General features: G+C 67.6%; 55 protein-coding genes and 2 tRNA genes (2 of these 57 only partly in view). 27 read left to right on the top strand and 30 right to left on the bottom strand.

Translation table 11 applies throughout. From position 1 onward, the window contains the following. On the top strand, positions 1-309 hold the 3' end of the coding sequence (locus DEO45_RS06230) for an ABC transporter ATP-binding protein (protein WP_114341856.1). Its footprint begins 624 nt before the window's first position; 309 of the gene's 933 nt are visible here — the last part of the coding sequence; its start codon lies off the left edge, out of view; it ends in the stop codon at positions 307-309. Next, positions 306-1,415: an ABC transporter permease gene (locus DEO45_RS06235; RefSeq protein ID WP_114341436.1), complete on the top strand. Its 1,110-nt coding sequence runs from the start codon at positions 306-308 to the stop codon at positions 1,413-1,415. Before DEO45_RS06230 ends, DEO45_RS06235 begins: the two co-directional genes overlap by 4 nt. Positions 1,416-1,437: 22 nt before the next feature. Here the strand turns inward: DEO45_RS06235 and DEO45_RS06240 are convergent, their stop codons facing one another. Then, positions 1,438-1,929, bottom strand: a complete 492-nt coding sequence (locus DEO45_RS06240; RefSeq protein WP_114341437.1) for a GNAT family N-acetyltransferase — start codon at positions 1,927-1,929, stop codon at positions 1,438-1,440. Further along, entirely contained in the window at positions 1,926-3,293 is a 1,368-nt protein-coding gene (gene miaB, locus DEO45_RS06245) for a tRNA (N6-isopentenyl adenosine(37)-C2)-methylthiotransferase MiaB (RefSeq protein WP_114341438.1), read from the bottom strand. The genes DEO45_RS06240 and miaB overlap by 4 nt, the downstream gene beginning before the upstream one ends. A 227-nt stretch (positions 3,294-3,520) precedes the next feature. On the opposite strand from miaB, the gene DEO45_RS06250 reads away from it, so the two are divergent. Further along, entirely contained in the window at positions 3,521-4,648 is a 1,128-nt protein-coding gene (locus DEO45_RS06250) for a lytic transglycosylase domain-containing protein (RefSeq protein WP_114341439.1), read from the top strand. 4 nt (positions 4,649-4,652) lie between these two features. Here the strand turns inward: DEO45_RS06250 and DEO45_RS06255 are convergent, their stop codons facing one another. Next, entirely contained in the window at positions 4,653-5,822 is a 1,170-nt protein-coding gene (locus DEO45_RS06255) for a S1C family serine protease (protein WP_114341440.1), read from the bottom strand. A gap of 164 nt (positions 5,823-5,986) precedes the next feature. Here DEO45_RS06255 and petA point away from each other — a divergent pair, with 164 nt between their 5' ends. The 5 genes from petA (at position 5,987) to DEO45_RS06280 (ending at position 9,792) form a co-directional block, all read left to right on the top strand. Then, complete coding sequence (gene petA, locus DEO45_RS06260) at positions 5,987-6,592, top strand: ubiquinol-cytochrome c reductase iron-sulfur subunit (protein ID WP_114341441.1); 606 nt, start codon at positions 5,987-5,989, stop codon at positions 6,590-6,592. After that, positions 6,592-7,893 carry a cytochrome b gene (locus DEO45_RS06265; RefSeq protein ID WP_114341442.1) on the top strand — a complete coding sequence of 434 codons (1,302 nt, stop codon included), beginning with the start codon at positions 6,592-6,594 and terminating at the stop codon, positions 7,891-7,893. The genes petA and DEO45_RS06265 overlap by 1 nt, the downstream gene beginning before the upstream one ends. Before the next feature lie 13 nt (positions 7,894-7,906). After that, a complete protein-coding gene (locus tag DEO45_RS06270) occupies positions 7,907-8,647 on the top strand; it encodes a cytochrome c1 (RefSeq protein WP_114341443.1) in 741 nt (246 codons plus the stop codon). A 70-nt stretch (positions 8,648-8,717) separates the two neighbouring features. Further along, positions 8,718-9,350 carry a glutathione S-transferase N-terminal domain-containing protein gene (locus tag DEO45_RS06275; RefSeq protein WP_114341444.1) on the top strand — a complete coding sequence of 211 codons (633 nt, stop codon included), beginning with the start codon at positions 8,718-8,720 and terminating at the stop codon, positions 9,348-9,350. Positions 9,351-9,366: 16 nt separating this feature from the next. Then, positions 9,367-9,792 (top strand): ClpXP protease specificity-enhancing factor, encoded by a 426-nt coding sequence (locus DEO45_RS06280; protein WP_223250803.1) that lies wholly within the window; start codon positions 9,367-9,369, stop codon positions 9,790-9,792. Between the two features lie 36 nt (positions 9,793-9,828). On the opposite strand, the gene DEO45_RS06285 is transcribed toward DEO45_RS06280, so the two are convergent. The 4 genes from DEO45_RS06285 to DEO45_RS06300 form a co-directional block, all read right to left on the bottom strand. Beyond that, positions 9,829-10,233 (bottom strand): DUF3301 domain-containing protein, encoded by a 405-nt coding sequence (locus DEO45_RS06285; protein WP_114341446.1) that lies wholly within the window; start codon positions 10,231-10,233, stop codon positions 9,829-9,831. A 43-nt stretch (positions 10,234-10,276) separates the two neighbouring features. Beyond that, positions 10,277-11,134: a carboxylating nicotinate-nucleotide diphosphorylase gene (nadC, locus tag DEO45_RS06290; RefSeq protein ID WP_114341447.1), complete on the bottom strand. Its 858-nt coding sequence runs from the start codon at positions 11,132-11,134 to the stop codon at positions 10,277-10,279. Next, the gene (locus DEO45_RS06295) at positions 11,131-13,395 is read right to left on the bottom strand and encodes a DUF1631 domain-containing protein (RefSeq protein WP_114341448.1); all 2,265 of its coding nucleotides are present in this window, start codon (positions 13,393-13,395) and stop codon (positions 11,131-11,133) included. The genes nadC and DEO45_RS06295 overlap by 4 nt, the downstream gene beginning before the upstream one ends. Before the next feature lie 116 nt (positions 13,396-13,511). Beyond that, positions 13,512-13,781, bottom strand: coding sequence for a Trm112 family protein (locus DEO45_RS06300; RefSeq protein WP_114341449.1), 270 nt, complete (start codon positions 13,779-13,781; stop codon positions 13,512-13,514). Between the two features lie 67 nt (positions 13,782-13,848). Between DEO45_RS06300 and purE the strand changes: the two genes are divergently transcribed. Both purE and DEO45_RS06310 read left to right on the top strand, forming a co-directional pair. After that, positions 13,849-14,352: a 5-(carboxyamino)imidazole ribonucleotide mutase gene (purE, locus tag DEO45_RS06305; RefSeq protein ID WP_114341450.1), complete on the top strand. Its 504-nt coding sequence runs from the start codon at positions 13,849-13,851 to the stop codon at positions 14,350-14,352. Beyond that, positions 14,349-15,503, top strand: coding sequence for a 5-(carboxyamino)imidazole ribonucleotide synthase (locus DEO45_RS06310; RefSeq protein ID WP_114341451.1), 1,155 nt, complete (start codon positions 14,349-14,351; stop codon positions 15,501-15,503). Before purE ends, DEO45_RS06310 begins: the two co-directional genes overlap by 4 nt. Before the next feature lie 65 nt (positions 15,504-15,568). Here the strand turns inward: DEO45_RS06310 and DEO45_RS06315 are convergent, their stop codons facing one another. Then, positions 15,569-16,147, bottom strand: a complete 579-nt coding sequence (locus DEO45_RS06315; protein ID WP_114341452.1) for a superoxide dismutase — start codon at positions 16,145-16,147, stop codon at positions 15,569-15,571. 114 nt (positions 16,148-16,261) lie between these two features. Between DEO45_RS06315 and grxD the strand changes: the two genes are divergently transcribed. From grxD to DEO45_RS06350, 7 genes are all read left to right on the top strand, one after another. Further along, a complete protein-coding gene (grxD, locus tag DEO45_RS06320) occupies positions 16,262-16,585 on the top strand; it encodes a Grx4 family monothiol glutaredoxin (RefSeq protein WP_114341453.1) in 324 nt (107 codons plus the stop codon). Next, the gene (locus DEO45_RS06325) at positions 16,582-17,352 is read left to right on the top strand and encodes an SDR family NAD(P)-dependent oxidoreductase (protein ID WP_114341454.1); all 771 of its coding nucleotides are present in this window, start codon (positions 16,582-16,584) and stop codon (positions 17,350-17,352) included. The genes grxD and DEO45_RS06325 overlap by 4 nt, the downstream gene beginning before the upstream one ends. A 79-nt stretch (positions 17,353-17,431) precedes the next feature. Next, positions 17,432-18,031 (top strand): YhgN family NAAT transporter, encoded by a 600-nt coding sequence (locus DEO45_RS06330; protein ID WP_114341859.1) that lies wholly within the window; start codon positions 17,432-17,434, stop codon positions 18,029-18,031. A gap of 97 nt (positions 18,032-18,128) precedes the next feature. Next, positions 18,129-19,841, top strand: coding sequence for a GNAT family N-acyltransferase (locus tag DEO45_RS06335; protein ID WP_114341455.1), 1,713 nt, complete (start codon positions 18,129-18,131; stop codon positions 19,839-19,841). Between the two features lie 337 nt (positions 19,842-20,178). Then, positions 20,179-23,493 (top strand): TonB-dependent receptor, encoded by a 3,315-nt coding sequence (locus tag DEO45_RS06340; RefSeq protein ID WP_114341456.1) that lies wholly within the window; start codon positions 20,179-20,181, stop codon positions 23,491-23,493. A gap of 166 nt (positions 23,494-23,659) precedes the next feature. Then, positions 23,660-25,060 carry a nucleotide 5'-monophosphate nucleosidase PpnN gene (gene ppnN / locus DEO45_RS06345; RefSeq protein WP_114341457.1) on the top strand — a complete coding sequence of 467 codons (1,401 nt, stop codon included), beginning with the start codon at positions 23,660-23,662 and terminating at the stop codon, positions 25,058-25,060. A 68-nt stretch (positions 25,061-25,128) separates the two neighbouring features. Continuing rightward, positions 25,129-25,205, top strand: a tRNA-Asn gene (locus DEO45_RS06350). Between the two features lie 107 nt (positions 25,206-25,312). Here DEO45_RS06350 and DEO45_RS06355 read toward each other — a convergent pair. Continuing rightward, positions 25,313-25,822: a GspH/FimT family pseudopilin gene (locus DEO45_RS06355; protein WP_114341458.1), complete on the bottom strand. Its 510-nt coding sequence runs from the start codon at positions 25,820-25,822 to the stop codon at positions 25,313-25,315. Positions 25,823-26,019: 197 nt separating this feature from the next. On the opposite strand from DEO45_RS06355, the gene uvrB reads away from it, so the two are divergent. Both uvrB and DEO45_RS06365 read left to right on the top strand, forming a co-directional pair. Next, positions 26,020-28,044: an excinuclease ABC subunit UvrB gene (uvrB, locus tag DEO45_RS06360; protein WP_114341459.1), complete on the top strand. Its 2,025-nt coding sequence runs from the start codon at positions 26,020-26,022 to the stop codon at positions 28,042-28,044. A 94-nt stretch (positions 28,045-28,138) separates the two neighbouring features. Beyond that, a tRNA-Val gene (locus DEO45_RS06365) sits at positions 28,139-28,213 on the top strand. 232 nt (positions 28,214-28,445) lie between these two features. Here the strand turns inward: DEO45_RS06365 and DEO45_RS06370 are convergent. Both DEO45_RS06370 and DEO45_RS06375 read right to left on the bottom strand, forming a co-directional pair. Continuing rightward, positions 28,446-28,763 carry a hypothetical protein gene (locus DEO45_RS06370; protein WP_114341863.1) on the bottom strand — a complete coding sequence of 106 codons (318 nt, stop codon included), beginning with the start codon at positions 28,761-28,763 and terminating at the stop codon, positions 28,446-28,448. A gap of 88 nt (positions 28,764-28,851) precedes the next feature. Beyond that, complete coding sequence (locus tag DEO45_RS06375; protein ID WP_114341460.1) at positions 28,852-29,133, bottom strand: hypothetical protein; 282 nt, start codon at positions 29,131-29,133, stop codon at positions 28,852-28,854. Positions 29,134-29,394: 261 nt separating this feature from the next. Between DEO45_RS06375 and dapD the strand changes: the two genes are divergently transcribed. The 4 genes from dapD (at position 29,395) to dapE (ending at position 32,285) form a co-directional block, all read left to right on the top strand. Then, the gene (dapD, locus tag DEO45_RS06380; protein WP_114341461.1) at positions 29,395-30,222 is read left to right on the top strand and encodes a 2,3,4,5-tetrahydropyridine-2,6-dicarboxylate N-succinyltransferase; all 828 of its coding nucleotides are present in this window, start codon (positions 29,395-29,397) and stop codon (positions 30,220-30,222) included. Continuing rightward, positions 30,219-30,575 carry a Spx/MgsR family RNA polymerase-binding regulatory protein gene (locus DEO45_RS06385; RefSeq protein ID WP_114341462.1) on the top strand — a complete coding sequence of 119 codons (357 nt, stop codon included), beginning with the start codon at positions 30,219-30,221 and terminating at the stop codon, positions 30,573-30,575. The genes dapD and DEO45_RS06385 overlap by 4 nt, the downstream gene beginning before the upstream one ends. Before the next feature lies 1 nt (position 30,576). Continuing rightward, complete coding sequence (locus tag DEO45_RS06390) at positions 30,577-31,074, top strand: DUF2165 family protein (protein ID WP_114341463.1); 498 nt, start codon at positions 30,577-30,579, stop codon at positions 31,072-31,074. Positions 31,075-31,145: 71 nt separating this feature from the next. Next, entirely contained in the window at positions 31,146-32,285 is a 1,140-nt protein-coding gene (dapE, locus tag DEO45_RS06395) for a succinyl-diaminopimelate desuccinylase (RefSeq protein WP_114341464.1), read from the top strand. A gap of 5 nt (positions 32,286-32,290) precedes the next feature. Here dapE and DEO45_RS06400 read toward each other — a convergent pair whose 3' ends face one another. Genes DEO45_RS06400 through DEO45_RS06435 form a run of 8 tightly spaced genes read right to left on the bottom strand, consistent with a single transcriptional unit; the run spans position 32,291 to position 39,573 of the window. After that, positions 32,291-32,836, bottom strand: coding sequence for a lipocalin family protein (locus DEO45_RS06400; protein ID WP_114341465.1), 546 nt, complete (start codon positions 32,834-32,836; stop codon positions 32,291-32,293). A 32-nt stretch (positions 32,837-32,868) separates the two neighbouring features. Beyond that, on the bottom strand, positions 32,869-33,945 hold the full coding sequence (locus DEO45_RS06405; RefSeq protein ID WP_114341466.1) for an SAM-dependent methyltransferase: 1,077 nt from the start codon (positions 33,943-33,945) through the stop codon (positions 32,869-32,871). Further along, positions 33,942-34,724 (bottom strand): DUF1295 domain-containing protein, encoded by a 783-nt coding sequence (locus DEO45_RS06410; protein WP_114341467.1) that lies wholly within the window; start codon positions 34,722-34,724, stop codon positions 33,942-33,944. Before DEO45_RS06410 ends, DEO45_RS06405 begins: the two co-directional genes overlap by 4 nt. Continuing rightward, positions 34,721-35,272 carry a DUF2878 domain-containing protein gene (locus tag DEO45_RS06415; RefSeq protein ID WP_114341468.1) on the bottom strand — a complete coding sequence of 184 codons (552 nt, stop codon included), beginning with the start codon at positions 35,270-35,272 and terminating at the stop codon, positions 34,721-34,723. The genes DEO45_RS06410 and DEO45_RS06415 overlap by 4 nt, the downstream gene beginning before the upstream one ends. Continuing rightward, a complete protein-coding gene (locus DEO45_RS06420; RefSeq protein ID WP_114341469.1) occupies positions 35,269-36,561 on the bottom strand; it encodes an SAM-dependent methyltransferase in 1,293 nt (430 codons plus the stop codon). Before DEO45_RS06420 ends, DEO45_RS06415 begins: the two co-directional genes overlap by 4 nt. A 22-nt stretch (positions 36,562-36,583) precedes the next feature. After that, positions 36,584-37,366 carry a DUF1365 domain-containing protein gene (locus DEO45_RS06425; protein ID WP_223250804.1) on the bottom strand — a complete coding sequence of 261 codons (783 nt, stop codon included), beginning with the start codon at positions 37,364-37,366 and terminating at the stop codon, positions 36,584-36,586. Then, a complete protein-coding gene (locus tag DEO45_RS06430; protein ID WP_114341470.1) occupies positions 37,363-38,658 on the bottom strand; it encodes an NAD(P)/FAD-dependent oxidoreductase in 1,296 nt (431 codons plus the stop codon). The genes DEO45_RS06425 and DEO45_RS06430 overlap by 4 nt, the downstream gene beginning before the upstream one ends. A 3-nt stretch (positions 38,659-38,661) precedes the next feature. Then, a complete protein-coding gene (locus tag DEO45_RS06435; protein WP_428992430.1) occupies positions 38,662-39,573 on the bottom strand; it encodes an acyl-CoA desaturase in 912 nt (303 codons plus the stop codon). A gap of 388 nt (positions 39,574-39,961) precedes the next feature. On the opposite strand from DEO45_RS06435, the gene DEO45_RS06440 reads away from it, so the two are divergent. Then, positions 39,962-40,450, top strand: coding sequence for a TspO/MBR family protein (locus DEO45_RS06440; protein WP_114341472.1), 489 nt, complete (start codon positions 39,962-39,964; stop codon positions 40,448-40,450). Here the strand turns inward: DEO45_RS06440 and DEO45_RS06445 are convergent. From DEO45_RS06445 to DEO45_RS06460, 4 genes are all read right to left on the bottom strand, one after another. After that, entirely contained in the window at positions 40,389-41,447 is a 1,059-nt protein-coding gene (locus tag DEO45_RS06445; protein ID WP_223250805.1) for an alpha/beta hydrolase, read from the bottom strand. The two genes, DEO45_RS06440 and DEO45_RS06445, sit on opposite strands and share 62 nt — an antisense overlap. Positions 41,448-41,605: 158 nt before the next feature. Continuing rightward, on the bottom strand, positions 41,606-43,018 hold the full coding sequence (locus tag DEO45_RS06450) for a cryptochrome/photolyase family protein (RefSeq protein WP_114341474.1): 1,413 nt from the start codon (positions 43,016-43,018) through the stop codon (positions 41,606-41,608). Positions 43,019-43,067: 49 nt separating this feature from the next. Next, entirely contained in the window at positions 43,068-43,859 is a 792-nt protein-coding gene (locus tag DEO45_RS06455) for an anti-sigma factor (RefSeq protein WP_114341475.1), read from the bottom strand. Beyond that, positions 43,856-44,548 (bottom strand): sigma-70 family RNA polymerase sigma factor, encoded by a 693-nt coding sequence (locus tag DEO45_RS06460; protein WP_428992427.1) that lies wholly within the window; start codon positions 44,546-44,548, stop codon positions 43,856-43,858. Before DEO45_RS06460 ends, DEO45_RS06455 begins: the two co-directional genes overlap by 4 nt. A gap of 61 nt (positions 44,549-44,609) precedes the next feature. On the opposite strand from DEO45_RS06460, the gene DEO45_RS06465 reads away from it, so the two are divergent. From DEO45_RS06465 to DEO45_RS06475, 3 genes are all read left to right on the top strand, one after another. Then, a complete protein-coding gene (locus DEO45_RS06465) occupies positions 44,610-44,972 on the top strand; it encodes a COG4315 family predicted lipoprotein (RefSeq protein WP_114341869.1) in 363 nt (120 codons plus the stop codon). A gap of 88 nt (positions 44,973-45,060) precedes the next feature. Beyond that, entirely contained in the window at positions 45,061-45,966 is a 906-nt protein-coding gene (locus tag DEO45_RS06470; protein WP_114341477.1) for a DUF3034 family protein, read from the top strand. A 27-nt stretch (positions 45,967-45,993) separates the two neighbouring features. Next, on the top strand, positions 45,994-46,485 hold the full coding sequence (locus tag DEO45_RS06475; RefSeq protein ID WP_114341478.1) for a group I truncated hemoglobin: 492 nt from the start codon (positions 45,994-45,996) through the stop codon (positions 46,483-46,485). A 126-nt stretch (positions 46,486-46,611) separates the two neighbouring features. On the opposite strand, the gene tatA is transcribed toward DEO45_RS06475, so the two are convergent. The 7 genes in view from tatA to DEO45_RS06510 are tightly spaced (at most 54 nt apart) and all read right to left on the bottom strand, a layout consistent with a single transcriptional unit that may run on beyond the window. Further along, positions 46,612-46,815: a twin-arginine translocase TatA/TatE family subunit gene (gene tatA / locus DEO45_RS06480; protein ID WP_114341479.1), complete on the bottom strand. Its 204-nt coding sequence runs from the start codon at positions 46,813-46,815 to the stop codon at positions 46,612-46,614. 15 nt (positions 46,816-46,830) lie between these two features. Further along, the gene (locus tag DEO45_RS06485) at positions 46,831-47,487 is read right to left on the bottom strand and encodes a nitrous oxide reductase accessory protein NosL (protein ID WP_114341480.1); all 657 of its coding nucleotides are present in this window, start codon (positions 47,485-47,487) and stop codon (positions 46,831-46,833) included. A gap of 13 nt (positions 47,488-47,500) precedes the next feature. Next, on the bottom strand, positions 47,501-48,334 hold the full coding sequence (locus DEO45_RS06490) for an ABC transporter permease (protein ID WP_114341481.1): 834 nt from the start codon (positions 48,332-48,334) through the stop codon (positions 47,501-47,503). Next, positions 48,331-49,260, bottom strand: a complete 930-nt coding sequence (locus DEO45_RS06495; RefSeq protein ID WP_114341482.1) for an ABC transporter ATP-binding protein — start codon at positions 49,258-49,260, stop codon at positions 48,331-48,333. The genes DEO45_RS06490 and DEO45_RS06495 overlap by 4 nt, the downstream gene beginning before the upstream one ends. Then, on the bottom strand, positions 49,257-50,519 hold the full coding sequence (locus DEO45_RS06500; RefSeq protein WP_114341483.1) for a nitrous oxide reductase family maturation protein NosD: 1,263 nt from the start codon (positions 50,517-50,519) through the stop codon (positions 49,257-49,259). The genes DEO45_RS06495 and DEO45_RS06500 overlap by 4 nt, the downstream gene beginning before the upstream one ends. A 54-nt stretch (positions 50,520-50,573) precedes the next feature. Beyond that, positions 50,574-52,517 carry a TAT-dependent nitrous-oxide reductase gene (nosZ, locus tag DEO45_RS06505; protein ID WP_114341873.1) on the bottom strand — a complete coding sequence of 648 codons (1,944 nt, stop codon included), beginning with the start codon at positions 52,515-52,517 and terminating at the stop codon, positions 50,574-50,576. A 28-nt stretch (positions 52,518-52,545) separates the two neighbouring features. Beyond that, positions 52,546-54,465, bottom strand: the 3' portion of a protein-coding gene (locus DEO45_RS06510) for a NosR/NirI family protein (protein WP_114341484.1). It continues 276 nt past the right edge of the window; 1,920 of the gene's 2,196 nt are visible here — the last part of the coding sequence; its start codon lies beyond the right edge, outside the window — the gene reads right to left on this strand; its stop codon occupies positions 52,546-52,548.

Consider the following 54,465-nt stretch of genomic DNA (forward strand, 5'->3'; position numbering starts at 1 on the left):
GTGGCCGACGGCACGCCGCATGAGCTGACCGCGCGGCTGGAGGGGCGCACCTTCACCGTCGAGGCGACCGATCCGCGCCGGGCCCAGCGCACGCTGGTCGACGTGCCTGGCGTGCTTGGCGTGGCCCAGGTCGGCAATACCCTGCGCGTGCTGGGTGCTGACGGTGCCGGCGACGCGCCGCAGCGCATGGGGCAGGCGCTGGCCGCGGCGGGGCAGCCGGCGAGGGTCGTCCCCGCGCCGCCGAACCTCGAGGACGTGTTCGTCGCCGCCACGCGCAACGGCAGTGTCGACCGGGAGCGCGCCGCATGAACTGGCGCCGGCTGTGGGCGATCGTGGTCAAGGAACTGCGCCAGCTGCGCCGCGACCGCATCACGCTGGCAATGGTGATCGGCATACCGGCGATCCAGCTGGTGCTGTTCGGCTACGCGATCAACACCAATCTGCGCGGGCTGGACGCCGGCATCGCCGACCAGGCCAACACCGCCGGCTCGCGGGCGCTGGTGCTGGACATGCTGGCAACCGGCGTGGTCGCGCCGGTGGCCAGGGCGGATACGCCGCAGGAACTGATGGCGATGATCCGGCGCGGGCGGATCGGCATCGGCATCGTGGTGCCGCCGGATTTCGAGCGACGGCGCATCGACGGCCGCGAGGTGGCGCAGGTGCTGGTCGACGGCAGCGACACGGCGGTGCAGGCCGCCGCCGCGCAGCTCGCGCAGACCCCGCTGGACAGCGCCGCGCCGGACATGCGGGCGCCGCTGGCCAGCACGCCCCCGGGCGGCCGGATCAGCGTGGTCGGTTTCTACAACCCGCAGCGGCGCTCGGCGCTCAACATCGTGCCCGGCCTGATCGGGGTGATCCTGACCATGACCATGGTGCTGTTCACGGCCATCGCGGTCGTGCGCGAGCGCGAGCGCGGCAACATGGAGCTGCTGATCGCCACGCCTCTGAGCAGCACCGAGCTGATGGTCGGCAAGGTGCTGCCGTACGTGGCGATCGGCCTGGTGCAGACCAGCGTGGTGCTGGCGCTGGGCGTGTGGCTGTTCGATGTGCCCATCCGCGGCAGCCTGCTCGAGGTGTACCTGGCGTCGGGGCTGCTGATCCTCGCCAACCTCGCGCTGGGCCTGCTGATCTCCACCCGTGCGCAGTCGCAGTTCCAGGCGATGCAGATGACGTTCTTCGTGTTCTTGCCGTCGATCCTGCTGTCCGGCTTCATGTTCCCGTTCGCCGGCATGCCGAAGTCGGTGCAGTGGTTCGCCGAGGTGCTGCCGCTGACCCATTTCCTGCGCCTGATCCGCGGCGTGATGCTGCGCGGCGCCGGCCTGCGGGAGATGTGGGGCGAGGTACTGGCGCTGGCCGCCTTCACCCTGCTGATGATGGCGCTGGCGATCCTGCGTTTCCGCAAGCGGCTGGACTGAACCGCCGCGCCCGGCCCTCCGGTTACAGCATGCAGTGCATCACGTAGATGTCGGTGGGGCCGAGTTGCGCGTGGCGGAACGCACCCGGCACCTGGCCGACGATGCGGAAGCCGTGGCGCTGCCACAGTCGCACCGCGGTGGTGTTGCTGACCACCACGCAGTTGAACTGCATCGCGGTGAAGCCGGCGTGCCTGGCCTGCTCCAGCGAGTGCTCGCACAGTGCCGAGGCGATGCCCTGGCCGCGCGCCTCCGGCGCCACCATGTAGCTGCCGTTGGCCACGTGATCACCCGGCCCCATCTGATTGGGCGCCAGCCGGTAACAGCCCAGCGCCTGGCCGTCGCGTTCGGCGACGAAGCAGCGTGCCGGCGGCGTGGTCCAGATGGTGCGGGCCTGTTCGAGACCGATGTCGCGTGGGTAGGTGTAGGTGTCACCGCCGGCAGCGATCGCCTGGAAGAACGGCCACACCCGCACGAACTCGCCCGCGCCGATTTCGCGGATCACCAGCTCGCTCATGAAGCCACGGCAACCGTTTCGCCGGGCGTATTCACCCGCCCGCGCAGCGAGTTGCTCATCGCATCGGTGATCACCACGTCGACGAACTGGCCGATCAGGCGCGGATGGCCGGCGAAGTTCACGTAGCGCATGTTCTCGGTGCGGCCGCTGAGTTCATCCGGGTTGCGCGTGCTGGGCTTCTCCACCAGTACGCGCTGCACGGTGCCGACCATCGCCTGGTTGATCTTCCGCGCGTTGGCGTTGATCGCGGCTTGCAGGCGTTCGAGGCGCTGGTGCTTCACCGCCATCGGCGTGTCGTCGGCAAGGTTCGCCGCCGGCGTGCCGGGGCGCGCGGAAAAGATGAAGGAGAAGCTCTGGTCGAAGCCGACGTCGTCGATCAGCTTCATGGTCTTCCCGAAATCCTCGTCGGTCTCGCCGGGGAAGCCCACGATGAAGTCGGACGACACGCAGATGTCCGGCCGCACCGCGCGCAGCTTGCGGATCTTCTGCTTGAACTCCAGCGCGGTGTAGCCGCGCTTCATCGCGCCGAGGATGCGGTCGGAGCCGGCCTGCACCGGCAGGTGCAGGTAGTTCGCCAGCTGCGGCACGTTGGCGTAGGCCTCGATCAGCGAGTCGGAGAACTCCAGCGGATGCGAGGTGGTGAAGCGGATGCGGCCAATGCCGTCGATCTGCGCGATGGCGTGGATCAGCACGGCGAGGTCGGCGATGCCGCCGTCGTGGGTGGGACCACGGTAGGCGTTGACGTTCTGGCCGAGTAGGTTGACCTCGCGCACGCCCTGCGCGGCGAGTCGGGCGACTTCCACCAGCACGTCGTCGAACGGCCGGCTGATCTCCTCGCCGCGGGTGTAGGGCACCACGCAGTACGAGCAGTACTTGGAGCAGCCTTCCATGATCGAGACGAAGGCGGTCGGGCCCTCGGCGCGCGGCTCGGGCAGGCGGTCGAACTTCTCGATCTCGGGGAAGGAGATGTCCACCTGCGGCTTGCCGGTCTCGCGCTGCTTCTCGATCAGTTCGGGCAGGCGGTGCAGGGTCTGCGGGCCGAACACCAGGTCCACGTAGGGCGCGCGCTTGACGATCGCCGCGCCTTCCTGCGACGCCACGCAGCCGCCGACGCCGATCAGCACCGGCTTGCCGTGCTGCTTGTGCTGCTTCCAGCGGCCGAGCTGGCTGAACACCTTCTCCTGCGCCTTCTCGCGGATCGAGCAGGTGTTGATCAGGATCACGTCCGCCTCGGACTCGTCCTGGGTCAGCTCCAGCCCATGCGAGGCCTTGAGCACGTCGGCCATCTTGGCCGAGTCGTACTCGTTCATCTGGCAGCCGTGGGTCTTGATGAAAAGTTTGTGGAGAGCTGGTTTGCCGCTCATGGGCGTGGGTACCGTGGTGCGTGAGGTCGGACTCGCCATCCGATGGACCGCGCAGTTTACCCCCGCGCAGGCGCCGTCGCCAGCAATTCGACATGGCGGATCAATCACTTGCGGAGGCAGGGGCGGCCGGGCACTGGTTCCGCTCGTGGCTGCCCGGAACGTCGCATGGCGCACGGAATCGCCAGTTCGCACTTGGCGCTGGCCGCGGCTGGCGGCACACTGCGCCCATGTTCGGCGTCGCAAGCCATGGGGGAAGCGTCGATCGGCCCGCCGGGGGCTTCCCATTGCATTCGATCCTTTGCGGGATCGCGCTCGGCTGCGCGCTGTGGTGGTCGCCGGCCGGAGCGCGCACGCTGTACCAGTGCACCGGCTCCAGCGGCGAGGCGGTCTTCAGCAGCAGCAAGGCCGGCTACCAAGGCTGCAAGGCGGTCGGAGGCTATGCCGCGCCGGCGCCCCGGCGCCATGCCATGCCGCCGCGGGCCGCACTGAACCGGGTGGCCGGCACGGTGCAGACCACGGCCGATCCGCTGCAGGCGCCAGTTGCGGGGGCGGCCTCGCTGGCCGGCGTGCGCGGCACGGTCGAGACCAGCGCACGGCGCCTCGTCGCGGAGCCGCAGGGGCGGGCTTCGCTGGCCGCGGTGCGGGGTTCGGTGGTGACAGGCGGTGCGGCGCTTCCCGCGGCAACGGAAACGTCCGCTGCGGCGGAGCCGGCGTGGGCCGCCCGGAAAGCCGAGGCATCGGCAACCCGGTCGGTCGAGCGCACCTACTACTACAAGGTCGTGCATGCCGACGGCAGCATGTATCTAGGGGATCACTCGCCTCAGCTGCAGAAGGGCGACTTGCTCACCAAGACCTTCGTCGAATACATCAAGACCTGCGCCGCCTGCGATCTGCATTCGCCGATTCACTGGAATTCGACGCGGCTCAACCTGATTGCCTACGCCGACACGATCCGCGCCGCCAGCGTCGAGTACAGCGTGGACGAAGCGTTCCTGCGCGCGATCATCCACGCCGAGAGCGCGTTCAATCCGCGCGCGCTGTCGCTCAAGGGCGCGCAGGGGCTGATGCAGCTGATGCCGGGCACGGCCAGCGACATGGGCGTGCTGGACGCGTTCGACTCCGACCAGAACATCCGCGGCGGCGCGCGCTACCTGGGCCTGCTGCTGCGCGACTTCGGCGGCAACGAGCGGCTGGCCGCCGCGGCCTACAACGCCGGCCCCGGCGCGGTGCAGCGCTACAAGGGCGTGCCGCCGTATGCCGAGACGCAGGTCTACGTGGAGCGCGTGGACACCCTGCGCAAGCGCTACGGTGCGGCGATCCATCCGCCGCTGGCGGTGGCGCGCGGGCCGGGCTGAGCGGTCAGCCGCCCGGCATGCCGTCGGCGCTCATCGCCGGGCGCTGGACCAGGGTGGCCTCGAGATGGAACGGGTTGCCGTTGCGCAGGCCCGAGATCTCCACCTTGCTGCCGGGCTTGAGCGCGGCCTCGTGCCGGCGCAGGTCGGTCGGGTCGAGGATGTCCTCGCTGCCGATGCGCAGCAGGATGTCGCGCGGCCGGATGCCGGCCAGTGCGGCCGGGCCGCCGGGATAGACCGCGGTGACCAGGGCGCCGCGCGCCGCCGCAGGCAGGCCGCTGTTGGCGGCCACCGGCACGAACGCGTAGTCGGCGCCGAGCCAGCCGCGCACCACGTGGCCGGTGGCGATGATCTGGTCCAGCACCTTCTTGGCCGTGGTCACCGGGATCGCGAAGCCGATGCCCTCGGCGCCGGCGGCCTTGCCGATCAGCAGGGTGTTGATGCCGACCAGCTCGCCCTCGGCGTTGACCAGGGCGCCGCCGGAATTGCCCAGGTTGATGGCGGCGTCGGTCTGGATGAAGTCCTCCGCGCTGGAGCCGTTCAACTGGCGGCCGATCGCGCTGACGATGCCCATCGTCACGGTCTGGTTGAGGCCGAGCGGGTTGCCGATCGCCAGCACCACGTCGCCGGGCCGCAGCGGCTGCCCGGCGATGCGGATCACCGGCAGGTTGCTGGCGTCGATCTTCAGCACCGCCAGGTCGGATTCCTCGTCCGCGCCGACCAGGCTGGCCTTGGCGATGCGGCCGTCGTACAGCAGCACCTGGATGTCGGCGGCGTGCGCGATCACATGGTTGTTGGTCAATACGTAACCCTGGCCCCGGGCGCTGACGATGACGCCGGAACCGAGGGTCTGCTCGCGGTGCTGGAACGTAGTGGGCTGGCCGCCGAACAATTGCTGCAACACCGGGTTGTCGTACATCCGCACGGCCTGTTCGGTGACGATCTTGTTGGCGTAGATGTTGACCACCGAGGGTGCCGCGGCCGCCACGGCATCGGCGTAGGATACGGGGCCGCCCGCGCTGCGGGGCTGGCTGGCCGGCGCTGGCGCCGTCAGGCCGAAGCGCGCGCGCAGGCGCTCGCCGCTGCCGGGCCAGAACAGGCCGACCACGAATGCCATCGCCAGGCCGAGGATGGCGAAGCGGGCGATGAAGAGGAGGGTGCCGGCGGCATGTCTCATGTCGTGAATGGGGAGTCCGGCGGGTCGTGGCGAATGTGGCGGCAGGCGGGGCCCGTCGCAATGCGGTTGATTGTACGGGGCAGGGGCTGACGCTACACTAACGCGATTTTTGCAGGCACCAAAAGCCTGTGTCTCAATGGCAAGCAAGTAATCCGGAGAGCCTGATGGCGAACGAAGTCGTCGATCACGGCCGCCGCCGTTTCCTGACAGCGACCACTGCGGTGGTTGGTGGCATCGGAATCGTGTCGGCAGCCGTGCCCTTCATCAAGTCGTGGGAACCCAGCGCGCGTGCCAAGGCCGCTGGTGCTCCGGTTACCCAGTCGCTGGCCAAGATCGAGGCGGGGCAACTGCTCATCGTCTCGTGGCGCAGCCTGCCGGTGTTCGTGCTCAACCGCACGGCGGCGCAGCTGGCCACGCTGCCCCAGGTCGACTCGCGCCTGGTGGACCCCAAGTCCAACGGCGTCTCCGCCGACCAGCAGCCGAAGTACGCACAGAACGAGGCCCGCTCGATCAAGCCGGAATGGCTGGTGATCGTGGGCATCTGCACGCATCTGGGCTGCGTGCCCGACTTCGTGCCGGAGATCAAGCCCGAGCCGTTCGACCCGGAATGGAAGGGCGGTTTCTACTGCCCCTGCCACAAGTCGCGCTATGACCTGGCCGGCCGGGTCTTCAATGGCGTTCCGGCGCCGAAGAACCTGCAGGTGCCGCCGTACCACTTCATCGACGACAGCACCATCCAGATTGGCGTGGATCCGAAGGAGGCTGGCTAATGGCCAACGTATTCACGAGCATCGGCGATTGGGTCAACGAGCGTGCGCCCGGCATGATGCCGGCGTACCGCAAGCACATGACCGAGTACTACGCGCCGAAGAACTTCAACCTCTGGTACTACTTCGGTTCGCTGGCGCTGCTGGTGCTGGTCAACCAGATCGTCACCGGCATCTTCCTCACCATGAACTACAACCCGAGCGCGGCGGGAGCCTTCGCCTCGGTCGAGTACATCATGCGTGACGTGGAGTGGGGCTGGCTGATCCGCTACATGCACTCCACCGGCGCCTCGCTGTTCTTCGTGGTGGTGCTCCTGCACATGTTCCGCGGCATCATGTACGGCTCGTACAAGAAGCCGCGCGAGCTGGTGTGGCTGCTCGGCATGCTGATCTTCCTGGTGCTGATGGCCGAGGCGTTCATGGGCTACGTGCTGCCGTGGGGCAACATGTCGTTCTGGGGCGCCAAGGTGATCATCTCGCTGTTCGGCACGATCCCGGTGATCGGCAGCACCCTGGTCGAGTGGATCATGGGCGACTTCCTGCCGGCCGATGCCACGCTCAACCGCTTCTTCGCGCTGCACGTGATCGCGCTGCCGCTCGTGCTGCTGCTGCTGGTGGTACTGCACATCGCCGCACTGCACGAAGTGGGTTCGAACAACCCGGACGGCGTGGAGATCAAGAAGGGTCCCAAGGGCAACCGCTGGGACGCGCTGAAGCCGGCTGATGGCATTCCGTTCCACCCGTACTACACGGTGAAGGATCTGGTCGGTGTGGGCTTCTTCCTGCTGATCGCGGCCTTCATCATCTTCTTCGCGCCGACCTTCGGCGGCTGGTTCCTCGAGCACGACAACTTCATCCCGGCGAACAACCTGGCCACGCCGTCGCACATCAAGCCGGTGTGGTACTTCACCCCGTTCTACGCGATCGTGCGCATGATCCCGTCGTTCCTCGGCTCGGCCGTGTGGGGCGTGCTGGCGATGTTTGGTGCGATCGCGGTGCTGTTCGCGCTGCCCTGGTTCGACCGCGGCAAGGTCAAGTCCATCCGCTATCGCGGCACCGGTTTCAAGGTGGCGCTGGGGCTGTTCGTGGTGTCGTTCTTCATGCTCGGTGCGGTTGGCGCGGGCATTACCGCCGAAGTGATCCCGGCCTGGTTCGGCAACGTGGACGTGACGTTCTGGGAGAACCTGTTCGGCCGCGTGATGACGCTGATCTACTTCGGGTTCTTCGCCTTCCTTTGGGCCTATACATACTTCGGCTGGGAAAAGACCAAGCCGGTTCCGGAACGGGTGACGACGCATGACTAAGCGGCAGCTGCTAATGAAGCGATACATCTTCCCGGTGGCGCTGGCGCTCGGCCTGGTCGTCGGCAGCGTGCCGGTGCAGGCGTCGGAAGGCGGCGCCCTGCCGAGTGCCGGCACCAACGTGCAGGACCAGGCCTCGCTGCAGCGTGGCGCCAAGCTGTTCTTCAACTACTGCGTCGGCTGCCACTCGCTGAAGTACATGCGTTACGAGCGGATCGCCACGGACCTGGGCCTGTCCGAGCAGGAGGTGATGCAGAACCTCAACTTCACCGGCGCCAAGTTCGGCGAGACCGTGGTCTCGCACATGCCGGAGGATGCGGCCGCGAAGTGGTTCGGCAAGGCTCCGCCGGACCTCTCGCTGGAAGTGCGCGCCAAGGGTGCCGACTGGGTCAACGCCTACCTCAACTCGTTCTATCTGGACCCGAGCCGCCCGGTGGGCTGGAACAACACGGTGTTCCCGAACGCGTCGATGCCGTTTCCGCTGTGGGAGCTGCAAGGCCTGCAGACGGCGGAGATGAAGCCGGCCAAGGCCGGCGAGGATCCGGCGGTGGAGAAGCTGGTGCTGTCGCAGCCGGGCAAGCTGACCCCGGCGCAGTTCCAGCAGGCCACCCGCGACCTGACCAGCTTCCTGGAGTACGCTTCCGAACCGGCGGCGCTGCAGCGCCACCATTACGGTATCTGGGTGCTGCTGTTCCTGGCGTTTTTCACCTTCCTGGCTGCCATGCTGAAGAAGGAATACTGGAAAGACGTCCACTGAGTATGGATGGCACCAACCGACCGCGGCGGCCACGAGCCGCCGCGGTCGTATCAACGATGGGGAATCGCGCATGGTCCCAAGCGCTCGCTCGCGTACTGTATTGACGCTCTACACCACGGCCGACGATGTGCAATGCCATCGCGCGCGGCTGGTGCTGGCCGCCAAGGGGGTCAGTTACGAACGGGTGCTGGTGGATCCGGCCAGGCCGCCGGCGGACCTGATCGACCTCAACCCCTACGCCAGCACGCCGACCCTGGTGGACCGCGACCTGACCCTGTTCGACACGTCGGTGGTCTGCGAATACCTCGACGAACGTTATCCGCATCCGCCGCTGATGCCGATCGACCCGCAATCACGCGCGCGCCTGCGGGTGGCCGCGGTGCGCATCGAGAAGGACTGGCTCACCGAGGTGGACATCATCCGCGCCGGCGGCCGCCCGGCGGATGCCGCGCGCAAGCGCCTGCGCGAGCACCTGCTGTCCGCGGTGCCGCTGTTCAAGGCCGCCCGTTTCTTCCTCAATCCCGAGATGAGCCTGGCCGACTGCCTGGTGGCACCGGTGATCTGGCGGTTGCCGTGGCTGGGCGTGGAACTGGGGCGCGAAGGCAAGTCGATCGTCGACTACGGCGAACGTTTGTTCCACAGTCAGGGTTTTGCGCGCAGCATGACCGACCAGGAAAAGGCGATGCGGCAGATCCATGAGTAAGAATGAAGTTGCACCGATGAGCTCCAACCGTCCGTACCTGCTGCGGGCGATCTACGACTGGATCAGCGACAACGACCTGACTCCATACGTGCTGGTCGATGCCGGTTTCGCCGGCGTGAAAGTGCCTCCGCAGGTGGTCAAGAACGGCCAGGTGGTGCTCAATCTGGCCACGCGCGCGGTGGCCAACCTCGACCTGGGCAACGAGTGGATCAGCTTCCAGGCACGCTTTTCCGGCGTCAGCCAGGCGATCCAGATTCCGGTGCGCGCCGTGCTGGCGCTGTATGCGCAGGAAAACGGCCAGGGCATGATGTTTCCCGCCGAAGAGGAAGGTGGCGATACGCCGCCGTCCGCTCCCGAGCCCGACGACACTCCGCCGGCAGCTGACGACGCCGGCAGCGACAAGCCGAAACGCAGCGCGCCGCATCTGCGGGTGGTCAAGTAGGGGGCACGCCGGCGAGACGCCGCGCAAGCCCCGGGGTCAGTTCAGGCGGTGGTCCGTGCGTGTGCGCGGGTGCAGCGGCACCACGTTGCTGGCCGGCGCGAGGGGGCGCACCGCGGCTTCCTCGTGCGGCAGCAGTTCGATCGTGGGCAGGCTGAGGCTGCTCAGCGTGTCATCGACCATCCACAACCGCCCCGGCTCGCGGTCGTGGCCGTCGATGCTGACCTCGAAGCCGTAGCATCGCTCGATCCGGCGTCGGCCGTCGATCCGGCGCAGGCGCAGGCGGCGCAGGCCGACGGTCTCGTCGAGCAGCTGCAGGCCGTGCTGCCGGCACTGCCGCCGCGCTTCCCGCACGGCGCGCTCGCGCGCCACGCTGAGCCTCAGCCACAGCGCCACGACGGCACCGAGCACCAGCAACAGCAGGAGGTTGGAGAGATCGCTCATGCCTGCAGTGTGCGGGCGCGGTTGGCCGGGTGCAAGCCGCGGCTCAGTCCAGTCGCAGGCGCAGCGACAGGTCCACCGCCCGAACGTGCTTGGTCAGTGCGCCGACCGAAATGAAGTCGACGCCGGTGCGGGCGAATTCGCCGATCGTGCGCAGGTCGACATTGCCGGAGGCCTCCAGCGGCACGCGCCCGGCCGTGCGCCGCACCGCCTCGACCATCGACGCGAGTTCGAAGTTGTCCAGCATGATGCGGTCCACGCCGGCCTGCAGCGCCTGCTCCAGTTCGTCCAGGTTCTCCACCTCGACCTCGAGCGGCAGTTCCGGATGGAGCCGCCGGGCGGCTTGTACCGCCGCGGCGATGCCGCCGGCGGCGATGATGTGGTTTTCCTTGATCAGGATCGCGTCGTACAGGCCCATGCGCTGGTTGTGGCCGCCGCCGCAGCGCACCGCGTACTTCTGCGCAAGGCGCAGGCCGGGAATGGTCTTGCGGGTATCCAGCACGCGTACCGCGGTGCCGGCGACGGCGGCGACGTACTCGGCGGTCGCCGTGGCGGTGGCGGACAGCAGCTGCAGGAAATTCAGCGCCGAGCGTTCCGCGGTGACCAGTGGGCGGGCATGGCCGGACAGGCGGCAGATCACCGAGCCGGGCATGACGCGATCGCCGTCGCGCACCTGCCAGTCGATATGCACGGCCGGATCGAGTCGGCGGAAGCAGGCATCGAACCAGGCCGTGCCGGCGATCACCGCCGCGTCGCGGCAGGTCAGTGCGGCATGCGCGCGGGCGTCGGCCGGCAGCAGGCCGGCAGTGGCGTCGCCCTGGCCGAGATCCTCGGTGAGGGCGCGTTCGACATCGGCGGCGATCTGCCCGGCATCCGGCAGGACGAACGATGGGGCGGCAATCATTCGGCGGCGGTATCTGCGGGCGGCGTCGCGTCGGGCTGGCTCAGCTTGCCGACGATCGCCGTCATGGCCCGGTCGAACAGGGCGTTGCCGGCAAGTATGCGGGCCCGGCCGTCGGTGAGCAGCACGGTCAGTTCCTGCGGCGAGTAGTCGGCCACCTTCAGGCCGCGCCGGTTGACGAACAGGTAGCGTCCGCTCATCGGGCTGATCCACGACAGCTTGGCCCGGGTCATCGCCTCGTCGGGCATGCAGAACTCCAGCCAGGAGCCCGGTTGCAGCGCCTGTACCTGGTGCCACTCGGGGCTGTCCAGTGGCACTTCGACGACTTCCCCGTCGATGCCGTCGTCATCGACCGGGGCATCCTGGCTGATGACCGGCTGGATGCCGTCGGGGATGGACAGCACGGCGGCGGCGTCTTCGGGACCGGTTGCCTCGACCGTCGCCGGCACCTCGCCGAGCTGCTGGCGGTAGTACGCATGCAACTGGCCGAGCAGGCGTTCGATGTCCTGTTCCTGGAAGGCCACGTTGGCCAGGCCGTGGCGCAGCGCGCGCTCGATCCCGGGCAGCATCTGCCGCAGCGCGTGCCGGCTTTCCGGGGTGGTGGCCGGCCGGGTGCTGGCGATGAACTCGTCGACGAAGCGCAGCGCACCCCTGAATTCGGGCGAGCCCTCGCCCTGGCGCAGCAGGGTCAGCACCAGATGGTTGGCCCAGGCCCGCGCCAGCACGCCGTGCATCAGCGGCGGCAGCTTGTGTCCGCCGATGCGGTCGAGGATCTCGCGGGCGGCCCGACGGCGCGCCTGCTCCAGCTTCTCGCGGCCGCGGGTGGATTCGGCAACGCGTTGTTCGGCCAGTTCGGAGCGGCGCTTGTTGAGGTCCTGGAACTGCTGCAGGTCGAGCAACAGACGCTCGAAGATGCCCATGTCATCGTCGAAATCGTGCAGCAGTTGGTCGACGATCGACTTGATTTTCTCGTGCAGGCGATGATCGCGATCGGATTCCTCGGACCAGCCCTTGGCCTGCTCGGCCAGGCCGTCAAGCAGCCGGCGGGCCGGGTGCTGGCGGTGTGCAAACAGCTTGCGGTCGAGGATCGCCGCCTTGAGGTACGGGATCTGCAGCCGCGCCAGCATGACCTGCATGGCGACGGGCAGGTTGCGGTCCTCCAGGATGAACTCGAACAGCATGCCGACCAGGTCGATGGTGTCCTCGTCGATGCTGGCGACGTGACCGGGCTTCTCGCCGCGCAGAGCGCCGATCTGGGCCAGCAGCTGACCCTTCAGCTGCATCACCTCGCGGCTCAGGGCGGCGGCGTCGTCGGAGTCCGCGTAGGGCAGCGGGCCGGCGCTGGCGATCTGGCTCTGCAGCACGCTGAGTGCGCCGAGCAATTCGTTCGCCGACGGCAGCGGGCCGGTCGGTCCCGCGTGCACGCCGGCGGCGGGGCCGCGGCGCGCGCTGAACAGCGCGTGCAGGGTCTGCAGCAGATCGCTGGGGATCTCGCTGGCTTCTTCGCCGGCCGCGGCCTGGGCGGGATCGCTGCTGCCGGCGGTCTTTGCGTTGCCGCGCGAGGCCTCCTGACGCAGTTGCGGCAGTACGCCGGCGCGTGCCAGTTCGGTGTTGATGTCCTGGTAGAGGTCTTCCAGCGACGACAGCACGTAGCGGTCGAACAGTTTGTAGATGATCAGCTTGACCCGCATGTCCGCGCTGAGTTCGTGCAGCGCGTGGCGGAAGGCCTGGGTCAACCCTGCCGGGGCCACCGGATTGCCGGAATCCTCGATCTTGTGGCCGCCGCAGATGACCGACAGCCGCTGGTTGACCGCGAACAGGTCACGCGACAGCCGTGACTCGTGCTTGCTGGTCATGCTGGTGATTGCCAGCGACTCCTCCAGCTCGTTGTCGGCCACCAGCGTCAGCTCGACCGCGCCCGATGGTGTCGACGCGCCTGCGCCGAACGGGCGCTGTTGCGGGTGGGCCAGCTCGCCGAGGTCGCGGTTGACCCGGCTCAGGAAGCTGCGCTCCACGGCGGGGCGGCGCTTGCGCACTTCGCGCATGCCGTCGAAGTAGTGCATCTGCGCAGCGTTGTTCTCGGCCTTCTCGGCCAGATCGAACAGCGCGTCGTCGACGTGCTCGAAGGCATTGCCGATCGACTGCTGCAGCCGCTTGCCGGCGATGTTGCGCACGGCGTTGAGCAACTCGCCGACGCGTTCGGCGGTGGGGTCCAGGCGCTGGCTCAAATTGACGACTTTGGATGGATCACTGGCTTCGTTCATCGCCAACCCCCTGAAACATTGCTGTGCACAGCCCGATCCGGCGCTGGCTGGGCAGGTATCGACGATAAGCCAAGGCGGGTATGCGTGTCACGCATCGGTGGCCGTCGACGCGACAGCTAAGCCGCGGGAAATCCGCTCAGCTGGAGGGTGCCGATGCCCTCCTCGGGCAGCATCACCGGGATGCCGTCCTCGACCCGGTAGATCACCTTGCGATCGGTGGTGAGCAGGGCCTCGCCGACCCTCTCACGCACCGGCGCGCCGGCGACGGTGTCGACCTTGCCGGTGGCTATGGCGTCGTTCAGCGCATCGAGCTCGCGCTTGCCCAGCGGGCGCAGCGGCATTTTGCTGACGGGGCAGCACAGGATGTCGAGCAGGCGCTTGTCCATGGTGGATTGCTTGGGTGTGCCGGACTGGTGAAAGCCCGTACAATAACCGCTTTTGGATGGCCCGGCCATGACAGGAACAGGCAGACCGCCGCGCGTCGGCGTTGTGATGGGTTCGCGGTCGGATTGGGAAACCATGCAGCACACGGCGAACGTGCTGACCGAACTGGGCGTGGCGCACGAGGTGAGGGTGGTGTCCGCGCACCGCACGCCGGACCTGCTGTTCAGTTACGCCGAACAAGCCCATGGGCGCGGCATCCAGGTGATCGTCGCCGGCGCCGGCGGTGCCGCCCATCTGCCCGGCATGCTGGCAGCCAAGACCCGTCTGCCGGTGTTCGGCGTGCCGGTGCAGTCGAAGGCGTTGAACGGGATGGACTCGCTGCTCTCGATCGCGCAGATGCCGGCCGGCATTCCGGTCGGCACCCTGGCGATCGGCCGCGCCGGTGCGGTGAACGCCGGGCTGCTGGCCGTAGCGGTGCTGGCACTGCACGACCCGGCATTGGCCACGGCGCTGGACCACTGGCGTGCGCGACAGACCCAGGCCGTGATCGAACAACCGGACCCGCGTCAATGAGCGAACGGCGGCAGCCCGTACTGGGCGTACTCGGCGGCGGACAGCTGGCGCGCATGCTGGCGCTGGCGGGGGCCCCGCTGGGCGTGAACACCCTGGTGGTGGACAGCGCGGCCGACGCCTGCGCCGGCCAGGTCGCACCGCTGGTGGTGGCCGACTGGACCGACTACGCCGCCCTGGAGGCGTTTGCCGGCAGGGTCGACGTGGTCACTTTCGATTTCGAGAATGTGCCGGCCGAGACCGCCCGCTGGCTGGCCGAACGGGTGAAGGTTTCCCCCGCGCCGCTGGCGCTGGCGGTGGCGCAGGACCGGCTGGCCGAGAAGACGCTGTTCCGCGAGTGCGGCCTGCCCACGCCCGACTTCATGACGGTGGATACGCGCGAGCAACTGGACCAGGCGCTGGCCGTGGTCGGTGTGCCGGCGATTCTCAAGACGCGCCGGCTCGGCTATGACGGCAAGGGCCAGTTCCGCCTGCGCGATCGGGCCGATGCGGATGCGGCATGGGCCGCGCTCGGCGCGCAGGCGTCGCGTCACGGCCTGATACTGGAAGCGTTCGTGCCGTTCGAGCGCGAGTTGTCGGTGATCGCCGTGCGAGGCCGCGACGGCGACTTCCGCACCTGGCCGTTGACCCGCAACTGGCACGTCGACGGCGTGCTGTCGATGAGCCTGGCGCCGGCGCCGGACATCGAACAGTTGCAGCAGCGCGCCACCGCGCTGGCACGGACGCTGGCCGAGCGGCTGGACTACGTGGGCGTGTTCGCGCTGGAGCTGTTCGTGAAGGACGGCGAACTGCTCGGCAACGAGATGGCGCCGCGGGTGCACAACTCCGGCCACTGGACCATCGAGGGCGCACACGCCAGCCAGTTCGAGAACCACGTGCGTGCGGTGCTCGGCCTGCCGCTGGGCGACACCGGCGCGCGCGGCCCGTCGGCGATGTTCAACTGGATCGGCGAGCTGCCCGATGCATCCGCGGTGCTGCGGGTCGTCGATGCGCACTGGCACGATTACGGCAAGCAGGCCCGGCCCGGCCGCAAGGTGGGCCATGCCACGGTGTGCGCCACGGGCGCGGGGCAACTGGCCGCGCGGCTGGGCCAGGTTGCCGCGGCGCTCGGGCGCGAGGCACAGGTGGCGCCGGTGCTGTCCGCGCTCGGCTGAACCGAGGTGGCATGGGCACAAAAAAACGGAGCCGCCAGGGCTCCGTTTTTGTTTGCGCCGAAGCGTCAGGCGAGGTTGCCGGCCGCGAATTCCCAGTTCACCAGGTTCCAGAACGCCTCCACGTACTTCGGGCGGGCGTTGCGGTAGTCGATGTAGTAAGCGTGCTCCCACACGTCGGTGGTGAACAGCGGCTTGTCGCTGCCGGTGATCGGGGTGGCCGCGTTGGAGGTGTTGACGATGCCGAGCGAGCCGTCCGGGCGCTGCACCAGCCAGGTCCAGCCGGAGCCGAAGTTGCCGGCGGCGGACTTGCTGAACTCCTCCTTGAACTTGTCGAACGAGCCGAACGCCTTGTTGATCGCGTCGGCCAGCTTCCCGGTCGGGGCGCCGCCGCCTTTCGGGCTCATCGAGTTCCAGTAGAACGTGTGGTTCCAGATCTGCGCGGCGTTGTTGAACACGCCGCCGGAGGATTTCCGGATGATTTCCTCGAGCGGGGCGCTGGCGAACTCGGTGCCTTCGATCAGCTTGTTGAGGTTGGTCACGTAGGCCTGGTGGTGCTTGCCGTAGTGGTATTCCAGCGTTTCGGCGGAGATGTGCGGCTCCAGTGCGTTCTTTTCATACGGCAGCGGAGGAAGTTCGATCGCCATGATGAGGCTCCTTGGATGTGGCTGGGGGAGAAAAGGTCGGTGCGGCGGACGGCAGCCGACGGCTGACTGATACAATACCGCTCTGCCTGCATTGTAGAGATGAAACACCGAGCCATGGACATCAACGAGCAAATCAGGGCGATGCTGGCCGAGCATCCCATCGTGCTTTTCATGAAGGGCACGCCGGAGTTCCCGATGTGCGGGTTCTCCAGCCGGGCCGCGCAGGCGCTGGCCGATGCCGGCGCCGCATTCCACGCGGTGAACGTGCTGGCAGATCCGCAGATCCGCGCGGCGCTGCCGCACTTCTCCAACTGGCCCACGTTCCCGCAGCTGTTCATCCAGGGCGAACTGATCGGCGGCTGCGACATCATCGAGGACCTGAAGTCCTCCGGCGAGTTGTCACGCATGGCCCGCGACGTGGCCGGGGTGGCGCCTTGACGGCGCTGCCGGTTGCCCGGTTGCCGGCCGGCTGGCAACCGTCGGCCGACACCCTGGCCGATCGCGTGGTGCTGGTGACCGGCGCCTATGGCGGCCTCGGCGGCGCGGTGGCGCGCGCAGCGGCACGCGCCGGGGCCACGGTGGTGATTACCGGCAGGCGCAAGCGCCAGCTCGAGCAACTGTACGACGCGATGTTGGCCGAGGGCCTGGCCGAGCCGGTGATCCATCCGCTGGACATGGAAGTGGCCACGCCGCGCGAATACGCCGCCCTGGCCGAAGGCCTGGAGCGCGACTTCGGCCGGCTCGACGGCATCGTGCATGCGGCGGTCAGCTTCGGCGGCCTGACCCCGGTCACCATGCACAAGCCGGATGCCTGGCTGCGCGCGATGCATGTCAACGTCAACGCCCCGTTCGCGCTGACCCAGGCCTGCCTGCCGCTGCTGACCCAGGCCCGCGACAGTGCCGTGGTGTTCGTGCTGGACGATCCCGAACTGCTGCAGCGCGCGCACTGGGGCGGCTACGGCGTGTCGAAGGCGGCGCTGGAGCGCTTCGTGGGGATCCTGCACGAGGAGAACGACAGCGGTCCGCTGCGCGTCCATGCCATGCTGCCGGCGCCGATGCGCACGGCACTGCGCCAGCTGGCCTATTTCGGCGAGGACATCCTGCAGCGTCCGCTGCCGGATGCCGCGGCGGCCGCGGCGGTGTACCTGCTTGGCGCACAAGGCGCCGCGGCGCGCGGCGCGGTGCTCGACCTGCGGGGCGACTGACCGGCTGTTACCCGACGGCATGATGGCGTGCCGCCCAACGTGGCTGCCCAACGAGGATGGAGTCGAGATGGAAACGCAGATGACCACATTGTCGGCGGGCATCCTGCTGTTCCTGATCATGGACCCGCTGGGCAATATCCCGCTGTTCCTGAGCCTGCTGAAGAACGTGCCGCCCAAGCGCAGGCGGCGTGTCATGGTGCGCGAACTGCTGATCGCGCTGGGTGTGCTGCTGGTGTTCCTGTTCGGCGGCCAGCACATCCTCAAGCTGCTGCAGCTGAAGCAGGAGTCGATCAGCATCGCCGGCGGCATCGTACTGTTCCTGATCGGCATCCGCATGGTGTTTCCGCCTGCCGACGGCGGCGGGATCTTCGGCAAATCCGGCGGCGGCGAGCCGTTCATCGTGCCAATGGCAATCCCGGGCGTGGCCGGCCCTTCGGCGATGGCGGCGCTGCTGCTGCTGACCAACACCCAGCCTGGCCGCACCGCCGACTGGACGATCGCGCTGTTGCTGGCGTGGCTGGCCAGCTCGCTGATCCTGCTCAGTGCCACCTATCTTTTCCGCTGGCTGGGCGAGAGCGTGCTGACCGCACTGGAGCGCGTGATGGGCATGCTGCTGATCGCGCTGTCGGTGCAGATGTTCATGGCCGGCGTGGCGGCGTTCCTGCACATGAACGTTTGAAACGACGACGTTGCCGCAATGTCGCAGGCGCCGCTTCGGGTGATCGTGCAGCTGTCATAATCGGCCGCCAGGATGGGGGGAATCCGAGGAGGCAGACATGCTGAGCATCGAACAGTCCCTGACCGAACGATTGCCTTGGCTGGCGCAGTTCCCGCGCCTGCGCCGACCCGTGGCCGGCATGCTGGGGCGGCTGGCCGACGAGGACGGCTTCAACCGCGTGCTGGACGGGGCCGGCGCCACCGAGGGCTTCGATTTCGTCGATCGCGTGCTGGAGATGCTCGGCACCACGCATCACGTCAATCCCGGCGACCTCGAGAACATTCCGGCCGAAGGCCCCTTGCTGGTGGTGGCCAATCATCCGCTGGGCATGCAGGACGCGCTGGCGATGCTGCAGCTGATCGGCTCGGTACGCCGCGACGTGCGCATCCTCGGCAACGACTGGCTGGCAACCGTGCCGCAACTGGGCAAACTGTTGCTGCCGGTGGACGTGTTCGGCAAGGGCGCAGCCTCCCGCCTGCGTGGCATCTACCGGGCGCTGGAGAGCGGCGAGGCGCTGATCGTGTTCCCTGCTGGCGAGGTCTCGCGCGTGCGCGCCGGTGGCGTGCGCGACAGCCGCTGGTCGGAAGGGTTTGCGCGGCTGTCGCTGCGCAGCAAGGTGCCGGTGCTGCCGGTACATATTTCGGCGCGCAACTCGGCGGTGTTCTACGGCCTGTCGATGCTCGCCAAGCCGCTGAGCACGGCGATGCTGCCGCGTGAGGCGGTGGCGCCGGGCAAGCGCAGGATCGGCTTCAGCATCGGCGCCCTGATCGATGCCGACGAACTTGCCCGGCGCAGCGGCGGGTCGCCGGAGCAACTGGCGAAGCTCATGCGTCGGCACGTCTACCGGGTCGGCCGGCATCGTGGCCTGATCTTCGGCGGGCAGGCGCCGCTTGCACTGCCGGAACCGGCGGAGCAGGTGGCGGCGGAACTGACCTGCGGCGAGAAACTGGCCGACCTTGCCGACGGCAAGCAGGCGTGGCTGTACATGGGCACCGCCGACAGCGCGGTGATGCGCGAGATCGGCCGGCTGCGCGAACTGACCTTCCGCAAGGTGGGCGAAGGTACCGGCACGCGGCGCGATCTGGACATCTACGACCCCCACTATGAGCACCTGGTGTTGTGGGATCCGCAGGCATCGCGCATCGTCGGCGCCTATCGTTTCGGCCATGGCGGCCGGCTGCTCGCCGAACGCGGCATGGCCGGCCTGTACACCTCCAGCCTGTTCTCCTATTCGCCTGCGCTGGAATCGCGGCTGGCACAGGGGATGGAGCTGGGCCGCAGCTTCATCGCGCCGGCCTACTGGCGTTCGCGCGCGCTGGACCAGTTGTGGCAGGGCATCGGCCTTTATCTGCAGCGGCACCCCGAGCTGCGCTACCTGTTCGGCCCGGTCAGCATGTCGGTGAGTCTGCCGCGCGAGGCGCGCGAATGGATCGCGGCCGCGCATCAGTATTATTTCGGCGCACCCGGCCTGGCCGCGGCGCGGCAGCCGTTCGTGGTCTCGCCCGAAGTGGTGCAGGGCGTGCGCGCGGCGCTGGAAGGTCTGGATGCCGTCGCCGGGCTGGGCAAGCTCAAGCACCACCTGGACGCACTGGGTGTCAGCATGCCGGTGCTGTACCGCCAGTATGTGGATCTGGTCGAGCCCGCCGGCGTGCAGTTCCTGGGTTTCGGCGAGGATCCGGATTTCTCCGGTTGCGTGGATGGCCTGGTGATGCTCGACCTGGCGAACCTGAAACCCGCCAAGCGTGCGCGCTATCTCGGCAAGACCGGTTGAACCGGAGTAGTCGCCGCGTCAGGCAGTACCGGTGCTGCGCATTATGTCATTGATTTCATATCAATAAATGAGTATCGCGCAACCAGGCCGTGTCTAGCTGGTGAAGTGCAATTGTTACAAAAGTGTAATAACATGCCGTTAAAGTTCGTTTAATAACCGGCCTGCGCAAGATTTTGCTGGTCGGAGCGTCCCGCGTCCGTCACGTCCGTGAATCGGGAATCGCCACACAGGGTACCAAACAAGCACGGGTCAACAGTTGCGCTTGGCATGCTCCGGGCCAGGCAACGTTTGCATCCGGAACGCAAATACTTTCGTTTCGAGCCTGAGAGTCGACAGAATGAATAGCCGAATTCGCGCCAAACTCCTGCCGTTCGCCATCGCTTCGCTGCTGGCGGCCTCGGTGCCTGCCATTGCGCAGGACACCTCCTCTTCGATCAGCGGCCGCGTGCTGGACGCAAACGGGCAGCCGGTATCGGGCGCCACCGTGCAGATCGTGCATGAGCCCTCGGGCACCACCAAGATCACCACCACCGATGCCAGCGGCCGTTATGCCGCGCAAGGTTTGCGCGTGGGCGGTCCGTTCGACGTCACGGCATCCAAGGCCGGCCTGGCACAGGCCGAGCACGGGCAGGTTTACCTGCAGCTGGCCCAGGAAACCCCGGTCAACCTGACCATGGGTGCGGAGCAGGCGAAGGAAGTCAAGGACCTCGCCGGCGTCACCGTCTCGGCCAATGCACTGGCGCAAACCTTCACCCCGGACAACAAAGGCATCTCGACCAACGTCTCGCAGCGTGAAATCGAGGCGACGCCGACCCCGGGCCGCTCGATCCAGAACATCGTGCGCCTCGATCCGCGCATCGTGATCTCCGACCGCGACCGCGGCGAGATCTCCGCGATCGGCCAGAACAGCCGCTATAACAACATCACGGTGGATTCGGTCAGCGCCAACGATCCGTTCGGCCTGAACGCGAACGGTCTGCCGACTTTGGGCACGCCGATTTCGCAGGACACGATCCAGGAATACAACATCTCGACCGCCAACTACGACGTGGCCACGCGTCGCGGCGTCGGCGCGATCGTCAACGCGGTGACCAAGAGCGGTACCAACGATTTCCACGGCTCGGCGTACTACGCGTTCCAGAATCGCGACCAGATGATCGCCGACTACAACGGCCAGCCGTACGGCGGCTTCCGCCGTACCTGGACGGCCGGCGGCACCGTCGGCGGCCCGATCATCAAGGACAAGCTGTTCTTCTTTGCCTCGTACGAGAAGAGCAAGCAGATCGGTCCGTCCTCCCAGTACGGCGTGCAGGGCTCCGGCGCGACCACCGAGATCCGCGGCCTGACCCAGCAGAACGTCGACGCCATCACTGCGGCAGCCAAGGCCAAGGGTTTTGACGTCGGCGGCCTCGGTGGCGGCAATACCGATCTGCAGGACAAGCGTTACCTCGCCAAGATCGACTGGAACATCACCAACAACCACCGTGCCAGCTTCACTTACAGCCAGACCAAGGAAAACAAGCCGATCATCACCGGCAACAACAACATCCTGGTGCTCTCCAGCGGCTGGTACAAGACCAACGTCGACAACAAGAGCTACGCACTGCACTTCTATGACGACTGGTCGGATGTCTTCTCCACCGACACCACCCTTTCCTACGCCGACTTCCAGCAGAACCGTGGGCCGTACAACGGCGTGGCCCAGCCGGACGTCTCGGTGTGCCTGAACAGCGTCAACGGTTGCTACAGCTCCAGCAGCTCGCCGGGCGTGGAGTTCGGTACCGAATACTCCAGCCAGGCCAACGTGCTGCACGTGAAGACGCTGAATGCGGCGTGGGCCGGCACGCTCTACCTGGGCGACCACACGGTCAAGGGCGGTTTCGACTTCCAGCGCGGCCAGTACTACAACCTGTTCCTGCAGAACGCGTTCGGCAGCTACCAGTTCAACACGCTGGCCAATTTCAATGCCGGCACCTATTACCAATACCGTTACAACGCACCGGCAGCGGGGCTCAGCCTGAGTGATGTCGCCGCCAACTTCGAGTTGAAGGAATACGGCATCTTCCTGCAGGACACCTGGCAGGTGAACCACAACCTGTCGGTGCAGTACGGCTTCCGTGTCGACATCCCGCTGACCGGCGACCGGCCGCTGTACAACCCGTGCTATGCGGCTGCCCCCGGGGTGGCCGTGGTGGCTGCCAACTGCGTGTCGGCCAAGGGTGGTTTCGGTCGCACCAACACCAGCACGATCAATGGCAACCGCCAGGTTCAGCCGCGGATGTCGTTCAACTACACCTTCGACACCGAGCGCCTGACCCAGCTGCGCGGCGGTGCCGGCCTGTTCATCTCCAATCCGCCGAGCGTGTGGCTGGGCAACATCTACCAGAACTCGGGCGTGACCCAGGTGCAGTACAACTGCGGTCCGACGCAGAGCGCGTGCAACACCACCACCGGCCTGCCGCCGTTCAGCGCCAACCCGTACGGCCAGAATGGCGGCTCGGCGCCGATTCCCGGCGCCAAGGGCGCGCAGATGGCGGTCAGCACGGTCAGCGACAACTTCCAGCTTCCCAGCGTGTGGAAGATGTCGCTCGGCTTCGATCGTGAGCTGCCGTGGTGGGGGCTGCTGTTCACCGCGGATTACGAGCACATCAAGAACCGCAACGCGATCTGGTACCAGAACCTCAACATCGGTGCACCCACCGGCGTGCTGCCGGACGGCCGCTTCACCTACTACAAGAATCCGGCGGGCGGCAGCAGCGGCAACACCGCACGCGCGAATGCCAATCAGGCATTCGGCGATGCGGTGATCAACCTGGCCAACAGCGGTCGGGGCAGTGCCGACAGCCTCAGCCTCTCCCTGAAGAAGCCGTTCGCGGACGAGTGGTCCGGCATGGTCGGCTTCACCTGGAGTCGCGCCACGGAGGTCAACCCGGGTACTTCGAGCGTGGCCCGCTCGAGCTTCAGCAACAACGTCTGGGTGAACCCGAACGAGAACAAGGCGAGCACCTCCAGCTACTCGATCCCGAAGCGGGTGATCGCCTCGCTGACCTGGCAGCACCGCTTCTTCGGCGACTACGCCACCAGCGCCACCATGTTCTATGACGGCCACTCGGGTACCCCGTACAGCTGGCGCTTCGGCAACGACGCCAACGGCGACGGTTTCACCTCCGACCTGGCCTACATCCCGAACAAGGGCGATATCAATTTCGCACCGGGCACCACGCAAGCGCAGATGGATTCGTTCTGGGCGTACATCGACAGCAACAAATACCTGCGCGACCACAAGGGCGAGATTGCCAGCCGCAACGGCGCCCGCGCTCCCTGGGTCAACCAGATCGACCTGAGCTTCAGCCAGGAAATCCCGGGCCTGTTCAAGGGCAACAAGGGCGTGATCCGGCTGGACATCTACAACGTCGGCAACATGCTCAACAAGAAATGGGGTGTCGACCACCGCGCCAGCTTCCCGCTGGTTCGCAACCTAGCCGATTTCGCCGGCGTGGGCGCCGATGGCAAGTACATCTACGACATCAGCAAGGCGGCCTACAAGGACAGCAACGGCAACTACAGCCCGCTGCCGCTGCCGCGCGCCGACGAGTTGAACGGCCCGACCCAGCGCTGGTCGATCCTGGCCACCCTGCGTTACACGTTCTGAGTCATCCTTTGTCCGGAAATCCTGGCCGGCGTCCGCGAGGGCGCCGGCTTTTTGTTGGCCGGCGCCAAGACGCCGGCCGGTACTTGACCCTGTCCCGCGCCTGCCCTGAAGCTAGGCGGTCTGCCCTGCATGAAGGCAGAGCCTGTCGCAGGACCATGGAGATTCGATGAACACCCAGTACGCCGACCTTTCCGGCACCACCAAGACAGTCAGTGCCCGCATCTCGCCGATCGGCGGCCTGGATGTCCTGTCCCGCAACGAAGTGGCCCGCCTGCGTGGCGCCAGTGGCTCGGGCCTGCATGCGCTGCTGCGGCGCTGCGCGCTGGCGGTGCTGACCTCGGGCAACGTCAGCGACGACCCGCGGGCGATGCTGGAGCAGTACCCGGATTTCGATATCCAGGTGCTGCAGCAGGATCGCGGCATGAAGATCGAACTGACCAACGCGCCGGCGCAGGCGTTCGTGGATGGCCAGATCATCCGCGGCATCAACGAGCTGCTGGTGGCGGTGGTGCGCGACATCGTGTACGTGTCGACCCAACTGGAACAGATCGGCTTCGACCTGGACGCCTCCGCCGCGCTGACCCAGAGCGTGTTCGAGATTCTGCGCAACGCGCGCATCCTGAAGCCGCAGATCGATCCGAACCTGGTGGTGTGCTGGGGCGGCCACTCGATCTCACGCGAGGAATACGACTACACCAAGTCGGTGGGCTACCAGCTCGGCCTGCGCGGACTGGACATCTGCACCGGTTGCGGCCCGGGCGCGATGAAGGGGCCGATGAAGGGCGCGACCATCTCGCATGCCAAGCAGCGGCGCCGGCACAACCGCTACATCGGCATCACCGAACCGGGCATCATCGCGGCCGAATCGCCCAACCCGATCGTCAACCACCTGGTGATCATGCCGGACATCGAGAAGCGGCTGGAGGCGTTCGTGCGCCTGGGCCACGGCATCATCGTGTTTCCCGGCGGCGTCGGCACGGCCGAGGAGATCCTCTACCTGCTCGGCATCCTGCTGCACCCGGACAACGCCAGCACGCCGTTCCCGCTGATCTTCACCGGGCCGCGCCAGTCGGCCGCCTACTTCGAGCAGATCGACCGCTTCCTGCGCCTGGCGCTGGGCGACGAAGTGGCGCGGCACTACCAGATCATCGTGGACGACCCGGAGGTGGTGGCGCGCACGATGCTCAAGGGCCTGGAAAAGGTACGCCACAACCGGCTCGACACCAGGGATGCGTTCTTCTTCAACTGGGCGCTGCAGATCCCGCTGGAATTCCAGCAACCGTTCCGCCCCACTCACGAGGCGATGCGTGCGCTGCAACTGCACCACGGCCGCCCGCGGCACGAGCTGGCGGCGGACCTGCGCCGGGCGTTCTCCGGCATCGTCGCCGGCAACGTGAAGGAGGAGGGTGTGAAGGCGATCGAGCAGAACGGCCCGTTTGACATCGACGGCGACCGCGACATCATGCAGGCGCTGGACAAGCTGCTGCAGGCCTTCGTGGAGCAGCACCGCATGAAGTTGCCCGGAGGCGCGGCCTACGTGCCGTGCTACCGCGTCATCACTGGCTGAAAGACAGCCTCGAATGCGTGCCGGCGGCTTGACAGTCCGCCGGCCAATCTACAAACTACGCAGCTCCCGCCCGAATAGCTCAGCCGGTTAGAGCACTTGACTGTTAATCAGGGGGTCGTTGGTTCGAGTCCAACTTCGGGCGCCAATTCCGTTTGCTGCGCACCACTTCGGCGGTATGCAGCAAGCCAGGCACGGGACGCCAGACATCGCATAAAAGCCGGCTTGATGCCGGCTTTTGTGTTTTTGCCCCGCCTATTCCCGGCAGGCGGCGGTCTGCGCCAGGCTCGCCGGAGCGCCGCGGACGCGGCCGGCATTGGAGACCACCACGCTGAGTGCCCGTTCCGCACCGGATCGCTGGCAGAACAGCAGGGTGAGGTTGCTGCCACGGGCGGTCCCGTCGGGATGGAAGCGCACGACGGGCCGGCCGCTGCTGCTCCGGATGATCAGCTTGTCACGGTAACCGGATCCGACGCGAAGCGGCCGGTTGTCGGGTTGGTCGTTGTGGTCCGCATCGTGGGCAAGCAGCCAGCCGTCTTCCCAGTGCGAGCCCTCGCTGCAGCTGCTGCCGTTGCGAGACGGGCAGAGCAGCGTGCGCCTGCCGCTCATGATGGCGGTTTCGCGGGCGTGTCGCAGTGCCGTGATGAAATCCGCCTGGGCAACCTGCAGATGGTTGCGGCCAAGCAGCTTCGCCATCACCGGTATGGAGATGCTGGTGACGGCAGTGATGATCAGGAGCACCACGATCTGCTCGATCAAGGTCATGCCATGTTGCAGCGGGCAAGGTGCCGAATACCTGGAGGTCGTCACGGCGTCGCTTCCTGCGGGTCCGGGAGGTTCATGCTAGGGCGTTGGCGCCATGCGGCCAGCAGCCCGGTGCGGATACGATTGTCGGCCCCTGCTGACGGCTCCTGTCAGCAGGCCCGATTTAAAATGACCTGCCGCGCCCACACCTGTAGCCGATGACCGACCGCTTCCAGCTCGATGCCCCCTACCAGCCCGCCGGCGACCAGCCGCAGGCGATCCAGCGCCTGTCCGAGGGTTTCGAGGCCGGCCTGGCCGCGCAGACCCTGCTCGGCGTGACCGGCTCGGGCAAGACCTACACCATCGCCAACGTGATCGAGCGGGTGCAGCGCCCGACCATCGTGATGGCGCCGAACAAGACGCTGGCGGCGCAGCTCTACGGCGAGTTCAGGGAATTCTTTCCGCACAACGCGGTGGAGTACTTCGTCAGCTACTACGACTACTACCAGCCGGAAGCCTACGTGGTGGCATCGGACACCTTCATCGAGAAGGATTCGTCGATCAACGAGCATATCGAGCAGATGCGGTTGTCAGCGACCAAGGCGCTGCTGTCGCGACGCGATTCGATCATCGTCGCCACCGTGTCGGCGATCTACGGCCTGGGCAACCCCGAGGACTATTTGTCCTTGCGGCTGATCCTGGCCACCGGCGAGCGGATCGACCAGCGCAAGCTGATCCATCAGCTGACCGAGCTGCAGTACACCCGCAACGAGATGGAGTTGCGGCGAGGCACCTATCGCGTGCGCGGCGAGATCATCGACGTGTTTCCGGCCGAGTCGGAGACCGAGGCGTTGCGCATCGAGTTGTTCGACGGTGAAGTGGAAAAGATGGCGTTGTTCGATCCACTCACCGGCGAGACGATCCGCAAGGTGCAGCGCTACACCGTCTATCCGCGCACCCATTACGCCTCGACGCGCGAAAGCGTGCTCAACGCGATCGAGACGATCAAGGTCGAGCTGAAGGAACGGCTGGAATATCTGTACAAGGAGAACAAGCTGGTCGAGGCGCAGCGGCTGGAGCAGCGCACACGCTTCGACCTGGAGATGATGGCCGAGGTCGGCTACTGCCAGGGCATCGAGAACTACTCGCGCCACCTGACCCGGCGCGCGCCGGGCGAGCCGCCACCCACGCTGTTCGACTACCTGCCGGCCGACGGCCTGCTGGTGGTGGACGAATCGCACGTCACCGTGCCGCAGCTCGGCGCGATGTACAAGGGCGACCGCTCGCGCAAGGAAACCCTGGTCGAGTTCGGCTTCCGCCTGCCGTCGGCGGTGGACAACCGCCCGCTGCGTTTCGAAGAGTGGGAGGAACGCGTGCCGCGCGCGATCTACGTCTCCGCCACGCCGCGCGACTATGAGCTGCACAAATCCGGCGATGCGGTGACCGAGCTGGTGGTGCGGCCGACCGGCCTGGTCGATCCCGAAGTGGAAGTGCGCCCGGTGCGCACCCAGGTCGACGACCTGCTCAGCGAAGTGCACAAGCGCGTGGCGATGGGCGACCGCGTGCTGGTCACCACGCTGACCAAGCGGATGGCCGAGAACCTCACCGAGTACCTGGCCGAGCACGACGTGAAGGTGCGCTACCTGCACTCGGACATCGAGACGGTCGAACGCAGTGAGATCATCCGCGACCTGCGCCTGGGCGAGTTCGACGTGCTGGTCGGCATCAACCTGCTGCGCGAGGGCCTGGACATGCCCGAGGTGTCGCTGGTGGCGGTGCTCGACGCCGACAAGGAGGGCTTCCTGCGTTCCACCGGTTCGCTGATCCAGACCATCGGCCGCGCCGCCCGCAACGTGCGCGGCAAGGCGATCCTGTATGCCGACAACGTCACCCGCTCGATGCAGGCGGCGATGGACGAGACCGCCCGGCGCCGCGAGAAACAGGTCGCCTTCAATGAAGCGCATGGCATCACCCCGAAAACCGTGGTGCGGCGCATCGCCGACATCATGGAAGGCGCGCGCAGCGAGGTGGGCAACCGCCGCGGCGGCAAATCCTCGACGCGCGGTCGTGCCGCGGTGGCCGAGCCTGCCGCCGAGTACGCCGGGCTAAGTCCCCAGCAGGCGGCCGGTGCGATCAGGAAACTCGAGGCGCAGATGTACAAGCATGCGCAAAACCTCGAGTTCGAGGATGCCGCCCGTCTGCGCGACCAGATCCACCAGCTGCGCGAACAGGCCCTGCGCTGAGCCGGTGGCGGCGTCGCCCCTCGCGGGATATTGTCGAGCGCCGGCGGCTCCCGTATACTGCGCGGCTCGCGTAGCCCGTACACCGGCGCGAAGCGGGCGGTTAGCTCAGCGGTAGAGCACTACCTTGACATGGTAGGGGTCACAAGTTCGATCCTTGTACCGCCCACCACCTTGAATCCAGCAACGGCGCGGCTTTCGGGCTCGGCGCCGTTTCTGCTTCTGGCGGCCGCTGACTCCGGACCGGCCCCGTGAAGCCGGGGGACGCCATCCGCCAGTTCAGGGATATTTCCGGCCGGAACTTTTTCGTCTGTTGAAGCCTGGCCGGATTCCGGCGGATCGAGGCGGTCCGCTGCGGCGATGCTCGAGCATGGCCATATCCGTTGGGCAGCATGCCCCGGCGACTACCCGTTTGCACGTTGACGCCGGCGTTTCCAGCGCAGCCAGCGCCGTTCCGCCCACAGCATGGCGCGCCCCGTCGGGCGGCGCAGGAAAGGCATGTCCTGGGCCAGCAGCAACAGGCCGAGCGGCAGCATCCACAGGCCGAGGACCGGCAGGATGCTGAAAACTCCTCCCACGAGGAGCAACAGCCCCACGGGGAGGCGCACCCAGCGTGCCGAGGGCGAGCGCAGCCAGCGGATCCAGCGGCCACTCCCTTTCGGCAGCTCCCGCTCCACACGGTCGAGTCGCCGGTCCAGTCTTTTCTTGTCCTTGTCGTTCATGCCCCGCAGGCAGCCATCGCCGGAACCGTGGGCCATCGTATCGGCAAACCGGTTCATTCCACCGGCGACGGGCAGGCGGATGCGGGGCCTATTCGTCCTCCGTCGAGGCGGGCGACAGGTAGTTCGGGTCTTCCGAGTCGCGCGCATGGCGGATGGCGTTGCGCAGGCGCAGGTCCAACTGGTCGAAATCGAGGACGACCTTGCCGGAGTGGACGGCCTTGACGGCCGACATCGGTACCACGAAGTCGCCGGCGTTTTCGATGTAGACCAGAAGTTCGGGCAACCCGTGCCGGATCTCGCGGACCGAGCCGATGCCTTCGCTGCCGTCGGCGACGAAAACCATGGAACCCTCGTTGATCTGCTCGCGCATATCTCGATTCTCCGGGGCGGGTGGGCGGAGGGGCACCGCATGGCGGCCCGCGGCGCATGATGGACATAGCCGTCGTCTTGACGCGGTGAAATGTCACGTTCCGTATTGCCAGCTGTGACCGGATTCGCGGATTCCCGGCGGGGTGTGGAAGAATGGGATCTGCCATCGCGGATGGCCGGACCCGGCTGCGGCCACCGTCGCCGCGGCATGTACCCCTGACGGCCGTCGTATCCGGCGGCTGTCTCCAAGCGAACGAGCCCCATGCAAGCCATCGAAACCCTGATCGACGACGCCTTCGAGCGCCGCAACGCACTCACCCAGGCCGAGATCGAGACCCACCTGCGGCCGGCCATCGGCCAGGTGCTCGACCTGCTCGAATCCGGCGAGCGCCGCGTCGCCGAGCCGGACGGCCACGGCGGCTGGACGGTGAACCAGTGGATCAAGAAGGCGGTGCTGCTGTACTTCCGCATCAACGACAACCGCGTGGTCGACGGCGGCCCGGCGCAGGCGTTCGACAAGGTGCCGCTGCGCTTTGCCCACGGCAACGATGTGGAACTGCAGCGGCTGGGCGCGCGCGTGGTGCCCGGCGCGCTGGTGCGCCGCGGCGCGCACATCGCGAGGGACGCGGTGCTGATGCCGAGCTACGTCAATATCGGCGCCTACGTGGGTGCAGGCACGATGGTCGACACCTGGGCCACGGTCGGCTCCTGCGCCCAGATCGGCGCGGGCGTGCACCTGTCCGGCGGCGTCGGCATCGGCGGCGTGCTGGAGCCGCTGCAGGCCAACCCCACCATCATCGAGGACGGCTGCTTCATCGGCGCGCGCTCCGAGGTGGTCGAGGGCGTGGTGGTGGAGAAGGGCAGCGTGATCGGCATGGGCGTGTTTCTCGGCCAGTCCACCCGCATCTACAACCGCGCCACCGGCGAGGTCGGTTATGGCCGCGTGCCCGCCGGCAGCGTGGTGGTGGCTGGCTCCCTTCCGGCGAAGGACGGCAGCCACAGCCTGTACGCGGCGATCATCGTCAAGCAGGTGGACGAGAAAACCCGCGGCAAGACCAGCATCAACGAGCTGCTGCGGAGCGGCGAATGAAACCCGTCCTGTACGGTTTGCCCACCTGCGACACCTGCCGCAAGGCGCGCAACTGGCTGGCCCGCTTCGAGGTGGCGCACGACTTCGTCGACTACCGCGCCAATCCGGTGCCGGCGGCAACGCTGAAGGAATGGGCGGCGCGGCTCGGCGGCTGGGAGAAGCTGGCCAACAAGTCCTCCACCACCTGGCGCAACCTGCTGCCGCAACGCAAGAACCCCGGCAGCGACCCGGAGTGGACGCTGCTGCTCAAGGAATATCCGGCGCTGATCCGTCGCCCGGTGGTGGTGCAGCCGGATGGCGCGGTGAGCGTGGGTTTCACCGACAACGGCTTCAAGAAGCTGTTCGCGCGCTGAGATGCCGGCGCGCCTGTCGAAGATCGTACTGGTGGCGGCGATCGCGCTGTGGCTGGCGCTGGTCGCGTTCGGCAACCTCTCCGACTACCGCAGCAACCTCGCCTTCGTGCAGCACGTGCTGGCGATGGACTCGATCTTTCCCGACGCCGCCATCCACTACCGCGCGATCCACGCGCCTTTGCTGCAGCATGCCGCGTACGTGCTGATCATTGCCGCCGAAACGCTGGCTGCCGTGTTGTGCGGCGCCGGTGCCTGGCGCATGTGGCGTGCGCGCCGAACACCCGCGACGACGTTCCGGCACGCCGGGCAACTCGCCGTGGCCGGACTCACGCTCGGCGTGCTGCTGTGGCTGGGCGGCTTCATGGCGATCGGCGGCGAATGGTTCGGCATGTGGATGTCCGCGCAGTGGAATGGTTTAGCCAGCGCCTTCCGCTTCGTGGTGGTGCTGCTGGCCGCGCTGCTCTACCTCGGCCAGCGCGATGGGGATTGCGACGACTGACCTGCCCTCAGGACACCCATGCGGTGTGCTTGCTATGCTGGCCGACGCCCGCCACCTGTCCCGTGAAATCCATGTCCGACGTCCTCGAACTCGCCCATGACCTGATCCGCCGCCGCTCGGTGACGCCCGACGATGCCGGCTGCCTGCCGCTGATCGGCGGGCGGCTGGCGCATGCCGGTTTTTCCGTCGAGCACCTGCGCTACGGGGAAGTGGACAACCTGTGGGCCACGCATGGCACGGGCAGTCCCACGCTGGTCTTCATCGGCCATACCGACGTGGTGCCGAGCGGTCCGGAAGCAGCATGGCAAAGCCCGCCGTTCGAGCCTGCCGTCCGCGATGGCCGTCTATACGGCCGCGGCGCTGCCGACATGAAAGGCTCGGTGGCGGCGATGTTGGTGGCGCTGGAACAGTTCGTGGCGGCGCATCCGGATCATCGCGGCCGGGTCGGCCTGTTGCTGACCAGCGACGAGGAGGGCCCGACCAATCTCGACGGCGTGCGCAGGGTGGTCGAGCTTTTCCGTGCGCGCGGCGAGCGCATCGACTGGTGCGTGGTGGGCGAGCCGTCGGCGAAGGAGCGGCTGGGCGACCTGATCCGCGTAGGGCGGCGCGGCTCGCTGTCCGGCACGCTCGTCGTGCGTGGCATACAGGGCCACGTGGCCTATCCGGAAAAGGCGCTAAATCCGATCCACGCGTTTGCGCCGGCCCTGGCCGAGCTGGCCACCGAACGCTGGGACGAAGGTAACGACGACTTCCCGCCCACCTCGTTCCAGGTCTCCAACCTCAACGCTGGCACCGGCGCCAACAACGTGATCCCGGGCGGCCTGTTCGCCTCGATCAATTTCCGCTACTGCACCGCCAGCCGCGCGGAGGATCTGCGCGCGCGCACCGAGGCGATCCTGCAACGTCACGGCCTTGCCTACGTGCTGGACTGGAACCTCAACGGCATGCCTTTCCTCACCCCGCCCGGCGGCATCCTGCGCGAAACCGTGGTGTCGGTCTGCCGCGACCTGTGTGGCCTCGATCCCGAACAGAGCACGGGCGGCGGCACCTCCGACGGCCGCTTCATCGCGCCGCTCGGTGCCGAGGTGGTCGAGGTCGGCCCGGTCAATGCGACCATCCACAAGGTCGACGAGTGCGTGTCGCTCGACGAGCTGGAGCGGTTGCCGCAGCTGTACCGCGCCATCTGCGAGCGGCTGCTGGCCGTGGCCTGACTGCCTCAGTCGGCGGCGGCCGGCGACTGCTGCGGCGCCTTGCGGATCTTCGCGGCCGGATAGCCCATCCGCACCACGCGCGCGACCAGCGCGTCGTAGTCGGCTGCCGACACGGTCGGCGTGCGCGCCATGATCCAGGTGTAGTCGCGGGCATCGCGGGCGACGATGGTCTGGCTGTAGTCGTCCTTCAGGTAGGCGACGATGTATTGCGCCTTGATCGGCCAGAACACCTGCACGCCCCATACCGCATTGCCGCTGCCCGGCTTCACGAAGCCGGTGGAATGGATCGCCTTGAGCGGTTCGCCGAAGCCGCCGTCGCGGAAATGGAACTCGGTGTAGACGTTGCCGTCCGGCTGCAGCGTATAGGTCTCCACCGGGTCGTACGCATTCCTCTCGAAGCGGGTGGGGATGGTGGCGATCACGTACCACCTGCCCATGAAACGGGGCAGGTCGACGTGCGCCACCGGCGCAATCGGCGGCTCGGCGGCACGGGCGGCGTTGCCGGCGACGAGCAGGCCAAGCGCCATCAGCAGGATTCGGGACAGGGACATGCGGGGCTCCGGGTGGTCGATCGATGCGCGGCTCAGGGCCGCACGAAGCGGTAGTGCGCCACCAGCCATTCCTGGCCGCCGGCGTAGCCGAACAGCTCAGCGCACGACATCCAGAACATCCGCCAGCGCTGGAACCACAGCGGTGCGGCCTGGCTGCCGTAGGCCGCGGCGAGCACGGCCATCACCTGCTCGCTGTGCGCATCCTGGTTCGCCAGCCAGTGGTTGGCGCTGCGCTGGTAGTGCGTGCCGTCCACGTGCCAGCGCTGCTCGATCCGCAGGTCACGCTGGAACCACAGCAGGGTGTCCGACGCCGGCATCAGGCCGCCGGTGAAGAAGTGCCGGCCCATCCAGTTGTCCGCGCCATCGGTCTCGAACGGGTACATCAGCGTCCGGTGCGCGAAGATGTGCACGAACAGCTTGCCGCCGGGCTTCAGCCAGCGGCCGATGCGGCCGAGCAGCACGTCGTAATTGCGCATGTGCTCGAACATCTCCACCGACACGCAGCGATCGAACTGCGCGATGTCGAGCTGCAGCCAGTTCACGTCCTCGGTGATCACGCGCACGTTGAACAGTCCGCGCCGGCGGCACGTCGCCTCGATGTGCTCGCGCTGCTGCCTGGAATTGGAGACGGCGACGATCCTGGCGTTCGGATAGCGTTCGGCCATCCACAGCGTGAGCGATCCCCAGCCACAGCCGAGTTCTAGAATGTGCTGACCATCGGCAAGCTCGGCGCGTTCGCCGTACAGGTCCAGCATGGCGTCTTCGGCTTCGTCGAGCGATTCGTCCCCGCGCGGGTAATAGCACCCGGAATACTTCAGGCGCCGGCCGAGGCACAGCTCGAAGAACGCGGGCGGCAGCTCGTAATGCTGGGCATTGGCGGCGTCGGTGTGGATCGCCACCGGGCTGTGCCGCAGCATGGCAATGCGCTCGGCGAAGCGCGCGGCCTGCGGCTCCAGGCCGCCGGCCATTTCCTCGCGCAGGCGCCGCGCGCACAGGCGACGGATGCCCTGGCGCAGCAGCGCATCGGGAATGCGGCCGCGTTCGGCCAGGCCGAGCAGGCCGGCGGCGGGTTGCTCCGGCAAGTCGGAGATGGCGGCGGAAATGTTCATGGATCGCTCCTTTTCGGAAACCAGGGAATCAGCATCGAGGTGCTGCGTTGGTAGGCGCGGTAGTCGTCGCCACGGCTGCGCAGCGCCTGCGTCTCGGTGTACGGAATGCCGCTGATCCAGCGCAGGAACACGTACATCACCAGCGGACCGGCCCAGGCCAGCCATGCGATCGGCGAGCCCAGGGCAAGGCAGACGTAGGCGAACCAGTGAATCCACTCGAAGAAATAATTCGGGTGGCGCGAGTAGCGCCACAGCCCGTCGCGGCAGGCGCGGCCATGGTTGGCCGGATCGGCGCGGAAGCGCGCGAGCTGGCGGTCGGCAACGGTTTCGCCAGCCACGCTGACCAGCCAGATCGCGACGGCCATTGCGATCCATGGAATGGATGTGACGGGGTTGCGCGCGACCGCCGCGAACGGCAGCGCGAACAGCACGATCAACGCCGCCTGGAACTGGAAGAACGCGAAGAACCTCCACTGGCTGCCCTGCCAGTGCGCGCGCAGGTTCTGGTAACGTCCATCTTCCGGCTCACCGCGCACACGCGTCCACAAATGGGTGGCCAGGCGCCAGCCCCAGCTGCCGCCAAGCACGGCCAGGGTCGCCCGCGGCGCGATCGCGCCATCACCGGAGAGGGCGAAGCACACCGCGCTGCCGCCGACGCCGCAGGCCCACAGCACGTCGACGATGCCGGCATTGCAGCGGCGGCGCTGCCACAGCCAGCCGAAGCTCATCATCACCCCGGCCAGCAGCCACAGGCCGGCTATCTGCAGCCAGAAGTTCATCGGGCATGACCTCGCAGCGCATTCGGTCGCGGCAGGTCGACGCGCATGCGCCGGGCCAGCCAGGCCAGCGCCGGCACCGCCGCTGCCCAGCCGACGCCGAGGCCGAGCAGCCCGCGCCAGGCGGGTTCGGCGAAGTCCACTACGTGCCAGCCGCGCGCGGCGCCGAGGTAGGCCAGCGGGCCGCCGACCAGGCCCAGCAAGGCGGCCAGCCCCAGCCGCGTCTGCAACCAGGCAAGCGACTGGCTGAGGGTGAGCGCGAAAGTCATCCACAAGGCGAGGATCCATGCCGGCGCGATCGCCGGGGCCGGCCCTGCCGCCGCGTAGTTGAGCAGGCCTGCGCGCATCAGCCCGCCATCCAGCATGAAGCCGAACACGAAGGCGGTGGCCATCAGCGTGAGGTCGAGGCGGTATTGGCGCGCCAGCAGCAGCTGGCCGCCAGCGTAGAGCAGCATGCCCGCCACGCCCGGCCATGCCAGGCGGTGGGCGGCGCCGATCACCGCGGCAAACCAGACCAGCTGGTAACCGAGCAGGCCGGCCCAGATTTTCATGCGGAAAGGCCGGTTGCCGGAGCCGCCGGCAGCGCCGTCGCCGGCCGATGGCCGGGCCTGGCCAGCAGGAGGTGCGACACGCCGATCGAACGTTCGCGGAAGCCGCCTTCGCAATACGCGAGATAGAACTCCCACATGCGGATGAAGCGCTCGTCGAAACCCTGCGTACGCACCTGCGCCAGCTTTGCCATGAAACGCCCACGCCAGGCCTTCAGGGTCAGCGCGTACGAGGCGCCGAAATCCTCCAGTCCGATCAGTGCGAGGTCGCTGGCGCGGGTCTTCGCCGCCAGCAGTGCGTGGATCGAGGGGATGAAGCTGCCCGGGAACACGTGCCGCTTGATGAAGTCGACCGAGTTCAGCGCCTGCCGGTAGCGGTGGTCCTCGATCGTGATCGCCTGCAGCAGGGCCAATCCGTCGGGTTTCAGCAGGGCGCCAAGCTGGCCGAAGTAGACGTCCAGATACGGCGCGCCGATCGCCTCGACCATCTCGATCGAGACCAGCTTGTCGTACTGGCCGCGGAGGTCGCGGTAATCCTCCAGCAGCAGGGTGACGCGGTCGCCCATGCCGGCGGCGGCGACCCGTTCGCTGGCCAGCGCGTGCTGCTCGCGCGAGATCGTGGTGGTGGTGACGTGGCAGCCGTAGTGCTGCGCCGCGTACAGTGCGAAGCCGCCCCAGCCGGTGCCGATCTCGACCACGCGGTCGGTGGGCTTGAGATCGAGCTGGCGGCAGATGCGTTCGAGCTTGCGGGTGGAGGCGTCTTCCAGCGTATCGGCCGGGTCGGCCCAGATCGCCGAGGAGTACATCAGGTCCGGCGACAGGAACAGGCTGAAGAAATCGTTGCCGAGGTCGTAGTGCGCGGCGATGTTGCGGCGGCTGCCGTCGCGCGTGTTCCGGCGCAATGCATGCCAGCTGCGCAGCGCGATGCCGCCGAGCCGGGCCAGGCCGGTTTCCATGCCGTCGAGCAGGTCGCGATTGCGCAGCAGCAGTTGCACCAGCGTCACCAGGTTGTCGCAGCGCCACAGTCCGTCCATGTACGCCTCGCCTGCACCCACGCTGCCGTTCATCGCCACGGCGCGGTAGAACGCCGGGTCGAGGATCTCCATGCGGACCTGCAGGTCCGCATGGCTGGCCGCGGGCTCGCCGAACTCCCGCAGCTCGCCCTCGTCGGTCAGCAGCAGGCGGCCGTGGCGCAGCCGGCCCAGCTGGCCGAACAGCTGCCGGCGCAGGAAGCGGTCGAGCGCAGCCGGGCGGTTGCTGTCGTACGTGGCGGTCTTGGCAATCTCGTTCATCGCGAACCTCGGTGCGGCGGTTTCAGGAAAGGGCAGGGTGGTCGTGGACCGGGTTGCGCTTCAGCCACAGCCGCAGCGCCTGCCAGTGGATGGCGCCGACGACCTGCGCCGTCATCAGCGGGTAGCGCCACAGCACGCGGGCCAGCGACGCGCCGTTCAACGGCCGGCGCTGCAGGTTGAGGCTGGCGTCGAATTCGCGGCGGCCGTCACGCAGCACGTCCATGTGCACGTGCAGGTGGTCGCCCGGCACGGTGAAGCCCCAGTCGTAGCTGCGATCCATCGGCATGAACGGCGAGACGTGGAAAGTCTTGGCGAAGGTCCAGTGCATCGCGCGTCCGCGCCTGTGCGCGGTCCCGGTCGGCAGCACGTAGGCGTGGCGTTCCTTCCACGGCGTGTTGGTGATCTCGGCGACCACGCACTCGAGCGTCACGCCATCGGCGGCGAAGCAGTAGTAGAAGCTGACCGGGTTGAACACGAAGCCGAAATAACGCAGGTGGGTGAGCAGGCGGATCGGTCCCGCCGGGCGCCAGCCGATGGCCTGCTCCACGCGCTGGCGCACGGCGTCGGCCAGCGGCCTGTCCACCGGGCCGAGATAGTCCTCGCGCCGGAACCGCGCGACATTCGCGTGCTCCGTCGACCACAGCCAGCGCTGCCCGAACACCCGATCCAGTTCGTCCAGATCGAGATAGAGCTGGGCCATCCGGTAATTGAACGCGTGCGGATGCGGTGCCAGCCGGCGATGGCGCACCACGCCTTCATACACCGCGCTGGCCAGCGGCGCCGCATGGACGGCCCTGGCATTCACGCCGCCAACTCCTCGGCGCGCGGCGCCTCCGGCGCCGGGCTCCTGCCTTCTAGCCAGCGCACGCCGAAGGCGGCGGCGATTTCCGCCGCGCTGCGCATGCCGTCCTCGTGGAAACCCCAGCCCCAGTAGGCGCCGGCGAACCAGGTGTGGCGCCTGCCCTGGATCTCCGCCTTGCGCGACTGCGCGGCGACCGAGGCATGGCTGTAGACCGGATGGTGGTACTGCATGCGCGCCAGCACTTTTTCGGGGTCGATGGCGTCGCTGCGATTGAGCGTGACCACGAAAGGTTCCGGCGATTCGATGCCCTGCAGCAGGTTCATGCAGTAACTGACCGTGCAAGCCGCGTCGGGGTCGCGCGGCAGCCACGCGTTCCATGCCGCCCATGCCCTGCGTCGCACCGGCAGCACGCGGGCATCGGTGTGCAGCACGGTATCGTTGGTCTGGTAAGGCATCGCGCCGAGGATCGCGTGCTCGCGCTCGTCCGCGTCGGCCAGCAGGGCGAGCGCCTGGTCGCTGTGACAGGCCAGCACGAGGTGATCGAAATGTTCCGCGCCGGCAGCGCTGCGGACCTCCACGCCGGCGGCGTGACGGTGTACCGAACGTACCGGGCATGCAAGCCGTTCGCGCACCGGCCAGCGCGCGCGCAGCGCGTGCACGTAGGTCGACGAGCCGCCCTTGACCACGCGCCACTGCGGACGCCCGCTGACCTGCAGCATCTGGTGGTTGGCCATGAACTGCACCAGGTAGCGTGCGGGAAAGCCGAGGATCCGGCTGGCCGGCGACGACCACAGCGCCGACGCCATCGGCACCAGATGCTCGTCGCGGAAGGCGGCGCCATAGCCATGCGCGGCGAGATAGTCGCCCAGGGTCGGTCCCGGCCCCGTCGCGTGCAGCAGTGCCGGCGCCTCGCGGTAGAAGCGCGCCAGATCGCGCACCATGCCGATGAAGCGCGGCGAGAGCAGGTTGCGCCGCTGGCAGAACAGCGTATCCAGCGTGGTCGCGTTGTATTCCAGCCCGCTGGCTTCGTTGTGCAGCGAGAAGCTCATGGTCGTCGGCTGCGAATCCACGCCCAGCTGCTCGAACATCTGCGTCAGCAACGGATAGTGGCTCGGATTGTGCACGATGAAGCCGCTGTCGATGCGGTAACGGCGACCCTGCTGCTCCACCTCGTGCGTATGCGTGTGGCCGCCGAAATAGCCGGCCGCCTCGAACAGCGTCACCTCATGCTGGCGCGACAACAGCCACGCGGACGCCAGCCCCGCAATGCCCGACCCGACCACGGCGATGCGCATGGCTCAGCTCCTCGACCTGGCCAGCACCCATGCGGGCACCGCTTTCAATCCATGCACCAGGCCCAGCGCCGACATCAGCTTCAGGCCGTACCAGGTCAGGTCCACTTCCCACCAGCGGAAGCCCTGGCGGCTGGAGCCGGGGAAGAAGTGGTGGTTGTTGTGCCAGCCCTCGCCGAACGTGAGCAGGGCCAGCCATACGTTGTTGCGGCTGTCGTCCTTCGTATCGAAGCGGCGTTTGCCGAAGCGGTGCGCCAACGAGTTGATCGTCACCGTGGCGTGGAACAGCACGATGGTCGAGACGAAGAAGCCCCAGGTCAGCAGCTGGCCGCCGGTGGTGCCGAGCTGCGGCGCCACGTGCTGCAGCAGCGTGCCCAGGCCGTACAGCGCCATGGCGAGCAGGACCGGGATGGCGATGTCGAAACGGTCGAGCCAGCGCAGCTCCGGAAACTTCGCCAGGTCAGGCACGCGCGCCAGATCGGTACGGAAATTGCGAGGGGTGAGAAACCAGCCGACGTGACTCCACAGGAAACCGTGCACGCGCGGCGAATGCGGATCGTCCGGCGTATCGGTCACACGGTGATGATGGCGATGATGCGCGGCCCACCACAGCGGGCCGCGCTGCACGCACGATGCCCCGATCAGCGCAAACCCGAACTGCACCACGCGCGAGGTCTGGAACGTGCGATGCGAAAAATAGCGGTGGTAGAACGCGGTGAGCGCGAACATGCGCACCGCGTAGAGCGTGGCAGCCACGATCAGCGCGATCGGCGACACGCCGACCCAGATCACTCCGATGCAGGCCAGATGCATGACAATGAACGGTGCCGCGCGCAGCCAGTCGATGCGATCCTCGCGGCTTTCGTCGATCGTTACCGCCGCACTCGTATCGAACCAGCGGCGCAGCGTACGTGCCAGCCAGAAGCGCGAATCAGCCGTACCCGCAAGGGCTGGCGGAACGCCCTCATACTGCGTGTTCGGGTGGAGTCTGAAGCTTGCCATGGGAACGCACCTGTCTTCGTGTCACCCACAGATACGGACGAGGCGGCTATATGGATGCACGAACGTGAAGAAGCCCGGCGGACTTCCTCCTGCCTGCGCGGGCAGCGTGTGGCAATGATCCCGCCGGGAATGGCATGACCTTGACGGGACGAAGGCAGGATGCGCGTTACAGGGCAGTCTTCGGCGGGATCACCATCCCGGCGCAAGCCGGCAGATCCCTTCGGCAGGCATACTGGTCATCCAGTGGTTCCAAGCCGCTGAAAAGTCGAGACGCTGGAATGAGGGGCACACAAGGAAGCAGGGCATGGCTCGCACAAGACAGATCATCGGACTGGCCGGCTGGTTGCTGCTGAGCTTTGCCGCGGCGGCGATGGGAGCCATCGCTTCGGTGCAGGCGGCCATCTTCTACCAGCATTTGGCCCAACCCTCCTGGGCACCCCCGTCGTACGTGTTTGGCCCGGTGTGGTCCCTGCTGTATGCGCTGATGGGCATCGCTGCCTGGCGGGTTTGGCGCGAAGGCGGCTGGCACCGGCAGCGCGGCGCGCTTGCCCTGTTCGTGATCCAGCTGGCGGTCAACGTGCTGTGGAGCTGGCTGTTCTTCGGATGGCACCGCGGTGGACTGGCGTTCGCCGACGTCGTGCTGCTGTGGTTGCTGATCGTGGCCACGCTGGTCGGGTTCTGGCGCGTGCGCGTGATGGCCGGCGCGCTGCTGGTTCCGTACCTGTGCTGGGTCAGCTTTGCCGCGGCGCTGAATTTCGCGGTATGGCAGATGAATTTGCATGCCCTGGGCTGAGTCGCGCCGGCGTATCGAAGAAATGTCGAGTCGTGTCGACTTCAGTCGGCTTTTTCACGGCATGCTTCCTGATGAACTGCACGGCATCGTCGAGCACCGGCGCCTTGCGCCGGAACGGCCGCGATATAGCCAGCAGGATCGCAGCGTGGCCGATGTCCGGATACATCTTCGTTTCGACGGGTTCGTCCTTGCGTTGCAGTGCGGCGGCGAGTGAGGTGGCATTGCGCGGCCATACCACCTTGTCGGTGGTGCCCTGCATCAGCAGCATCGGCGGCTCGTCGCCATCGACAAAATGCACGGGCTGCGAACGCAGCTGCGCCGCAGGTGTACTGCCGAACATGTCGACGAAATCCGGATCTTTCAGCGGCAGGAAATCGTACGGGCCGGCCAGGCCGATGAAGCCCGCCAGCTGGCGGGGCTGCATGCCGACACCGGCCAGCCAGTGGGCATCGGTGGCCAGCAAGGCGCCGATATGGGCGCCGGCAGAATGGCCCATCAGGAACAACGATGCCGGGTTGCCACCGTACTCGGCGGCATGCGCATGGGCCCACGCGACGGCATGTGCCGCGTCCCGCATGAAGCCGTCCAGCCGCACCTGCGGCCACTGGCGGTAGTCCGGAATCACCACGACCAGCCCGCGCCGCGCCAAGGCCTCGCCGGCCCAGTGATACCACTGGCGCTTGCCGGATTTCCAGCTGCCGCCGTAGAAAAACACCACGACTGGCGCATCGTGAGCGTCCCGTGGCCGGTAGACATCGAGCGCCAGTCGATGCGCGGGGTCGTATGTCACGTCGCGCCGTACCACCACATCGGCCTTGCTGCTGATGGCGTTGAGGCTGCGGAACACCGTCGCCTGGCATCCCGTGAGCGAAGCGTTGCCAAACAGCAATAGCACCGTGACGAGCAGGCCGCGCCTGCCTGCATGATGAGGCGCGAAAGTGGGGTTCGATGGCATGCGGTTTCCCTGCAAAAGCCGGTGAACGCGATGCACGGGCATTGACCGCGCTCCGCGAGATCCGAGGTTGAATCTTCGGGGTGCGCCAGCAGATACGTGCAGGAGCCGCCGCGGGATGCAGGCAGTCCAGCGTGTCCGGGTTGTTTCGCGCGGGAAGCGGCGGCAATTCGGTGGGGATGATTGCCCCGTGCTCCGATGGATCAGTCGCGCCGCTTGTACGCATCCAGCGCGTCCTGCCGCGAGACGGCCAGATCCACCATCGGCGCGGGATAGCCGCTGCGCATGAGCAGGGCGGGATCCTTCCACGGTTCGTGCAGCAGGGCGGTCGCTGCGTCGGCCAGCTCAGGTAGCCAGCGGCGAAGATAGATGCCGTCGGGGTCGAACTTCTTCGCCTGCGTGACCGGGTTGAACACGCGGAAATACGGTGCCGCGTCGGCGCCGCAGCCGGCCACCCATTGCCAGCCGAGCGTGTTGTTGGCCAGATCCGCGTCCACCAGCGTGTCCCAGAACCAGCGCGCGCCGTGCTGCCAGTGCTGGCGCAGGTTCTTGGTCAGAAAGCTGGCGGCGACCATGCGCACGCGGTTGTGCATCCAGCCGGTGTGCCATAGCTCGCGCATGCCGGCGTCGACCAGCGGGATGCCGGTGCGGCCGCGCTGCCAGCGCTCCAGTGCGGCGGCATCGCGCGGTTCCCAACGGAAAACGGCGAAGCGCGGGTTGAAGTTGTCGGTCGGCGTCTGCGGGAAATGGAACAGCAGGTGGTGGGCGAATTCGCGCCAGCCCAGTTCGCGCAGGTAAGGTTCGATGTCGGGCCGGCGCCTCGCGTCCATCCCTCGTGCGCGGCGATCGAGTTCGGCATGGATCTGCCGTGGCGAGATCTCGCCGGCATGCAGGTGCGGCGACAGCCGCGAGGTGCCTTGCCGCGCGGGCAGGTCGCGCGCGTGCGCATAGTCGCCGATCGCGTCGTCGGCGAAAATTTCCAGCTGCCCGTGTGCGCCGTGCTCGCCTGGCTGCCACGCCCCGGCCAGCCCGGCATCCCAGGGGATGCGCGGCAGCAGGCCAAGAGCTTCCAGCGGCAGGCCACCGGGCAAGACGCGCCAGCCGGGCAGGGCGGGCTCGGGCAACGGTTCGGACGACGGCAGTTGTGGCCGCAGGTTGCGCCAGTAGGGCGTGAACACCCGGTACGGATCGCCCTGCTGCGTGGCGATCGTCCACGGCTCGCACCACAACGCCGCATTGTGGCTGTGCACTTCGACGCCTTCCTCGCGCAGCGCGCTCTTGATGCGCGTGTCGCGGGCGATCGAGGCCGGTTCGTACAATCGGTTCCAGTACACCGCCCCGGCGCCGCTGTGGCGGATCAGTTCGCGCAATTGCCCCAGCGTGTCGCCCTGGCGCAGGTGCAGCGTGGCATGTTGCGTGCGCAGTTGCGCATCGAGCGCGGCCAGCGAATGGTGCAGCCACCAGCGGCTGGCCGCGCCAGCCGGCCATGCGCCGTCCTCGCCGGGGGCGTGGACATACACCGGCAGCACCTGCGCATGCGCCGCGCAGGCCGCGGCCAGGGCGGGGTTGTCGGCCAGGCGCAGATCGCGCCGGAACAGCACGATGGCGGTGCTCACGGGCGGACGGTCGTCCTGTCCAGATCGAGCGTGCACAGATCCAGCGTGTTCAGATCCAGGGTCGGTCCGTCCGCACGTTGCCGATCATGGCCACCTTGCCGCCGGCATCCGGTGCCGCACCGATCGCGCCCTTGGCGATCACTGCGCCGGTCGGCTGGCCGGTCGGCGAGCCGCCGATCGGTTCCACCGACACGGCGAGCGCGGCGGTTGGCCCGAGCCGCGCCAGCAGGGCCGGATCGAGCGCGATCGTGGTGGGCTTGTCACGCGCGATCATGCCCACCGAGATGGGTTTCTGGCCGGCCGGAATCAGCCACAGTTCCGGCGCACGCCCCTGCGCGAACGCGACCGGCGTCGCCGGCACCACGACCATGCGCGCGTGCTGCAGGTCCATGGTGGCGGTCCAGCCGGTGGTGCCGTTGTCCTGCTGGATGGTCGAGGCCATGTAGGCGATGCCGGCCACCTTGGGCGCGGGCACCGGGCGCGGCAGCGAGACCACCACCAGCAGCGCCACGGCCACCGCGCTGGCGCCGATGCCGAGCCAGTGCCACAGCGCCAGGTTGTTCCACAGCCCGCGGCGCGGCTGCGCCAGCGGCGCCCGGGCCGGCGCATCCAGCTGCAGGGCGTCGTGGATGCGCGCCCACACATACGGGGCGGGTGCGACGTCGCCGACAGTCTCGGCCAGCGGAATCAGGCGGCGCTGCCACAACGCCACGGCGGTGGCAGCCTCGTCCGAGGCCAGCACCTCGCGCGCCACTTCCGCGCGGGTGTCGGCGTCCAGCACGCCAAGCACATACTCGGCGTAGCGCAGGTTGTGGTTGCCGTCATCGATGGGCGTGTTCATGAGTCCAGGCACGTGCGGAGTTGCATCAGGCTGCGGCGGATCCAGCTTTTCATGGTGCCGAGCGGCACCTTGCAGCGTGTCGCCAGTTCGTTATACGTGGCGCCGGTGAAAAAGGCTTCACGCACCGAACGCTGCTGTTGCGGCTCCAGTTCATCCAGGCAGTGCTGCAGCCGTCGATATTCCTGGCTGGTTTCCGCGCCGGCTGCCGGCGTGGGTTGTTCGTCCACCGTTTCGTCGAATCGTGCCGGATCGTCCAGCAGCTCCTCGCGATGCTGGCGCAACCGGTCGATCGCCTTGTTGCGCGACAGCGTGACCAGCCAGGTGATCGCGCTGGCCTTGGCCACATCGAACGTGGCGGCGCGGCGCCACACCGTGGTGTAGGTTTCCTGCAGCACGTCCTCCGCCTCGCCGCGGTCGCGCAGCATGCGCAGGCACACGCCGAACAGTTTGGACGAGGTGCGCCGGTACAGCTCGGCAAACGCTTTCTGGTCGTTGCGGCCGGTCTGCAGCAACAGCTGATTCAGCTCGTCACGCTCGGCAGGACTGCTGACACTCATGGGCAAACCATCCTGTAGTGATCGGTCCCGGCCGGCGTGCAGCGACGGGAGGTTACGTTTCATAGCATGAAAGGGGCCTTGCGCGCTGGCAAGTGGTCCGTCTGGCGGCGCCACCGCCTTGCGTGCGTCCATGCGGCTGGCTGCTGCGTACAAGCTGGAGCAGGCGACGGGCCTGCGTGCCGGAGGCCTCGCCATGAACGTTTCCCGATGGGCTGTCGTGTTGTTGATGCTGAGCGGCGCGGCCGCGGCGGCATCCCTTCCGCGGCATGATGCGCAGGGCCTGCTGGTCGATGGCAGCGGGCACACCTTGTACCGCTATGACGTCGATGCCGCGTCCGGCCACAGCCAGTGCAGCGGTCCGTGCGCGGCGGCGTGGCCGCCGTATCTGGCGGATGCCGGCAGCAAGGCCACCGGCGATTACCAGCTGGCTACGCGCGCTGACGGCAGCCGCCAATGGGTCTACCGGGGCTCTCCGCTGTACCTCTTCGCCGGCGACGACAAGCCGGGCGATCGCGCCGGCGATGGCGTGAACGGCAACTGGCACGTGGTGCATTGATGCAATCCACATCCGCGTGCATCCGTCCGGCGATGTCCTGCGTACCTGCATGCACATGCGCATTCCGCGCGTCTTGAGGGGGCTACCCATGCAGAACAATCGAAGGAACCGGATCGCCTGGCTGACCGGATGCGTGCTCGGCGTTTGCCTGGTGTCATCGGCCGCCATGGCAGCCGATGACACCAGCGCGCCAGCATTCAGCAACAAGCTGCTGCTCACCGGCGGCGTGTCGCAGGTCGAAGGTTCGGCCGGTGGCGGGCTGACGCCGTGGGCGGTGATCGGCGGTTACGGCACCGGTGACGAGATCGGCGCCAACGCGTTCGTCACCCACATCAACCTGCCGGATTACCACGTCAACGAAGTCGGCGCGATGGTCGGCCTGTACAACCGCGTGGAGGTGTCCTTCGCGCAGCAGCGTTTCGACACCGAACAGGTGGGTGCGGCGCTGGGACTGGGCCGCGGCTTCACGTTCCGGCAGAACATCATCGGCGTGAAGGTCCGCCTGTTCGGCGACGTGGTGCTCGACCAGGACAGCTGGATGCCGCAGGTGTCGATCGGTGCGCAGCACAAGAAGAACAACCAGGCGGCCGTGCTGGCCTTCGTGGGCGCCAAGTCCGATGAAGGCACCGATTACTACGTCAACGCGACCAAGCTGTTCCTCGGCCAGAGCCTGCTGGTCAACGCCACGCTGCGCATGACCAAGGCCAACCAGATCGGCATCCTCGGTTTCGGCGGCGACAGGAACAACGCGTACAAGCCGGAATTCGAGGGCTCGGTGGCGTACCTGCTCAGCCGCAACTGGGCGGTCGGTGCGGAGTATCGGCAGAAGCCGAACAACCTCGGCATCGCGAAGGAGGACGACTGGTACGACGCGTTCGTCGCCTGGGCGCCGACCAAGCATGTCTCGCTGACGCTGGCGTATGCGGACCTCGGCAACATCGTCATCAAGGACAAGCAACGCGGCCTGTATGCCTCGGTGCAGGTCGGTTTCTGATCATTCCCCTCGCTTCGGAGTACGTCCATGCACACATGCCTTCCGCGCACCGCGCTGCTCGCCATCGCGTTGCTGTTTACCCAGGGCGCCATCGCGCAGGATGCCGCCTCGATGTCGCCGGAGTCGGCGGCGATGGCCGCCAGTGCGCCGCGCGATCCCGCGCTCAAGCCGGTGTTCGACCAGTTCGGCGGCAAGCCGGGGCTGGTGGCGCTGATGAACGACTTCATGGCCAACCTGATGGCGGACGCGCGCACGCGGCCGTATTTCGCCGCCGCCGACCGTGAGCACATCAAGGCGGAGCTGGTCGACCAGTTCTGCGTGATCCTCGACGGCCCGTGCACCTATACCGGCAAGGACATGGAGAAGGTGCATCGCAATCTCGGCATCAACCGCGCGGCCTTCAATGCGCTGGTGGAGGACCTGCAGACCGCGATGGACAAGAACAAGGTGCCGTTCCGCGCGCAGAACAAGCTGCTGGCGAAGCTGGCGCCGATGCATCCGGCGGTCATCACCAGGTAAGCGCATGGCGGCGGGTTCCGCCCGGCGGGCCCGCCCTTGCGGAGGAGCGTCGCGCCGCCTCATCGACGCGGCGTGCAAAGGGAATGCACGGCTTCGACCGGTGGGTTTGGCGGCAGGGGCAGCGGGTCAGGGCTGCCGTTCGTTGCCGGCATCCGGCTGGAGCGCTGGTGGCGCGGCCTCGCCCGGCGGGGCGTCGCGCAGCCCCTTGCGGAAGTCGGCAATGGCGCTGCCGAGGTCGCGGCCGGCGTTGCGCAGCTTGCCGGTGCCGAAGACCAGCAGCGCCAGCACCAGCAGCACGATCCAATGCGAAAAACTGTCCAGTCCGAACATGTGGTGGGTTCCCGGTTATGGAAGTGGTTGGGCCCGCTGCTCCTGCGAGGCAGGCGAAGCCGGTGGTTGCGGCGTGGCCGGCAGGCCGCTGGATGGCTCGGGTCCGGCCACGCACTGCAGCGGGCCCCCGGCGTCGGAGGTTGCCCGGGCGGGGCAACGGTAGTCCAGCGCGGCCACCAGCGCGGGCGTGACCTCGTCGAAACCGAGTACGGCACCGCCGTGTTCGCGTACGAAGGCTTCTGCTGCCGCGCGGGTGGCGAACGGCGCCAGGGTCGGCCCCATCGAGCCGGGCAGCGGCTGCCAGGCCACGTAGAAGGCGCGGCGCGCGTCGATGAAGCTGACCGCGGCGTGGCTGGGCTGCTGCCAGTCGAGGTGGGCGCTGTCCTGCACGAACAGCTCCTGCAGCGCGGCCTGGTTCTCCGGCTGCAGCACGTAGGCGAAGAAGTCGCGGGTGGAGTCGAACACCAGCGGCTTGGCGCGACCCGCGGTCCACGCCTCCGCGCGCGGACCGGGCGAGCCGTCCAGGTACATGCCGCACACGGCGCAGGCGTCGTCCGCATGGGTGTCGACGGCGTGCTTCGCCGGTGGCGGGTTGCCGCCGCAGCCCGCGAACAGGGCCAGTGCAAGCACGAGGGCGGTGCGGCGGATGGTGTTCATCGGCAAGGCTTGCATGCGCGGGTTTCCTTCAGACTTCCTTGCGCCGGAACGCGAGCAGTGCCCATGCGAACGGCACCACCGCCCAGCCCAGCAACAGCAGGCCCAGCAGCACCGGCGAATAAGCGTGGTGGGCGGTCATGCCGGTCAGCAGGTCGTTGCCGGCGCCGTCGCCCAGTGCGGTGAGGTTGACCAGCCGGAACACGTCGACCGGATTGAGCAGCAGCAGGTACGGATACACCGCGCGCTCGAGCGGGTTGCCGCCGCTGACCACCAGCAACGCCAGCAGCGCGAGGTCGAACAGCACCACGCTGGCCAGCCAGCCGATCAGCGCGAGCCCGGCGGCCCGCGACTTGTCGGCCGTCTGCACGCTGATCAGGCAGGCCAGCCCGACGAAGCAGGCACCCAGCAGCGAGGCGCTGACGATGAAGCGGCCGATCTGCAGCCACGCCTGCGCCATCTGCGCCGGCGGCTGCAGCCACTGCATGATCGCTACCGCCAGGCCGAAGCCGGCCAGCGTGGCCACGGCCAGTGCGCCACAGTGGCCGAGGAATTTGCCGGCCACCAGCTGGCCGCGCGCCAGCGGGTAGCTGAGCATCAGCAACAGGGTGCCGTCGTCGCGCTCGCCGACGATGGTGTCGTAGGCGATCAGCAGGCCGATCAGCGGGATCACGAACGCGCCCAGCGTTGTCAGGCTGGCCAGCGTGGCGTCGAACGAGGTGAAGCCCACGCGCCCGGCCGCCGCGCTGCCGAACCAGGCGATGCCCAGCGCCAGCAGGGCGAACAGGATGGTCAACGCCACTGTCCAGCGGTTGCGGAAGTCGTCGCGGAACTCCTTGGCGGCGACGGTGAGGATCGGGTTCATGCGCGGGCCTCCGCGGTGGCCTGGGGGCCGGCGCCGAGCCAGTCGTAGAGCTGCGCCAGGGTGGGTTCGCGTACGTCGAGATCGACGATCGCGGGGTCGGCCAGCAGCTCGCGCAGCGTATGCAGCTTGCTGGCGCGCGGTACCTGCAGCTCCAGCCGGCCATCGGGGCGCGGCCGTGCGGACAGGCCGCCGCTTTCGAGGCGGACGATCAACTCAAGCCCGGCCTGGTCGCGCGGGCGCAACAGCACCTGCGCCGGCAGCGCGGCCGCCTCGCCCAGCGCATGCAGGCTGCCGGCGGCGAGCAAGCGTCCCTGGCGCAGGATCAGCGTGCCGTCGATGTGCGGCTCCAGCTCGGCCAGGAGGTGCGAGGAGACCAGCACGCAACGGCCGTCCGCGCGCAGCTCGCCGACGATGCGGTACAGCTCGCGGGTGGCCTGCGGGTCGAGGCCGGTGGTCGGCTCGTCCAGCAGCACCAGCTCCGGCGAACCCAGCAGCGCCTGCGCCAGGCCGAGGCGCTGGCGCATGCCCTTGGAGTAGGTGCCGACGCGCCGGTCGGCGGCGTGCGCCAGGCCGACGCGCTCCAGCAGCGTGGATACCTGGCCGCGCGGCGCCTGCTTCAGCCGGGCCAGGTAGTCGAGCAGTTCGCGCCCGCTCAGGCTGGCGTAGAAAGTGGCGCTCTCGGGCAGGTAGCCGATGCGCCGGCGCAAGGCATGCGCGCGCCACGGCGATTGGCCGAGCACTTCGAGGCGACCGCCGCTGGGCGCGATCAGGCCAAGGATGAGTTTGATCAGCGTGGACTTGCCCGCGCCGTTGTGGCCGAGCAGGCCGATCACCTGGCCGCGTGGCACGCAGGCGGTGACGCCGTCGAGCGCGGCGAGCGCGCCGTAGCGCTTGGCCAGGGCGTCCAGTTCGATGGCGTGGTTCATGGGTTGGGGCCGGAGGCTTTCATCAGCGGGTGGCTGTCCTGCACCGAGGGCGGCGTGAACACCGGGAACGCGCGCTGCACGTAGCGCATCAGCAGCACCGCGGGGCTGGACATCAGGTTGCGCGCGGTGGGGTATTTCCACAGCAGCACGTCGACGCCGTCGTTGGGGCGGAACGGCACGTCGCCGATGCCGTCGGCGTCCAGGTCCCAGCCGAGGTAGTCGCTCCAGAAATTGCCGCGGCCGTTCGCCGACCACTCCTGGGCGAGGTTCTGCACGTATTTCACCTGGATGCGGTTGTCCACGAAGCGGTTGCTCCACAGACGGTTGTTTTCCGAGCCGGCGGTTACGTGGATGCCGATCTGCGAGTCGGCGACGAGGTTGTCGTGGAAGTCGTTGAGCTGCGACAGGTAGACGAACAGGCCCTTGCCCTCGGTGCCGTCGATCGTGCCGCCGGCGTCGTCGCTCTGGCCGTTGACGCGGTAGACACGGTTGCCGGCGATCTCGCTGTGCGAGATGTAGTTGAGCAGGAAGCCGTAGGACTTCTCGTCCTCGGAGCTGTTGCCGATCACCTTCAGGTGGTGCGAGGACATCAGCGCATAGCCGGCCAGGTTGCCGCGGCTGATGTTGTCCAGCAGCAGGTTGTCCTGGGAATACATGTAATGGACACCGTAGCGCACGTCGTGCACCACGTTGCGCGCGATCGTGTTGTGCGAGCTGACGTAGACGTAGATGCCGTCGCGCGAGCCGGCCACGTCGTTGCCCTCGATGGTGCAGCCGGTGTCGTTCCACAGGTGGATGCCGTCGCCGCGATCGGCCACGCGCAGCGAGCGCATGCCGCGCACCACGTTGTGCGCCACGCGCACGTTGGCGGCACCATCGAGGTAGATGCCGAACAGGCTTTCCTCGATGCGGTTGCCCTCGATCGTGACCTCGCGCGCAGTGCGCTCGACGAAGATGCCCGCGTTCATCGCGGTAAGGTCGGTGCCGCTGTGGCGCACGGTCAGGCCGCGCACGGTGACGTTCGACGCGCCGATGCGCACGACATCGCCGCTGCCGCCGCCGTCGAGGATCGCACCGGGCTCGCCGGCCAGCGTGACGGGCTTGTCCAGCCGCAGGTGCACGGCATGCACGCCGGCCGGCACGCTGACCGTGGCGCCTGGCGGCGCCGCGGCCACGGCCTGTTCCAGCGACTCGTCCGCGTGTGCCGGAAGCGCCAGCAGCGGAAGCAACAGGATCGCGAGGCAACGAAGCATATGCATGGCAGCGGAAGACCCGGCCGTGCCGCCGCGTGCAGCGCGGCGGCACGGCGCGGCTCAGGCCTCGACCAGCATCCGCCCGCTCATCTCCATGTGCATCGCATGGCAGAAGAACGTGCAGTAGTACCAGAACACCCCCGCCTTGTCGGCGGTGAAGGTGGCCGAGGCGGTGGCGCCGGGGCTGATCTCCATGTTGATGCCGTAGTTGACGATGCAGAAGCCGTGGGTCACGTCCTCCACCGCGTCGATGTTGGTCACCACCACGGTCACCTCGTCGCCCTTCTTCACCTTGAAGCTGCCCATGCCGAAGATCGGCGCGGCCGAGGTCATGTACACGAACACCTTGCGGCCTTCGCGGATGACCTTGCTGTCGGACAGCACATTGACGCCGTGTTTCTTGGCCATCGCCACCGTCTCGGCGAAGAACGGGTCGTCGCGCTCCCAGCTCTTCTTGACCTTGTCGATCAGCAGTCGGCGGTGCAGCAGGATCACGTCGTGCGGCTCGGCGTAGACCGGGCCGTCGGCGACCAGCTTCATGGTTTCGCCGGAGATGTCGATCAGCTGGTCGTTGTCCGGGTGCAGCGGGCCGGTGGGCAGGAAGCGGTCCTTGGAGAACTTGTTCAGCGACACCAGCCACTTGCCGTCGGCATCGCGCGTCTCGCCCATCGAGGTATGGCAGTGCCCGGGCTGGTAGGCCACGTCGATCTTCTGGCGCAGGTAGTTGACCTTCTTGCCGTCGTGGGCGGCGATCGCGTCGGCGATGTTCCACTTGGCGATCTGGCTGTCGATGAACAGCGTGGTGTAGGCGTTGCCGCGGCCGTCGTAGGCGGTATGCAACGGCCCCAGGCCCAGCTCGGGTTCGGCCACCACCACGTCGCGCGGGTCCTTGAGCTTGCCGGCGAACCAGTCGTCGATGCGGCTCCATTCCATCACGGTGACGGTGGGCGATAGCTTGCCGTTGGCCACCACGTACTTGCCGTCGGGGCTGGCGTTGATGCCGTGCGGGTTCTTCGGGATCGGGATGTACAGCGTGAACGAGGAACCGTGGCGGCCGTCCAGCACCGGCACCTTGGAGCTGCCGATGGTCTTGAACTCGCCCTTCTTCACCGCCTCCTCGATGCGCGCGATGTTGAACACCACCGCCCAGTCACGCTCGGCCTGCATCGTGCTGGGCAGGTCCATGCCCTTCTCGCTGTTGTAGCAGGTGGAGATGGCGTACTTGCCGGCGTAGTCGGCCTCGGTGTTGTCCAGGTTGCCGTCCACCAGCACCTGCCAGGCGACTTCCATGGTGTCGCCGTCGAGGGCGCTGAACATGGTCTGGTACTTGGCCGGATCGTCCAGGTCGCGGCCGTCGTTCGGCGCCGGAATCAGGAACTCGCCGTTGGCGAACACGTAGCCGGTGCGCGGCGCGCGCTGCACGCGCAGGCCGTGGATCGCCTGCACGTTGGGCACGTCGGTGATGCGGTCGGTGCGCATCACGTCGCAGCGGATGCGCGCGACGCGGGTGTGCGCCTTGTCGTTGATGAAGATGTAGCGGCCGTCGTAGTGGCCGTCGGTCTGGCTCATGTGCGGGTGATGGCAGTCGCCGCCGGGCGGGAAGTTCGGCCCGAGCACGCGCTTGCTCTCATTGGTGACGCCCCAGCCGATGGTGAAGTCGGGGTTGAACACCGGGATGCGCATCAGCTCGCGCATCGAAGGCACGCCGACCAGGCGCACCTCGCCGGACTGGCCGCCGCTCCAGAAGCCGTAGTACTCGTCGAGCTGGCCGGGCGGCACGTGGTCGGACAGTTCGCCCGCGGCCGAGGCGGCCTTGGCCGGACCCGCAGCGGCGCCGGCTGCGCCCGCGGGCTCACCCTTCTTGCCGCAGCCCGCCAGCGCCAGTCCCGCCGCGCCGGCGAGGCCGGCCAGCGCGCTGGTCTTCATGAAGTTGCGGCGCGCGGGGTTGCCCGGTTCCGCGGTCTGGCCGGACTGGCCGGGTTGGTTGCTCGATTCGTCGTGCATGGCATTCATCCGTTCGGATCGTGGTGGGTCAGTCGGCGACCTTCGCCGGCTCTCGGGTTTCCGGCGTGGCCGCCGGGGTGATCGTCAGTACCGGGGTGGGTAGCGGCCGCGCGGCGCGTTCGCGCTTCTTGCGGCGCTCCACCAGCGGTGGGCATTTCTGGTCGTTGGCGTAGGTGACCTGGCAGTCCAGGCAGTAGTGGCATTCGTTGAAGTTGATCTGGCCGATCGCGTTGATCGCCTTCACTTCGCACTCGTTCGCGCAGATCTGGCACGGACGGCCGCATTCCTTGCGCCGGCGCAGCCACTCGAACAGGTGCCAGCGGCCGGACACCGCCAGCCCGGCACCCAGCGGGCAGACGTAGCGGCAGTAGAACTTGTTGTTGAACGCCGACACCGCCACCAGCGTCAGCGCGTAGAGCACGTAGCTCCAGGAGCGGGCGAAGTGCAGCGTGATCGCTGTCTTGAACGGCTCGATCTCGGCGTAGTGCTCGGCCATGTTGAGCGACTGCAGCGACATCCCGAACAGCACCAGCAGCACGATGTACTTGATCGCCCACAGCCGTTCGTGCAGGTACTGCGGCACCTCGAACTGCGGCACCTGCAGCCGGCGCGCCAGCTTGTTCACCAGCACCTGCAGCGCGCCGAACGGGCACAGCCAGCCGCAGTAGATGCCGCGTCCGAGCAGCAGCAGGGTGGCGGCCACGAATACCCACAGGATGAACACCAGCGGGTCCATCAGGAAGGTGGACCAGTGGAAGCCGTGCAGCACCGCCTGGATGAAGGTGAGGATGTTCACCACCGACAGCTGCGCCAGCCCGTACCAGCCGATGAACACCAGCGTGTAGATGAGGAAGCCCACGCGCAGGCGTTCGAGCAGGTGCGGCCGCGTCACGATCCAGTCCTGGAACATCAGGATCAGCGTGAGCACCGACAGCCCCGCCACCAGCAACGCGATGTCGAGCCGGCGCCCGTGCCACACCTTCTGCCACAGCGGCGCGTCGGCCGGCAGCGCGTCGGTATCGGCTTCGGCCGCTGCTTCCGGGCGCGTGGTGTAAGCCGCCGGCATGCGGTAGTCGCGGGTGAAGGTGTGGTAGATGCTTTGCAGCGGGCCGACCTGGCGGTTCACCAGAAGCTGCAGTGTCCACGGCCGGGTCGCGTCGAAGCCGCTGACGCCGTGGCGCACGATGAAGATCGCCTGCTCGGCGAAGGCCGGCTTGCCGCGCAGCGGGGTATCGTTCAACTGCACCAGGTCGGTATCCTTGAACAGCACCAGCTTGCCGTCCTGCAGCAGGTGCACGCGGTCGAAGATGCCGCCACGCACGTAGCCCACGCCCTTGAACGAGTAGATGCCGTTGGCCATCACGGCGATGGCCGAGTCGCCGGGCTTGAGCTGCTTCATCAGGTCGGCGTGGGCCACTTCACCGAGCAGGTTGCGACCCACCGTGGGCGGGGTGACGTCGGCGAAGTACAGGTCGATGAAGGTGTCCGCGCCGTGGCCGGGCGCCGGCGCGGTGGGGTCATCGACCAGGCCGCTTTCCGGCTGGCCCTTGAAGGCGTCGGTGATCTCCTGCCGCGCCAGCCGCAGGTGGCCGATCGCGCCGTTGCCGGTCAGTGCCTGCCAGTCGGCCGGCACGAAGTAGTCGGCGCGGACCTGCGCGGCGGCCGCGCCGGTGTCGACCGCGCCGGCGATCAGCTTGCGCGAGGCGGCCACCTTCAGCGCCGAGTTCATGATCGTCTCGTTGGCCACCATCGAGGTCACCGTGGCGCTGCTGATCGCGTCGATGCGCACGCTGCCGCTGCTGCCGCCGCCAACCACGATCTGGTCGTCCACGCGATGGCCGATGTAGCGCGCCACGAAGTCGTACAGCTTCTGCACCGGAATGCCGACCAGCAGGATCGGCTCGTGCTGCTCCAGCACGCGGACGTCGCGGATGGTGCCGTCGGCGCC

Origin of the sequence: Rhodanobacter denitrificans (assembly GCF_003335105.1) — a bacterium.
Classification (GTDB): Bacteria; Pseudomonadota; Gammaproteobacteria; order Xanthomonadales; family Rhodanobacteraceae; genus Rhodanobacter; species Rhodanobacter denitrificans_A.

Excerpts from the sequence above, each read along its gene's own strand:
- DEO45_RS06235 (WP_114341436.1), top strand. The coding sequence starts at position 306 with ATGAACTGGCGCCGGCTGTGGGCGATCGTGGTCAAGGAACTGCGCCAG.
- DEO45_RS06240 (WP_114341437.1), bottom strand. The coding sequence starts at position 1,929 with ATGAGCGAGCTGGTGATCCGCGAAATCGGCGCGGGCGAGTTCGTGCGG.
- miaB (WP_114341438.1), bottom strand. The coding sequence starts at position 3,293 with ATGAGCGGCAAACCAGCTCTCCACAAACTTTTCATCAAGACCCACGGC.
- DEO45_RS06250 (WP_114341439.1), top strand. The coding sequence starts at position 3,521 with ATGTTCGGCGTCGCAAGCCATGGGGGAAGCGTCGATCGGCCCGCCGGG.
- DEO45_RS06255 (WP_114341440.1), bottom strand. The coding sequence starts at position 5,822 with ATGAGACATGCCGCCGGCACCCTCCTCTTCATCGCCCGCTTCGCCATC.
- petA (WP_114341441.1), top strand. The coding sequence starts at position 5,987 with ATGGCGAACGAAGTCGTCGATCACGGCCGCCGCCGTTTCCTGACAGCG.
- DEO45_RS06265 (WP_114341442.1), top strand. The coding sequence starts at position 6,592 with ATGGCCAACGTATTCACGAGCATCGGCGATTGGGTCAACGAGCGTGCG.
- DEO45_RS06270 (WP_114341443.1), top strand. The coding sequence starts at position 7,907 with ATGAAGCGATACATCTTCCCGGTGGCGCTGGCGCTCGGCCTGGTCGTC.
- DEO45_RS06275 (WP_114341444.1), top strand. The coding sequence starts at position 8,718 with ATGGTCCCAAGCGCTCGCTCGCGTACTGTATTGACGCTCTACACCACG.
- DEO45_RS06280 (WP_223250803.1), top strand. The coding sequence starts at position 9,367 with ATGAGCTCCAACCGTCCGTACCTGCTGCGGGCGATCTACGACTGGATC.
- DEO45_RS06285 (WP_114341446.1), bottom strand. The coding sequence starts at position 10,233 with ATGAGCGATCTCTCCAACCTCCTGCTGTTGCTGGTGCTCGGTGCCGTC.
- nadC (WP_114341447.1), bottom strand. The coding sequence starts at position 11,134 with ATGATTGCCGCCCCATCGTTCGTCCTGCCGGATGCCGGGCAGATCGCC.
- DEO45_RS06295 (WP_114341448.1), bottom strand. The coding sequence starts at position 13,395 with ATGAACGAAGCCAGTGATCCATCCAAAGTCGTCAATTTGAGCCAGCGC.
- DEO45_RS06300 (WP_114341449.1), bottom strand. The coding sequence starts at position 13,781 with ATGGACAAGCGCCTGCTCGACATCCTGTGCTGCCCCGTCAGCAAAATG.
- purE (WP_114341450.1), top strand. The coding sequence starts at position 13,849 with ATGACAGGAACAGGCAGACCGCCGCGCGTCGGCGTTGTGATGGGTTCG.
- DEO45_RS06310 (WP_114341451.1), top strand. The coding sequence starts at position 14,349 with ATGAGCGAACGGCGGCAGCCCGTACTGGGCGTACTCGGCGGCGGACAG.
- DEO45_RS06315 (WP_114341452.1), bottom strand. The coding sequence starts at position 16,147 with ATGGCGATCGAACTTCCTCCGCTGCCGTATGAAAAGAACGCACTGGAG.
- grxD (WP_114341453.1), top strand. The coding sequence starts at position 16,262 with ATGGACATCAACGAGCAAATCAGGGCGATGCTGGCCGAGCATCCCATC.
- DEO45_RS06330 (WP_114341859.1), top strand. The coding sequence starts at position 17,432 with ATGACCACATTGTCGGCGGGCATCCTGCTGTTCCTGATCATGGACCCG.
- DEO45_RS06335 (WP_114341455.1), top strand. The coding sequence starts at position 18,129 with ATGCTGAGCATCGAACAGTCCCTGACCGAACGATTGCCTTGGCTGGCG.
- DEO45_RS06340 (WP_114341456.1), top strand. The coding sequence starts at position 20,179 with ATGAATAGCCGAATTCGCGCCAAACTCCTGCCGTTCGCCATCGCTTCG.
- ppnN (WP_114341457.1), top strand. The coding sequence starts at position 23,660 with ATGAACACCCAGTACGCCGACCTTTCCGGCACCACCAAGACAGTCAGT.
- DEO45_RS06355 (WP_114341458.1), bottom strand. The coding sequence starts at position 25,822 with ATGACCTTGATCGAGCAGATCGTGGTGCTCCTGATCATCACTGCCGTC.
- uvrB (WP_114341459.1), top strand. The coding sequence starts at position 26,020 with ATGACCGACCGCTTCCAGCTCGATGCCCCCTACCAGCCCGCCGGCGAC.
- DEO45_RS06370 (WP_114341863.1), bottom strand. The coding sequence starts at position 28,763 with ATGAACGACAAGGACAAGAAAAGACTGGACCGGCGACTCGACCGTGTG.
- DEO45_RS06375 (WP_114341460.1), bottom strand. The coding sequence starts at position 29,133 with ATGCGCGAGCAGATCAACGAGGGTTCCATGGTTTTCGTCGCCGACGGC.
- dapD (WP_114341461.1), top strand. The coding sequence starts at position 29,395 with ATGCAAGCCATCGAAACCCTGATCGACGACGCCTTCGAGCGCCGCAAC.
- DEO45_RS06385 (WP_114341462.1), top strand. The coding sequence starts at position 30,219 with ATGAAACCCGTCCTGTACGGTTTGCCCACCTGCGACACCTGCCGCAAG.
- DEO45_RS06390 (WP_114341463.1), top strand. The coding sequence starts at position 30,577 with ATGCCGGCGCGCCTGTCGAAGATCGTACTGGTGGCGGCGATCGCGCTG.
- dapE (WP_114341464.1), top strand. The coding sequence starts at position 31,146 with ATGTCCGACGTCCTCGAACTCGCCCATGACCTGATCCGCCGCCGCTCG.
- DEO45_RS06400 (WP_114341465.1), bottom strand. The coding sequence starts at position 32,836 with ATGTCCCTGTCCCGAATCCTGCTGATGGCGCTTGGCCTGCTCGTCGCC.
- DEO45_RS06405 (WP_114341466.1), bottom strand. The coding sequence starts at position 33,945 with ATGAACATTTCCGCCGCCATCTCCGACTTGCCGGAGCAACCCGCCGCC.
- DEO45_RS06410 (WP_114341467.1), bottom strand. The coding sequence starts at position 34,724 with ATGAACTTCTGGCTGCAGATAGCCGGCCTGTGGCTGCTGGCCGGGGTG.
- DEO45_RS06415 (WP_114341468.1), bottom strand. The coding sequence starts at position 35,272 with ATGAAAATCTGGGCCGGCCTGCTCGGTTACCAGCTGGTCTGGTTTGCC.
- DEO45_RS06420 (WP_114341469.1), bottom strand. The coding sequence starts at position 36,561 with ATGAACGAGATTGCCAAGACCGCCACGTACGACAGCAACCGCCCGGCT.
- DEO45_RS06430 (WP_114341470.1), bottom strand. The coding sequence starts at position 38,658 with ATGCGCATCGCCGTGGTCGGGTCGGGCATTGCGGGGCTGGCGTCCGCG.
- DEO45_RS06440 (WP_114341472.1), top strand. The coding sequence starts at position 39,962 with ATGGCTCGCACAAGACAGATCATCGGACTGGCCGGCTGGTTGCTGCTG.
- DEO45_RS06445 (WP_223250805.1), bottom strand. The coding sequence starts at position 41,447 with ATGCCCGTGCATCGCGTTCACCGGCTTTTGCAGGGAAACCGCATGCCA.
- DEO45_RS06455 (WP_114341475.1), bottom strand. The coding sequence starts at position 43,859 with ATGAACACGCCCATCGATGACGGCAACCACAACCTGCGCTACGCCGAG.
- DEO45_RS06460 (WP_428992427.1), bottom strand. The coding sequence starts at position 44,548 with ATGGACGCACGCAAGGCGGTGGCGCCGCCAGACGGACCACTTGCCAGC.
- DEO45_RS06465 (WP_114341869.1), top strand. The coding sequence starts at position 44,610 with ATGAACGTTTCCCGATGGGCTGTCGTGTTGTTGATGCTGAGCGGCGCG.
- DEO45_RS06470 (WP_114341477.1), top strand. The coding sequence starts at position 45,061 with ATGCAGAACAATCGAAGGAACCGGATCGCCTGGCTGACCGGATGCGTG.
- DEO45_RS06475 (WP_114341478.1), top strand. The coding sequence starts at position 45,994 with ATGCACACATGCCTTCCGCGCACCGCGCTGCTCGCCATCGCGTTGCTG.
- tatA (WP_114341479.1), bottom strand. The coding sequence starts at position 46,815 with ATGTTCGGACTGGACAGTTTTTCGCATTGGATCGTGCTGCTGGTGCTG.
- DEO45_RS06485 (WP_114341480.1), bottom strand. The coding sequence starts at position 47,487 with ATGCAAGCCTTGCCGATGAACACCATCCGCCGCACCGCCCTCGTGCTT.
- DEO45_RS06490 (WP_114341481.1), bottom strand. The coding sequence starts at position 48,334 with ATGAACCCGATCCTCACCGTCGCCGCCAAGGAGTTCCGCGACGACTTC.
- DEO45_RS06495 (WP_114341482.1), bottom strand. The coding sequence starts at position 49,260 with ATGAACCACGCCATCGAACTGGACGCCCTGGCCAAGCGCTACGGCGCG.
- DEO45_RS06500 (WP_114341483.1), bottom strand. The coding sequence starts at position 50,519 with ATGCATATGCTTCGTTGCCTCGCGATCCTGTTGCTTCCGCTGCTGGCG.
- nosZ (WP_114341873.1), bottom strand. The coding sequence starts at position 52,517 with ATGCACGACGAATCGAGCAACCAACCCGGCCAGTCCGGCCAGACCGCG.